We start from the raw sequence: 57,671 nt of genomic DNA, 5'->3' as shown, positions 1-57,671 counted from the left end.
CTCGCCCCCAGATAGTCTGACAACATTTCCACCGGTTCACGAGGCAGGGAGATTGGCGGCCGAGTGCGCGCATCACTGCTCGAAGAAGAAAGGGGCCATCTCGGTCCTTCTGTCGTCGAGTGCGACCTTGACTACTTCATTGCATTCGCCGCGGCAGACCGCTACGCCTACGGAGAGGTCCATGACGGCCGCGCGCTTCCCGTCCGATATCCGGTCGATTTGGAGAACCGGTACCTCCCGACCTGGCCGCCGTTTCTACTGGACTTAATGCCCCAGGGCCACGCGCGCCGGAAGCTGGCGGAACACATGCGGCTGGGTGTTGACGATCGCGCATCGGACGTTCCGTTGCTGATGCGTGCGGCCGGCCATCCGATCGGAAACATCCGCGTCCGCGAGCAGGAGCACGGAAGACGATATCCTCGGCAGGACCGAACGGTTTATCGAAGTCGTGGATCGGTTCGGAATGATCGCGTCGGGTTCGAGCGGACTTCAAGGGGAATGGCCCAAGGTTGCGCTGACGATGGCTAACGATGGCCTCTACTACGCTGACGCGTTCGTTCAAGACGAGGAGGCAGTCCGTCATGTCATCGTGAAGCTCCTCAGGAGCCGTGAAGAGCGTGACCGGTTGATCCTCGAAGCAGAGGCCGGATACTCTGTCATCGCCCGTGAACTCGGCCTCAAAGTTCATGAGCCGTCGACATACACAGAGGGCGTTCTCATGATCCCCCGGTTCGACCGCAAGATCACGGATGGAGCGACGGTTCGATAGAGAGAGCATGGTATCTGCAATCGGCGTCGCGGCGTACGGACACCTGGCGAACCATGAGGACTATATCGATGTCCTTCGGAAATACTCGTCCGATCCATACGGTGACATCGCCGAATACGTGAAGCGCGACATTGCCAATCAGGCATTCGGAAATCCGGATAATCACGGTCGGAACACCGCGATCTCGAAAGGGCCGCTGGGCGGCGTGTCGATCGCCCCGCTATACGACTTCGCTCCGATGCGGCTCGCTGTGGAGGGGATCTCGAGATCGACACGTTGGGCAGCCATGCGGGACACGCACCGCGACACGGCGCCAGACTGGGCCGAGGTGTGCCGAGCCGTATTTCCCGAAAGCCTTGAGATCGCTGAGAGACTGCTGGATGAGATTTCCGATTTTGGCGAGCGATCGGCGTGGTCAATCGTATCTACGAATTCGGGATTCCGCAGGAAGTCGTCGACCGGGCGATGCAAACGCGGCCGCCATTGCCAAGAGCGTTATCGGCGCGCGCGGGTGAACGACCACGCCGAGGGTAAGGGGAGCCGGACATGCCAAGGTGGAAGAAACCGACGAAGGAGGAGATCAGTGTGCTCCGCGCCCGCCTTCGTGAAAAGGCTGCGTCCGGGGAGCTTCGCTTCCCGGACGGGGTGGTTGAGATCCGTAAATCGCTCGGACTGACACAAGAGCAATTCGCAACGCTCACTGGGGTTACCAAGCGGCAGGTCGCGGAGATCGAAACGGGGAAAGCCAATCAAACCGTCGAAACACTCCAGAGGATCGGTAGTCTGTTCGGCTTTTCCGTGGGCTTTGTTCCGCGGGGCGCGTCCGAAAGCGGTGGCCTGAAAGGGCCGGCGCCAAGGATGTAGCCGCGGGGGCTACATGAGCCCGCGTTTCTCACTCGAAATTCACCAGCTGACCTTAATCGGTAAGAGCCGCCACTCGCGCTGCGTTCTTGGCCCCCCAAAGGGTAGGGCGATGATCGAGGGGGCCTAACGGCGCGACCGTGCGTTGGAGACCTCGACCTATCCGTTGGGTGTTGCGCGCATTGCCAAACCGCGCGCCGCGCCCGATAAACATTCAATGCTGGCCAGTGATTTAAGGAATGTGCTTGAGGAGCTTTACAAGGCTGGTGCCTATCGGGTGCCGGCAGACGAAATCTATTGGCCGCAGGAACTGCATGCGGCGGTCTTTCGCGCCCTCAACATGCAATACATTACCCGCAGAGAAGTAGATGGCGGCGGTGTCCAATTCTCGCTGACGCAAGCCGGCTACGAGGCGATCGATGCCGAGGTGCCCTGGTCCTACATCCTGCGCCGGCGACTGCGAGATTTCTTCCCTTTCGTCAAATCTCGCTAAGCGAGCTCACCAAGGCCAAGACCTTGGCGATCTCGCGATCGCGGACCTCTTTATCCTGGTGATGGCAAGGTATCCGGCAGGCGAACTCCTCGCTTTGTCACTGAAGCCCGGAACCTTGATCGGGATCAAGGAACAAGCCTCTGCCGGCGCTAGGCTCTCTCCGGAACCTGGAAGAGGAGGATCCCATGTTTCGCAACATTCTTATACCCACCGACGGTTCACCCCTGGCAACAATCGCGGTAAACGCGGGCATAGTCTTCGCTAAGGAGAGTGGCGCAAGGGTCACCATTCTTGCTGTTACCGAGCCCTTCCATCTATTTTCGGTCGAACCCGAGCAACTGTCGGGGACGCGCGAGGAATACGAAGCACTCGCCCGCAAGCATGCAACGGAAATGCTTACGGCTTTGGCGCACAAGGCAGAGGCGGCAGGCGTCGCGTGCCAGACCGCGCAGGTCAGCAGCAACGAAGTCTATCGGGCAATTATCGACCAAGCGAAACTAAAAGATGCCGATCTCATCATCATGGCATCGCATGGTCGTAGTGGCGTCGGAAGCCTGATGCTGGGCAGCGTAGCCGCCAAGGTGCTGGCTCATTCGACGATACCGGTGTTGATCTATCGCGCGAAGAAATGACACAACGTCGCTCTACGTGTCGTTATGCGTGCGCCGTTAGTGCGTTGAAAGCATTCAACGAATTGAGAAAGGGACACACTTTTCCAACATGGCTGCGGCCCGGCGATCTTCCGATCCCGAGCCGTGGCTTATCCTTGGGAGGATATGACGCGCCTTAGGCGCGTTGAAGATCATTAGCCGCGGCGCGTGTCCGGGAAGGTCGCCGGGTCGATGCCGAGGGTGCGCAGGTCGCTTGCCTTCGGGCGGCGGTGACCTTCAACAGCGGCGGCGGCAGCGCTGGCAGCGCCGAGTACTGCGAACGCACGGCCGATGAAACCCTTGTGATAAGTTGTGGTTGCCATCTTCTTGCTCGCTTTCGTTTTATCTCTGATGAGCAAAAGATGGGATCTGGGCAGTCTTTTTGCAAGGCACAATTGGACACGCCTGCCATGCAAAGCAAGCAGGCCCGGTCGGAAGTCAACCGACCGGGCCTGCGGATTGGCCTTGGGAGGAGGCGCTATTGCGGCAACTCCGAAAGGGTTCTTCCGGAGTTGCGTTGTCTTGATGGCTTAGTCTTCGTTGGCCGCCAGCTGCGACAGCACCTCGCCGCGACCGCGGGCCCTGAGGATCAGCGGTACGATCAACGCTGCAGCGGCAATAGCCAGGAGCACAGCGGCAATCGGAGAGGTGAACAGCACGCTGAAGTCCCCCTGGCTGATGGCGAGTGCCCGGCGGAGCTGCTGCTCGGCCAGCGGGCCAAGGATCAGGCCGACAACGACGGGGGCAATCGGGTAGCCGAAGATGCGCATGGCGAAGCCGAGCAAGCCGAACGCGAGCAGCATGCCGAGTTCGTAGACCGACGGGTTGGCACCGATCGTGCCGAGTGTCGCGAACAACAGGATGCCGGCATAGAGCCACGGCTTCGGGATCGTAAGCAGCTTCACCCAGAGACCGATCAGCGGTAGGTTCAAAACCAGCAGCATGAAGTTGGCGATGAGCAAGCTGGCGATCAGCCCCCAGACCAGCTGCGGATTGGTGGCAAACAGCAGGGGCCCCGGCTGCAGGCCGTACTGTTGGAATCCGGCCAGCATGATGGCTGCCGTTGCTGTTGTCGGGAGGCCGAGGGTCAAGAGCGGAACGAGCGTGCCGGCGGCAGACGCGTTGTTGGCGGCCTCTGGACCTGCAACACCCTCGATTGCACCATTGCCGAACTCTTCGGGATGCTTCGTCAGGCGCTTTTCTGCTGCATAGGACAGGAAGGTGCCGATCTCGGCGCCGCCAGCCGGCATGGCGCCGATCGGAAAGCCGATGAAGGTGCCGCGCAGCCAAGGCTTCCAGGAGCGTGCCCAGTCCGTCGCATTCATCCAGACCGAGCCACGCACGGCCTCGACTTTGTCTGGACCCTTGTCGCCCTGGGCAGCAATGAAGAGCGTTTCGCCGATGGCGAACATGGCAACGGCAAGCGTCGTGACTTCGATGCCGTCAAGCAGTTCCGGTACGCCGAAGGAGAGACGTGCCTGGCCGGTCAACTGATCGATGCCGATGACGGAAAGGGCCAGGCCGACAAACAACGACGTCAGGCCGCGAAGCGTGGAATCGCCGAAAGCCGATGAGACGGTGACGAAGGCCAGCACCATCAGAGCGAAGTATTCGCGCGGACCAAAGACCAGAGCCAGTTTGACGATGTAGGGCGCGATGAAGGCGAGGCCGAGCGTGGCGATGAGGCCGGCGACGAAGGAGCCGATTGCGGCTGTCGCCAGCGCCGGGCCGCCGCGTCCGGCACGCGCCATCTTGTTGCCCTCGAGCGCGGTCACGATCGACGCGCTTTCACCGGGCGTGTTCAAGAGGATCGAGGTGGTCGAGCCGCCATACATGCCGCCATAATAGATACCGGCGAACATGATCAGCGAGCCGCCTGGATCGAGGCGATAGGTGACGGGCAAGAGCAGAGCCACGGTCAAAGCCGGGCCGATACCGGGCAGAACGCCAACGGCCGTACCGAGCGTGACGCCGATCAGTGCGTAGAGCAGGTTCATCGGCTGCGCAGCAACCAGCAATCCCTGCATCAGGAAATCAAAAGTAGCCATGGTCGTCGGCCCTCTTAGAAGAACAGGCGTTCAAGCGGCCCCGCGGGCAGCGACAGTTGCAGGAGCTTGGCGAAGATCACCCAAACGACATAGCAGATCGCGATGCCGACCGGGATTGAGAACCAGAGCTTGCGCTTGCCAAAGCCACGTGCGGTCAACGCGAACAGAATGCCGGTGGCGATCGAGAAACCCGCGACGTTCAGCAGGAGCATTTGGGCGGCAAGGCCGCCGACGATCCAGATGACCGGAGCAACTTCCTGGTGTTCGCGTTCCGGAAAATCACCGCGAAACGCTTCGACCGCGGTCCAGATCGCGAGGCCGAGAAGACAGAATGCGATCGCATAGGGAACCGTCGTCGGTCCGACCTGGGAATAGCCGGCAGCGCCGGCCAAACGCGATACATCCCAGAAAATGAGCCCCGCGATTGCGGCGAGAGCGACCGCGATGAAGAGCGCCGCCCGATCCGGGCGACGCGTTGCGGTTGAAGGGTGATGCCCCTTGGTCATTTCACCAGTCCAATGTCCTTGAGAACACCTTCGGTGGCTGCAACGTCCTTGTCGAGCTGGGCGTTGAACGCGTCACCGGCGAGGTAGGTGTCCTGCCAACCTTTGGTCTTCAGGACTTCCTGCCAACCGGCGGACTTCGCGAGCTTTTCGATGTCAGCCGATACGGCAGCCTTCTGCTCGTCGGACAGGCCGGGAGCGGCAGCGACCATGCGCCAGTTCTCGACGACGACGTCGAGGCCGGATTCCTTCAGCGTCGGGGCTTCAACGCCCGAGATACGCTCGGCGCTGGATACGGCGAGCAGGCGAAGCGTGCCGGCCTTGACCTGCGATTCAAACTCGCCATAGCCTGAAATACCGGCCGTGACCTGGCTGCCGAGAATGGCTGCAAGAGCCTCGCCGCCGCCCGAGTAAGCGATGTAGTTGATCTTGGTCGGGTCGACGCCCGCAGCCTTGGCAATCAGGCCAACGGCGATGTGGTCGGTACCACCAGCCGAGCCGCCAGCCCAGGACACCGCACCCGGGTCCTTCTTCAGGGCTGCGACAAGGTCAGCCATCGACTTGATCTCCGAAGCAGCTGGAACGACGATCGCTTCGTACTCGCCGGTGAGGCGTGCAATCGGCGTGACGTCCTTGAGCGTGACCGGGGACTTGTTGGTCAGGATCGCGCCGACCATGACGTAGCCACCGACGATCAGGGCGTTCGGGTTGCCCTTCTGCTGGCTTGCAAACTGGGCAAGACCGATGGTGCCGACGGCGCCCGGCACGTTCTGAACCTGAACGTTGCCGGAAATGCCTTCCTGCTGCATGACCGTCTGGAGCGAGCGAGCCGTCTGGTCCCAGCCGCCGCCCGGGTTTGCCGGTGCGATGATGGTGTAGTCAGCGGCAACAGCCGGCAGCGACATGGCGCCGGCGAGAATCGTTGCGAGGAAAAAGTGTTTCAAGGTCAGTCCTCCGTGAGGCGCGTTTTCACCGCGCACGTCGTTGCTGTGTGCGAGCGGGGAGACGGCGACGGGTTCTTTCGACCCTTGTCGCTTGACCAAGTTGGTGGCTTCCTCCCAGTCCGCAACCGGCGACCCGCCTCCACGGGTGCCAGTGACCCTAAGGCACCATAGAAAGCTGACATTTAGCTGACATCAAGCCCCGAATGCGCTTTTCGCGGCGTGGCGTTTATGAAATCTTAGGCTCTTGGCCGTGCCAACAATCGGATAGCGCATCTCTGTCGGCCTGGATGATCGGCTTCGAAGTGATTGGGGCAGTGGACGAAGCGACGAATCGAAAGCCCGTGCTTGAGGATCCATTCCACGTATGCTGGCAGCGATTTCGGGAGGACAGCAAGCTGCGGTAGTATCGCGCCCGACCACCCCGAAGACCTGTTCGAAAGGATGGAGCAATGACCGGGACAGCCAACGCCAAAATCGCCAAGGCGAAATCCAAGAAACCCGCAGACGCCGCGCGAACGAGCGCGTCCATCAAAGAGACAGACGGGGGAGAGGATAAGGGACGGGCGGCCGCGGATCAGCCCAAGCTGCTCTCAGGCGGCAATCCTCAGATCGCCAAGGGTTACGGCGACGCGCCTGTGCAGGCCTACATTACTGCCATGCCGGGCTGGAAGAGTGCAGTTGGACGCCATCTTGACGCGCTCATCATGAGCGCGGTTCCCAAGGCGCAGAAGGCCGTGAAGTGGAATTCGCCGCTCTACGGCATGGAGGACGGCGAATGGTTCCTTGGCGTGCACTGCTTTGCGAAATACATCAAGGTCGCATTCTTCAATGGCGCCTCTTTGAAACCGTTGCCGCCTGTCGAATCCAAGACGGCGAAGGCGCGCTATTTTCATATCCACGAAAAGGATGAAATCGACGAGGCCCAATTCAGGGATTGGGTGAAGCAAGCAAGCCAACTGCCGGGCGAACGGATGTGAACGGAAAACGCATGTGAACGGAAAAGTCATTGGTATTGCGGCGAGCCGTGCACAAAAATCAGCCCTTAGGAACAAGGGATGGTATGGCGCGTAGCGTGTGGTACCGCACTGGAGATGATCGGATGAAAAAGGCGACGCAAACGATGACGAAAAATGATGTGGTTGCGGGAGAAGCCACCGCCTCCGAGCGGATCGACGCCAGAATAGCGGAACTGGGCGACTGGCGGGGAGAGATGCTTGCACGGGTGAGGCGGCTGATCAAGGAAGCCGATCCCGAGGTTGTCGAGGAATGGAAGTGGAGGGGTGTCCCTGTTTGGGAGCATGCTGGGATCATCTGCACTGGCGAGACCTACAAGACCGTGGTGAAGATGACCTTCGCCAAGGGCGCGTCACTCGAAGATCCCGCCGGTCTCTTCAACTCGAGCCTCGATGGCAACACCCGGCGGGCGATCGATATAAGCGAGGGTGGGGAGATCGACGAAGACGCCTTCAAGGTGCTCATTCAAGCGGCAATTCAGCTGAACCTTTCGGCGCAAGCTGCACGTGGCGGTCGGTCCCGCACGAGCTGAAGTTCCTATTTGGGGCGCCGCCGAATTGCCGCGCGCCCTGATTTCAGTGGAGCCTCAGGACCTCGTTCCATTTGGCGATCAGCCGCGAACGCTTCACCTGATCGAGATAGACCATCAGGCCGGGGCTGACGGGAACCGGCCGCAATTGAGCGCCAAGCATCTCCTGCATGGTGTTTGCAGTATTCTCGCCAGCGACATCGGGGCTGACGGCGGCAATCTGCAGTTCGCGCGCCATGATTGTCTGACCCTCCTTGGACATGAAGAATTCGAGATAGCGGCGTCCAAGGTCTGGAGAGGCTGAGGCCTGTGGAACAAGGCCTATTCGCGACATCACCACCGTGTAGTCCTTGGGCAGCACGATCCCGACGTCCGGATGGCGCGCCGCCCAGTCTGCCGCGTAGGATCCGAGGATGTTGTAGCCGAGAACGAAACGACCGTCGGCGACGCGCTCCAGGATAGCTTCGCTGGTGGAGTAGAGCTTGACGCCGGCCGCGCCCATCGCCTGGATCACATCCCAGATATCGCCGAACTGCTCCTGGTCGCGTGACATGAAGAGAAAACCGACGCCCGAGCGTTCGATGTCGTAGGTTCCGATGCGGCCGAACACCGCGGCCCCTTCGCGCTTCAGGTAGCTGATGAGCTCGGCCCGTGTCGACGGCGGCTTTTCCTTCGTGAAACTCGGCTTGTGATAGACGAAGACGGCGGGCTCGAAGGTGAGCGCATAGGCCGTGTTGCGCCAATTCGCCCAGGCCGGCCAGCGGTCGCTCATCGGCAGGTCGCTGCGTTGGGCGTAGCCATCGTTGCTGAGCTTGACCTGCAGGTCCATGGCGGAAGAAAAGGCGAAGTCCGCCGTCTTCATTCCGGCGTCTGTCTCCTTGATGATGCGGTCGTAGATCTCGCCGGTCAGCATGTCTTCGTAACGCACGGTGACATCCGGATTGGCCCTCTGGAAGCCGACGATCATCGGCTTTGCGAGAGGCTCGTCGAGCGAGGAGTAAACCACCAGCGTGCGTGCGTCGGAATTGCCGGAAAGGGCAGGAAATATGATCGGCGCCGCAATGAGCAGCCGCGGACAAAGGGCGAAAAAAAGAAGAGAAATCAAGAACCGCATGAATCCACAATGCCTCAGTGTGTCACCGTTCACAAGCAAGGCGTCGGCGGATAAAGTGGCTCGGGGAGTGACTATATTTGCGTATCTTGCTTGTTGAAGACAACCAGGACCTGGCCGAAGGCTTGTCTGCCATATTGCGTGGCAGCGGCTACGCCGTCGATGTCGTGAGCGATGGCGCCTCGGCCCATGCGGTTGCGGCAACTGAAACCTTCGATCTCGTCATTCTCGATCTCAACCTGCCGGAAATGGACGGGCTCGACGTCTTGCGGGCGATGCGCGCCCGGCAGAACCGCGCCGCGGTCCTGATCCTCACAGCGCGGGGCGCGCCCGAGGAGCGGATCAAGGGCCTTGATCTCGGTGCCGACGACTACATGATCAAGCCGTTCGACGTCGGGGAGCTTGAAGCGCGGGTGCGGGTGCTCCTGCGCCGGCAGGCGGGTCTGCGGGCCTCGACTGTCAGCTACGGCAATGTTTCGCTCGATCTCAACACCCGCAGCTTCTCTTCGGGTGGCGTGCCGATCGAAATCCCGGCGCGTGAACTCGGGCTTCTCGAACTTCTGTTCATGCGGGCGGGCAAAGTGGTCGCCAAGGACGCGATCATGCAATCGCTGACCGGCTTCGACGACGATCTGAGCCCCAACGCGATCGAGCAATATGTCAGCCGGCTGCGCAAGCGCTTGGCGCCACATGGCCTGACCGTGCGCACGGCCCGCGGCATCGGCTACTACCTCGATAAGATGGCCGGGCCGGAATGAGAGCGACGGTCTACTCCCTTCGCCGGCGCCTGCTTGGCTGGCTGCTGATTTCGACGGTGGTCATCGGCATTATTGCGCTCGTGGACACCTACCGTGAGGCGGTCACCACCGCCAACGTTGTCTCTGATCGCGTGCTCGCCGGCTCGGCGTTGGCGATTGCGGAACGCGTGGTCGTTGCGGAGGATGGCTCGCTCGAGGTCGATATTCCCTATGTTGCCCTGGAGATGTTGACGTCGGCGGCGCAGGACCGCGTTTTCTATCGCGTCGACGGCCCACCCGGGCAGTTCATCACGGGCTACCAGACGCTGCCGTCGCTTGCCGAAGAGCCTGGAACATCCACGACCTTTGCGGATTCGATCTTCCGCGGCGAACCGATCCGCATTGCCGCACTTCGCCGTTCAGCCTCGACCGGGATCAACTCGGTACCTTTCGTCGTGACCGTGGCCGAAACGACGATCGCGCGGCGGCAACTGGCGCAGACCATTCTCGTTCGCTCGGCGCTACGCCTCGGCATGATGATCGCAGGTGCTGCCGTGATCGTCTGGATCGCGGTCACGTTTTCGCTGCGACCGCTCTACCGTCTCGGAGACGCGATCGCGGAGCGCAATCCGGATGACCTGCACCCGATCGGCGAACGGGTGCCGAACGAGGTCCAGGGGCTCGTCGACACCGTCAATTCCTTCATGGGGCGGCTGCAATCCGCACTTGATGCCCTGCGCAATTTCACCGGCAACGCCAGCCATCAGTTGCGGACGCCGCTTGCAATCATCCGAACCCAGCTCGCCCTGGCGCAGCGCGCCGGATCCTTTGAGGAGACGAAGGGGGCCGTGAAAAAGGCCGACGAGGCGGTCGCCAATGCCGAACGTATTCTCGGGCAGTTGCTGTTGATGGCGAAGATTGATGCGGCCGGGAAGAACGAGGCCCGCATGCTGGGGCGTGTCGATCTGGTCGAGCTCGTGCGGGAAATCACGGCGGAACACGTGCCGGCGGCGGGCGAGGCCGATATCGATCTCGGCTTCGATGGCGATGGCGATGCTTTCATTCGTGCCGAGCCACTGTTGGTCGGCGAGATGCTCAAGAACCTGATCGGCAACGCCTTGCTTTATGCGGGCCGCGGCGCCGTCGTGACGACGCGCGTTCTCGCAGCCGGGGGGACCGTGGCGCTGGAAGTCGAGGACAACGGCCCGGGCATTCGCGCAGATCTGCGCGAGGCGGTACTGCGCCGCTTTGAGCGCGGGGGAAGCGAAGCTCCGGGATCTGGGCTTGGCCTGCCGATCGTCGAGGAGATTGCCGAACTTTACGGGGCAACAACCCTTCTTAGCGAAGGGGCTGATGGCAGAGGCCTCAAGGTGACCATCCGCTTTTCGGCGGGCTAGTCGGAAACCGGCTCTGTCCGGCGCCGCGATTGCGGGCCGGAGGAGCAGGATCCGTCTGCGGGCGGTCAGGTCGACACACCCACATGGTTGCGGCATTTTCGATTGTCTTGCTTAGCGGCCGCGCTGGCCGAAGAAGGAAGCTGTCTCGCGGGTCTGTACCCGTAGCATCGCGTTCCAGAGCTGAAGAACGAAACGCGGCTGAAACTGGCTCGCAAGCTTGCGCTGCGACAACATGATAAGTCTCCGATAGTTTTGGACGTGCCGCATATAGTGCATTGCCACGATTTTGCCAGAGCGCCCGCGCTGGGGCAGCTCTGCGCGCCAAGCATATGTGGAAAATAGCGCGAGCCCGGCGAAATAGCTTACCTACAAAAACAAAATGCCGGGATGATTTTCATCATCCCGGCCAGTTGGCTTCACTGGGAGGAGAGTTCTTCTTTGGAGGGTCAGGCCTTCTTGCGGTTTTTCTGTCGGTAGACGTCGATGACGACGGCGGCGACGATGATCAGGCCTTTGACGATTTCCTGGTAGTAGGCGTCGACGCGAAGGAAGGTGAAGCCAGAGGTCATGACGCCGAGGATGATCGTGCCGATCACCGTGCCGGTAATACGGCCGACACCACCCGTCAGCGACGTGCCGCCGATGACGGTAGCGGCAATCGCGTCCAGTTCGTACATGACACCCATGCCAGCCTGTGCGGTCTGGGCGCGGGCTGCGGTGACGACGCCGGCGAGACCAGCGAGCATGCCGGCAATGGCATATACCTTGATCAGGTGCGCTTCGACATTGATACCCGAGACGCGTGCCGCCTGGACGTTGGCGCCGATCGCATAGGTGAACTTGCCGTAGCGGGTATAGCGCAGCGCGATGTGGAATATGATCGCGACGACCAGGAAGACGATGACGGGCCAGATGCCGGTTCCGATGAAATTGAACTGCTCGGTGAGGCCAGAGACCGGTTGCCCCTTGGTGTACCACTTGGAGATTCCGCGCGCTGACACCATCATGCCGAGCGTGGCGATGAAGGGCGGGATTTTCGTGCGAGCGATGAGCTGGCCGTTGATGAACCCTGCGAGCAATCCGATGCCGATGCCAAGGCCGATCGGGACGATCGCCGGCATGTCGGTGAGCGACGGATAGAGTGCGCGGGGCCAGGTGGAGGCCTGGGCGACACTTGCAGAAATCATCGCGGTCATGCCGACGACGGAGCCGGAAGACAAGTCGATACCGCCGGTAATGATGACCTGGGTCACGCCGACGGCGATGATGCCGATCACCGAGACCTGGAGGATCATGATCGTCAGGCGCTGCGGGTTCATGAGGAAGCTCTGGCCGACGAAGATCCAGCCGAGAACCTCATAAACGAGCGCAATGCCGATCAGCACCAGGAAGATGTTGAATTCGGGGGGCAGGCGGCGCTTTGCGCCGGTGAGCGATGTGCTCGCGCCCTGTGCGGCGACATTGGTATCCATTTTCATTCGTCCCTTTCGTCGGGTCGCTTCCCGCTCAGCTCGCGGCGAGCTCCATGACCTTGATCTGGGTTGCTTCCGCCCTGTCGAGGAAGCCGGTGACGCGGCCCTCGTGCATGACCATGATACGGTCGCTCATACCGAGCACCTCTGGCATTTCCGAAGAAATCATGATGACGGCGACGCCGTTTCGCGCGAGTTCGGTGACGAGGCGGTGGATTTCAGCCTTGGCGCCAACATCGATGCCGCGTGTCGGTTCATCGAGGATCAGGATGCGCGGATTGGTTAGCAGCCAGCGGCCGATCAGCACCTTTTGCTGGTTGCCGCCCGACAGGTTCTCGATGCGCTCCTGCAGGTTGGGTGTCTTGACGCGCAGCTTGCGGCTCATCTCTTCGCAAGCCGCGGTGATCTGCTTCTCGGTGACGAAACCGCCCTTGACGAAACGATCCTGAAGCACGGCAATCTGCATGTTCTCGAGGATGTCGAGGATCAGGAGACAGCCGGTGTCCTTGCGGTCTTCGGTCAGGAAAGCCATGCGATTGCGGATGGCCTTGTTCGGGCTGTCGATCGAAAGGGTCTTGCCGTCGATTGCAATCGTGCCAGAGCTTGCCGGCGTCACGCCGAAGAGCGTTTCAGCGACGTTCGAACGGCCGGAGCCGACGAGACCGGCGATACCGAGGATTTCGCCGGCGCGGACATCGAAGGAGACATCACGGAAAACGCCGTCGAGGGCCAGGTTCTTGACCGACAGAACGACGTCGCCGATCGGCACTTCTTCCTTCGGAAACATCTGGGTGATTTCGCGGCCAACCATCATGCGGATGATGTCGTCGCGGGTAACGTCGCTTGAGGCGTGCGTACCGATGAACTTGCCGTCGCGGAACACCGAGAACTCGTCGGCGATCTCGAACAGCTCGTTCATCTTGTGGGTGATGTAGACGATGCCGATGCCCTGCTCGCGCAGATCGCGGATAATCTCGAAGAGGTGGGCGACCTCGCGCTCGGTCAGGGCCGAGGTCGGTTCGTCCATGATCAGCACGTCGGATTCATAGGAGACCGCCTTGGCGATCTCGACCATCTGCCGGTTCGCAACGGAGAGATGGCGAACCTCAATCTCCGGGTCGATCTTGATCTTCAGACGATCGAAGAGGCGGGCGGTAATACGGTTCATCTCGCCGTGATCGACGAAGCCGAAACGGTTCTTCGGTTCGCGGCGGATCCAGATGTTTTCCGCTACCGTCATGAACGGCATCAGGTTCAGTTCCTGATGGATCATCGCGATGCCGTTTTCGAGTGCATCGAGCGGCGACTTCAGCCGGATATCGACGCCCTTCAGCTTCACGTCGCCCTTGTCGGGCGTGTAGATGCCGGCGAGGATCTTCATCAGCGTCGACTTGCCGGCGCCGTTTTCGCCCATCAGCGCATGGACCGTGCCGCGCTTCAGCTTGAACTCGACGTCGTCAAGGGCGACGACGCCCGGGAATTCCTTGCGGATGCCTTCTGCCGAAAGAAGATATTCGGCCTTGGGCACCGCGCCGCTGGCGCGCACGGCTGCCATCGTTGTCGGACTGAGCGTCATGTTCCTTGCCTCCACCGTCGTTTCCGGCTGTCGCGGAAAAGTCCTCATCACTGGCGGGTCACCAGCCCATTTAATCGCAGGTCGCATCCAAAAGGACGCAGACATCCGCAGCGGGACTTGCTTTTGAACGAGAGCGCGAGATACCCCGCGCTCTCGATGCAGGCGATCAGTTCTTCGCCTGATACTTGTCGAGGGATTCCTTGGTCACCAGCTCGAAGGGAATGTAGACCTTCTTGTCGACCGCCTCGCCCTTGGCGAGCTTCAGGGCGGCGTCGACCGAACCCTTGCCCTGGCCTGCGGCGTTCTGGAACACCGTTACGTCGAGATCGCCCGCAGCCATGGCGGCAAGCGCATCCTGCGTTGCGTCGATGCCGCCGATGACGACCGAGTCCATCGAACGGCCGGCGGCCTTCAGCGCCTGGATGGCGCCGATCGCCATTTCGTCGTTGTTGGAAATGACAGCGTCGAATTCAACGCCGGCCGAGAGCCAGTTGCTCACGAGGTCGGACCCTTGAGTGCGTTCCCAATTCGCGGTCTGCTCTTCGACGATCTCGATGCCCTTGCACTGGTCGGTCGCCAGCACGTCGTGAATGTCCTTCGTGCGCATGCGGGCGGCCTGGTTGGAGAGTTCGCCCATCATGACGACGGCCTTGCCCTTGCCGCCGAGCATCTTGCAGATTTCCTGCGTCTGCAGCGTACCGGATTCCTGTTCGTTCGAGGCGACGAATGCCTGCTTTTCCGGCAGGGTGTCGACGTTGACCGGCTCGCGGTTGACGTAGACGAGCGCAACGCCGGCGTCGGCTGCGATCTTCGACATGGCGGCCGTCGCATCGGTATCGACCGGGTTGACGATGATGGCGCTCACGCCAGCCGCGATGAAGTTCTGGATCTGGCTTTGCTGCTTCGAAACGTCGTTCTGCGCGTCTTCGATCTGCAGTTCGACGCCGTTGAGCGTCTTGGCGTAATCGGACATGCCGTTACGCAAGACCGTCAGGAAGTTGTCATCGAAACGCGCCATCGAGACGCCGATGGTTTCGGCATGCGCGGCTGTCGACATCATCACGGCCAGCGCAGTACTCAGCACGAATTTCTTCATTGTCTCTCTCCTCCACATGGTGCCCGGCAACACCTTCTCCTGCCGGTAGCGCAATCCTTGCCGATTTGCGCTCATTCACCTTGAAAGCGTCACTCCCGTTACGCCTTCAGTTAAAACGGAATAAACGAACCAGTAAATTGCGATTACGGAATATGTATTCCATTTTATGAGGGCGCCGTCAAGGCCTGTTGCAGCGCTCCTCAACGTTTTCCCGCAGCCAGCAGCAGTGGCTCAGATACGCGTTTGAATGTGATCGACGCTCTGCCTTATCGCAGCCGCCGGATCTGCTACCGCATGAACTTCGGCAGCAAACGGCTCGAAGGAAAGCGGTCCGGCATAACCCTCGGCACGCAGGCGCCGGATTTGTCCGACATTGTCGAGAAGGTCGTCCTGATCGACCAGGACCCGATGCGAATCGCGCAGATCGGAGACGGCGACTTCGCCGTCGGTCACGCCGGAAATATGCACAAGCCCGGTCATCTCGGCATAGGTCGCAGGTTCGCCCGCAAGGTGGTGGTGGAACGTATCGTGCACCAGGCGGAAGGTCTTTTCTCCCCCGATTGCCTTGATCGCTTGAACAGCCTCGGTCTTCGAGCGAAGCGAGCAGATTTCGAAGCCCAGCGGTTCGACCAGACCGATAATGCCAGCCGCGTCCAGCATCGGTTTCAGCGCGCTAAGGGCTTGGCGCAGATTTGCCTGTCGCTCACCATCCTTCTGGCCGGAACCGTCGTTGACGGGCACGAGGACGAGAGCCTTGGCGCCGCAGTCGTGCGCATAGGCGATCAGTTCTTCGGCTTCTTTCTGGCGGTTCGAATTCCATTCGTTGAAGCGCTGGAGCGCATTGATGGAGATGATCGTTATGCCATGGTGGTTTGCGAGCGCCGCAACCTCTTTTGCGGGCGTGCCGTCGACAATGGCATTGCCCGAGAGGTCGTTGCGGATTTCGACAGAGGAGATCCCGAGGGATCTGGCAAGTTCGAAGAAGGTGCCGACCGGAAGGCCGGGTGTCGTCATATGATTAAGGGCAAAGGGCAGGTAATTAAGGGCAAAGGGCAGGGCTGTCACGGGAATGTCTCCTCCAGGGGGATGGGTCAGGCGCTATAAATGGAACATTCATTCCATTTACAGCGTCGGAGACATTTCACCAACTGCTGGAGGACAGTCAAAGAGCGAGTGGCTCAAAGGGCTTGCATTGCCGCAACATTGTCTTTCGTCAATGATGGATTTCTATCATTCTACGCTAGATATTTTCTGGCGTGAAGAGGTCGAAGGGAAGGAAGGTTTGCCCAGGGGCGCCCGTGGGGCCTTTGTCGACTGCCTGGATCATCAGATTGATCGTTTCGCGTGCGAGCGTCGCAGTCGGGGTTGAGATCGCCAGCGTGACGACATCATCTCCAAGGGCCGCCCGGGACTCCGGCGTCAATTCGTTGACGACGGCAATAAGCTTGCCTTGCAGCTTTTCCTCGCGGATCGCCGAGATGGCACCTTCCATGCCCCCGCCGCAGACGTAGAAGCCGATAAGATCCGGATGGCGTTGCAGGAGGTTCAGTGTCGCCTCGTGCGTGATCTCGGCCGTATCGAGATTGACCATGGTATCAAGCACTTCGAATTCCGGCGCATGCTCGCGGAAATAGGAGCGGAACCCGATCTCTCGAAGTTCGTGGCCGAGGAAGCGATGGCTGCCGACGAAGGCCGCGACCTTGCCGGGTCGTTTGGCGGCCTTGGCAATCATCCAGGCTGCGGTCCGGCCAACCTTGTGGTTGTTGAGCCCGACATACCCCTCACGCACACCGGCCGCAAAGTCCGACAGAAGCGAGAAGACCGGGATCCCGCGCTCCTTCAGTTCCTCGATCGCGGCTGTCACTGCCGGATAGTCGGGCGCGACGAGCGCAACTGCCTGGTTTCGCGCCGCGACCGCCCGGAGCTTCTCCGTAATCGCCGTTGGCGTGGAATTTGCCACGAAATCGATCTGCGTGAAGACGCGGGCGTTCGAAAGCGAAAGTGCCGCGTTTTCGATCTCCTTCGCAACTGCCTTGTAGAACGACTGGTCCGGCTTCTGCAGGACAAATCCAAGTTTGTACTGCGGCAGATCTTCAAAGACGCGCTGTCGGATGAGGCCCACTGCGTGGTAGCCGATAGACTTTGCGGCCTCGTAGACACGGCGCGCAGTCTCTTCGCGCACGGGATGTCGTCCGTTCAGGACGCGATCGACGGTCGCGACGCTGACGCCGGCGGTGCGCGCGAGGTCGGCAATGGTCGGACGGTTGCTCATCGATGTCTCCTGATAGGTTTGCATCACAAATGAAATGCTCTGGATGACGTCATTTGAGAGAATATATCATTGCTGCATTGAGACCTAGCAAAAGTCAACCTATCGTCATTGCACGACATCGGACGCTCCTGGCCGGACTGGCCGGATCGCAGGGAGGAGAGCAAATGGCGATGGTTCCAACGAAGCGAGATTACAGTCTCCTTGGGCGTGATGCCCGGGCAGCTGTCGCCAACGGTCTTTCGGCCGCCGAGTGGTATCACACGGAAATCCCGCGCAAGCAGATGAAGGAACTGATGAAGCGTGAGGACGGACCTGCCATTCGCGATACGGCGATCTGGCTCGGTTGCCTCGTTCTTTTCGGCGGGCTCGGCATCTATTTCTGGGGCAGCTGGTGGGCCGCCGTTCCCTTCTTCCTCGCCTATGGCGTCCTCTATGGTTCGGCCTCCGACAGCCGCTGGCACGAATGCGGGCATGGCACGGCGTTCAAGACGATGTGGATGAACAACGCCGTTTACCAGCTGGCCTGCTTCATGATCATGCGCAATCCCGTCACCTGGCGCTGGAGCCACACGCGCCACCACACGGATACGGTCATCGTTGGCCGCGACCCCGAGATCGCGGTCATGCGGCCGCCGGATCTCCTGCGCCTGGTCCTCAACTTCTTCGGCATTCTCGATGTCTGGCATGCGATCGTCGACATGGTCCGCAACACGCTTGGCATCATCAGTGCCGAGGAGGCGACCTTCATACCGGAAATGGAGCAGGCCAAGGCGATCCTCGTTGCCCGTATCTGGTTTGCCATCTACGCCGCAACGATCGCACTTTGCTTCTACCTCGGTTCGATCCTGCCGCTGATGCTGATTGGTTTGCCGCGGCTCTACGGCGCCTGGCACCATGTGCTGACCGGGCTGCTGCAGCATGGCGGTCTTGCGGACAACGTGACGGATCATCGACTGAACAGCCGCACAGTTTACATGAACCCGATCAGTCGCTTCGTCTATTGGAACATGAACTACCACGTGGAGCACCACATGTTCCCGATGGTGCCCTATCACGCGCTGCCGAAGCTGCACGCGATGATCAAGCACGATCTGCCAGAGCCGAACCCTTCAATGCTGCATGGCTATCGCGAGATGATCCCGGCCTTCCTGCGGCAATTGCGCCAGGAGGACTATTTCTTGAAGCGCGACCTACCGGCGACCGCGAAGCCTTACCGGGAAGAGTTTCACAGCGACGCAGTCGTGCACGCAGCCGAATAACCAACGAACTCAGCAAATGGGAGGAAGTCATGAGCGGTAACTGGGTTGAAGTCTGCGCGGCGGACGAAATCGACGAGGAAGACGTCATCCGATTTGATCACGAAGGTCGCACCTTTGCGGTCTACCGGAGCCCGGATGACGAATATTTCGCAACCGACGGGCTTTGCACGCACGAACATATCCATCTGGCTGAGGGGCTGGTGATGGACGACATCATCGAATGTCCGAAGCACAACGGCCGCTTCAACTACAAGACCGGCCAGGCCAAGGGCGCCCCGGTTTGCGTCAACCTGAAAACGTACCCGGTGAAGGTCGAGGCCGGAAGCGTGTTCATCGCGATCGCTTGATCGCGGCTTCGACACGAACAGCTCAAAGAGAACGGCCAGGGAGGTTGAAATGGGTGGAATAGTCATCGTTGGCGCCGGCGAATGTGGCGCGAGAGCCGCCTTCGCCCTGCGGGAAAAGGGCTGCCAAGGGTCAATCACGTTGATCGGTGCTGAGCCGTATCTTCCCTATGAAAGGCCGCCGCTTTCGAAGGACGGTCTCCGTCACGAGGTTCAACCGAAATATGTTGCGGACGCCGAGCGCTATGCAACCTCGGGGATCGACGTGCGGACCGACACGCCAGTCAAGGCAATCGACCGTGTCGCCAAGCGCGTCGAACTCCTCGACGGAGGCAGCATCCCTTACGGCCGACTGTTGCTGGCCACCGGCGCACGAGCACGGACGATCCCCGGAATCGACGATGTGTCGCGCCGCGTCCGAACGCTCAGAACCCACGTGGACGCCGAGGAGATCCGCCGCGAGCTTCTGCCCGGTCGGAAGCTTGCCATCATCGGCGGCGGATTCATTGGCCTCGAACTCGCGGCAACGGCACGCGGACTCGGAGCTGACGTCGTCCTGATCGAAGGGCTGCCCCGGATCCTTTCGCGCGGCGTGCCGGCCGAGATCGCAACCATCGTCGCCGACCGCCACAGCACCGAAGGCGTTGACATACGTTGCCATACGAAAATCGATCAAATCGACGCTGATGAAAGCAGTGTGCGTATAACACTTGCGAACGGGCAATCGGTCGACGCCGATTTCCTGGTCGTTGGCATTGGTGCCGCGCCGAATACGGAACTGGCAGAAGCCGCCGGCCTCATGGTCGACAATGGTATCGCCGTGGATGCGAAGCTCCGGACCTCGGATCCCGATATATTCGCTGCAGGTGATTGCTGCTCCTATCCGCTTTGTCACTATGGCGATCGCCGGGTCCGCCTCGAAGCCTGGCGAAATGCACAGGACCAGGGAACGCTGGTCGCCGGCAATCTGCTTGGCGCCGAAGAGACGATCACCAGCGTGCCGTGGTTCTGGTCCGACCAATATGACCTGACATTGCAGATTGCCGGCCTTGCCGATGGCGCGTCGGTGACGGTGCGGCGCGATCTCGCAGACGGCGCCTTCATTCTATTCCATCTCGACGATACCGGCCGCCTGCTGGCCGCCTCCGGAATCGGGCACGGCAATGCGGTCGCGCGCGATATCCGGTTGGCGGAAATGTTGATCGCGGCCGGAAAACGACCCGATCCCCAGGCGCTCGTTTCACCGGAAACCAAACTCAAGGCCTTGCTCGCCGCATAGAGCGAGAGCGGCCTTCTACATCTCACCTTCGTTATTGATATCGGAGCCTTCTCATGAAAAGCCGCCGCCCGACTGTTGCCGACCTCCTTTCGATGAAGGGCAAGCGGCAGCTCACTATGTTGCGTGTTGAAACGCTCAACGAGGCAGAAGCGGCCGAGGCAGCCGGCATAGACCTCGTTTCCGTACCGCCAGCGCTTTTGGGGCCGCAGTTTCGCGAAGCGGCGCCGACCTGTTTTGCGTTTCCCGGTCTCGAATATGGCGACTACGTTTCGGCGGAAGAATACATCCGGGCGGCATTCAAGGCGCTGAAGGCCGGCGGCGATGCCGTCTATTGCGCCGCGGGCCTTTCGACCGTTCGGCGCATGCGGGAGGAGGGTATTCCGGTTTGCGGCCATGTCGGCCTTATTCCCTCCAAGGCCACCTGGACCGGTGGGTTTAGGGCCGTCGGCAAGACGGCGGCAAGCGCGGTCGATATCTGGAGGCAGGTAAAGGCGCTGGAAGCGGCTGGAGCCTTTGCCGCCGAAATTGAGGTCGTTCCCGGCGACGTCGCAGCGGCAATCAGTGCCCGAACCTCCATGCTGATGCTGTCGATGGGGGCGGGGGCAGGCTGCGACGCCCAATATCTGTTTGCCGACGACGTGCTCGGCAGCAACCGTGGCCACGTGCCGCGCCACGCCAAGACCTACCGCAACTTCGCTGCGGAAAATGATCGCCTTCAGCGGGAACGGATTGGGGCGTTTACCGAATTTGCCGAAGACGTTCGATCGGGCGCCTATCCGGAGCAGCGGCATCTCGTGAGCATTGATCAAAGCGAGTTGAAGGCGTTCCTGACGGAGCTGGAACGCAATTAGCTCCGGACGCGCTTGCGTCGGGGAGGGCGGTTGATATAGTCCATCCACCATCTGAACCTCCCTCTCTACAGCGGATTTCGATTTGAGCGTTCTTCTCGAGGACAGCCTCACCTTTGTTGCCTTGCTGGGCGTCATCTACGCGGCAACGGTGCTGGTCTATTTCATTCTTGGCTATTGCATCACCTGGCTCAACGACCGCAATCCCCATCGTCGCATCCAGAAGGGGCGACGCGGGGAGAAGCGCAAGGCCATCGAAATCCGCCAGAGCATGGCCTCGATCCTTGTCACCTGCACGTCCGTCGCAATCGGCCTCTTCGCACAGCACCAGGGCTGGACCTTGTTTTCGCCCTGGGATTTCAGCTGGTGGACGGCCGTCCCGCTCTTCGTGCTCTGCATGGTGCTGTTCGACGCCTGGTTCTACTTTGCCCACCGGCTGCTGCACACCAAGGCCTTCTACAAGTATCACCTGCTCCATCATCGAAGCGTCGCGCCGACTGTGTGGAGCAACGATTCGATTGGTCTTGTGGATACGGCGTTGTCGCAGGGCTATTACGCCGTGATCACCTTCCTGGTGCCGTTCCCGCCGATCATTCTTCTGGCGCACCGGCTGTTCGACCAGATCAACGGCACCTTCGGCCACGCGGGCTTCGAATATTTCGCCTCACGTACCGCACGACACCCTTGGCCGATGCTTTGCACGACCTATCACGACCAGCACCACGCCGAGTTCAAATACAACTATGCGAACTATTTTTCGTTCTGGGACCGCCTGATGGGAACGGTCGCGCCGAACTATGATCGGCGGGTGGAGGCGTTTGAAGGTGAGGCGCCGGCGCTCAATTTGCGTAGGGCGTCGAACGTGACGGGAGCGGCTGAGACCTCCGCTGCCGACTAAGGCGGCTTGCGCTCCAATCCATTTTTCTGCGATGGCAATGGCTCGACTAGGAACTGAATACCCGCCAGGCGGCGATGGATTGGAGCAGATGGTCGAGCCATCTCATGACGAAATCGAAGTCGCATTGAGGCGTGGCGCCACGCACTATGCGGATCGACCGATCACGCTTTCGGTCTGCGATCCCGACAACCGCCTCGGTTGCCGGCCGCAGCTTGCGTTCAAGCGTCGCGATAGAACCCCTGGTGCGGTCTTCCGTTCCTTCCTGCTCGATCGGCGGGGGCGGGGGCGCTTCTATGGTTGGACGCCGGTGCAGCTTGAGGCAGTGTCATTGCTGCCAGACATCGCGACTGCAAACGCTTCAGCAAGCACAGAGCCGCAGATCAAGATCCGACGTCTGTCTCTCACAGAGGCGGCGCTCCTGATCGCATTCCGTCGTACCCTGGCGTTCTTGCAGATTGTAAGACTGTTCCTCGCGGGCAACAGAAAAGGAGCCGAGTTTCGGTTCGTTCGGCAATGCGACGCCCTTTCCGCCCCCGACTACAGCGATTGGGTCGAAGCCCAAGCGTTGGCGGAGGCGAACGAAACGGGAGATGATGCGCACACGTGGCCGCGAAGGCCGCGGATCCTCGTCTCTATTGAAGGCGCCGATGCAGCCGCGGTTGCGCAGACCAGACAGTCGCTCGAAAGCCAGACGTGGCGAGACTTCCAAGAGGCGCATCCGGCAGAGATCGAACAGGTGTTGGAGCGAGGCGAGGCGAGCGACGACCTCTTATGGCTACGGCTTCCGGCAGGAATGCGCGTCGCCCCAAAGGCCCTGGAGCGATTGGCGCGTCCATTTGCATTCTCTAGGGATGTCGCGGTCGTCTACTGTGACGAAGATCAGATGGACTCCCACGGCGCGCGTGTTGCCCCTTTCTTCAAGCCAGCCTGGAATGAGCCACTCGCCCGCTCCGGATGGCTTCCCCTGGAAGGTGCCCTTCTTCGCCTGGCCTGCATCCCAGATGGCGTTTCTCCGGAATGCGCAACCACACCCGAAATTGTCATCGCGATGGCGCAGGTGTCGTCCGGAGCGATCATGCATCTGCCGAGAGTGCTGCTGCATCAGGGATCATCTTGCCGTCGGAGCGACCGTCGCGACACCATCGTTCAGCCCAAACGCGAGCGCCCTGCCGTCAGCGTCATCATTCCGACGCGCGACAGGGCCGACTTGCTTGAGGCCTGTCTCAAAGGTCTCTTCGAGAACACGGCACCGGCGGACCTTGACGTCATCGTCATCGACAATGATAGCGCCGAACCAGCCACGCTGGCCTTGTTCTCTCTGTATGAGCAGTCGGGACGCATCCGTCGCATACCTCTTGCCGGGGGTTTCAATTTTTCCCGCGCCTGCAATGTCGGCGTCGATGCCGCCCGACATGACCTCATCCTCTTGTTGAACAATGATGTTGAGCCGATTGATTGCCATTGGCTCGAATACCTGGCAGGTGAACTCGATGATCCGACGGTCGGCGCTGCAGGAAATTTGCTGCTGTTTCCGGATGGGTTCGTCCAGCATGGCGGCGTGACGCTCGGTGCAGGGACAGTCGCGCGCCACAGCTTCCACTTTCTCGACCCGAAGGGCGACGGTGACAAAGGGCTTCTGAGCCAACGTCGTGATATGTCGGCCGTGACCGCGGCCTGTCTGTTGACACGCAAGGATCTATGGCACCGCCTCGGCGGCATGGACGAGCGGAAGCTGACAGTTGCGTTCAACGATGTGGACTACTGCCTGAGACTACGAGAAGCAGGCTTGCGTATTGTGTGGACGCCGGCGGCGACGATGTTGCATAGAGAGAGCGTCTCGCGCGGCGCCGACGATACGCCGCAGAAGCTTCAGCGCTTTGCGGGGGAGGAGCGAGCCATGCATGAGCGCTGGAGCGATACGTTGAAAGCCGACCCCTACTACAACCCGAACCTCTCGCTCATTGGCGAAGAATTCGTTCTCGAAGCGCATCCGAGAACTCTTGCCGCGAGGTCGAGCGCTTGAGCCGCTTGCGTGAACGGATGGCCCGCTGGATCGAGCGGCGGCTGCCTCAGCCGCGGCTGCGGGAGGAGGCCACCGGTCGTCCAAGGCAGCCGGTGAAGCGGATCATCGTCTTCGGGCGGATACCGAACCCCACCTTCGACTACTACCTCGCCGCGCGTCTTGAAGCGCCAGACATGCCACCGTATCAGGTGGCCGACATCCGCGGTCGCGAAACGCCGCCCGTGGATGCCGACGGGGCCTTCGTCATCATTTGCCGCTACGCATCGCCGTCTATCCTGCGCTGGATCGAGAGCAATGCGGAACGTCTCTCTGGTGTGGGTTTGTTCCTCGACGACGACATCCCTGCTGTCGTGACCGGTAGAGACGCTGATTTTTTCTACCGGCTGTTCCTTTGGTATCGCGCTCTTTGGCCGCTTAGCCGCCTGAACAGGCATTTGGATATCGTTTGGGCCTCCACGCCACACCTTGCGTCTCGCCTGAAGGAGGCAAAGGCCACAGTGTTGCCGCCGGCGCCCCCAAAATCGCTTTGGTTGAGCGCAAACGATGATGTTGAAACGCTTGATCCGGCGAACCGGGAGGTTCTGATCGCCTATCACGCGACCGCGGTACACCTTGAGGAGCATCGATTCCTCCGGCCGATTATTGCGGAGGTTTTGCGTGAACGCCCGCAAGTTCGATTTGAGGTGTTTGCCGACCGGCGAGCGAGAGGAATCTGGCAGGGCCTCGAGCGCGTGCAGATTCGAGAACCGATGCCTTGGACGGAGTATTTGGCCGACGCGAGCCATCGGCGTATTGACATCATGCTCGTGCCGCTGGCGCCAACTCACGTCAACGACAGCCGCGCCCCAACGAAACGCATTGACGTGGCGCGATTTCGGGCGGCAGGTGTGTTCTCCGATGGCCTCGCATATGGCTCCTCCAATGACCGAGGTGAGTTGCGAATGCGCTATGCCGTAGATGATTGGTGCCGTACCGTCGTACAACTTGTTGATGATTTGAAGTTGCGTCGGAGGGTTGCAGTTGCAACGCACCGAGCAGTATTGCAAATGACCTCGTCAGCGGATACGGGTCTTGAGGTCTTTAAGCAGCGGCAGGCGTAGATGCGCCGTTGTGTATTCGCTGGGCTGATGGCCCTCGGTTTCTGCATGCAGGGTATTGCCAATGACTTCCAAGGTTGTGTTGCTTCGTCCGAAGCGTTTCGGTGACGATAGGGGGTGGTTCTCCGAAGTTTACAACGAGAAGATTTTCTCAGGTTACGGTATCGACGATCGCTTCATTCAGGATAACCATTCTCTTTCCGTTCCTGTTGGAACTCTGAGGGGGCTGCATTTTCAGACTCCTCCTTTCGAACAAGCTAAGCTCGTTCGATGCATCCGCGGTCGGATCTTCGATGTCGCTGTCGACATACGTCGAGCCTCCCCGACATTTGGACGTTGGGTCGGCGCCGAACTTTCAGCGGAGAACGGCAACCAACTATACGTCCCCGTCGGGTTCGCACACGGTTTCGTGACGCTCGAACCTTCGACAGAGGTCACATATAAGGTTTCTAATCTCTATTCTCCGGAGAATGATGGCGGCATTTTCTGGAACGATCCTCAGATCGGAATCGAGTGGCCCTTGCCGCAAGGCGTTGAGCCGCTCCTGAGCCCCAAGGATGGGCGCCAGCCGCTCCTGCGTGATTTCGACAGCCCCTTCTCCTACGACGGGGTGCCGCTCGAACTCGTCGAGGTTTAGATCTGAAAGGACTGATCATGCGTATTCTCGTTACCGGCGGTGCCGGCTTCATTGGATCGGCCCTGGTCCGGCATCTTATCGAGAGCGCCGAACATGACGTGCTGAATTTCGACAAACTGACCTATGCCGGTACGCTGACATCCCTGTCTTCCGTTGCGTCGTCCCCGCGATATCGCTTCAGGCAAGGGGATATTTGCGACGAGCAAACGGTTGTGGCCGCCATCGAAGACTTCCAGCCGGACATCATTACGCATCTTGCTGCCGAATCTCACGTCGATCGGTCGATCGACGGCCCGGGTGCCTTCATCCAGACGAATGTGGTCGGCACGTACACCATGCTGGCGGCGGCTTTGGACTACTGGCGCAAGCTCCCGACGGATCGTGCGCAGAGTTTTCGCTTTCACCACATCTCGACGGATGAGGTTTTCGGTTCACTCGGCGAGACGGGTTACTTCACTGAAACTACACCCTATGATCCTCGCTCGCCCTATTCCGCTTCCAAGGCAGGCTCGGACCATCTCGTCTCCGCTTGGGGCCACACATTTGGTCTGCCCGTCCTGATCACCAACTGCTCGAACAACTACGGGCCTTATCATTTTCCGGAAAAGCTCATTCCGCTTATGATCGTCAAGGCACTCGCAGGCGAGCCGCTTCCCGTATACGGCAACGGTACCAATGTACGCGACTGGCTCTACGTTGAAGACCATGTGCGAGCCCTGCAATGTGTGTTCGAGAAGGGGGTTCCGGGTCAGACGTACAACGTGGGCGGCAACTCAGAGCGTCGCAACATCGATGTCGTGAAGACGGTATGTGAAATTCTGGATCGCTTACAGCCACGCGACGACAGGCAATCCTACGCCGAACAGCTGACATATGTTGCCGATCGCCCCGGCCACGATCAAAGATACGCTATCGACGCAGCCAAGATCGGCAACGAACTTGGTTGGAAGCCGTTTGAGAGCTTTGAAAGTGGAATTGAGAAGACCGTTGCCTGGTACTTGGCCAACCGTGACTGGTGGACGGAGATTCTCGATCGCAGCCAGGCCGCCAAACGACGAGGGCTGGGTACATGAGTAAGCGACGGATACTGGTTACTGGCGGCACTGGGCAGGTGGGGACTGAACTGCTGCGGTGCGTTTGGCCCGACGATGTTGAATTGATCGCGCCGACCCGCAGCGAGTTGGATCTCACTGAGTGCGATACGATCGGTCAATATATTGCGTCAGGTGACTTTTCGGCCGTCATCAATTCCGCTGCTTATACGGCTGTCGACCGAGCCGAAAGCGATGTCTTGGCTGCTTGGAAAGTAAATGCATTGGCGCCCGCGGCGATAGCTGCTGCGACTAAGGGGCTGGATATTCCGGTCATACATGTGTCGACTGACTACGTTTTCGACGGGACAAAAAGTGGTCCTTACGTTGAGTATGATCCGGTCGCGCCGTTGGGAGTGTATGGTGCATCGAAGGAAGCCGGAGAACAGGCAGTTCGGACCGGAAACCAACGACATATAATTCTGCGTACCGCTTGGGTCTACAGCGCGCACGGTGCAAATTTTGTGAGGACGATGCTGCGCCTAGGGCGCGAACGGACATTGATAAGCGTTGTTAGCGACCAAACTGGTTCCCCAACTGCCGCGTCAGACATCGCGTTGGCTCTAGCTTCGATTGCGCATCGCTTGATCGAGGATGAAGGCGCACCCGTTGGCACATACAACTTTGTAAATTCTGGCCAGGCTACCTGGCATGAGTTTGCATGTGAAATATTCCGGCAGCGGAGTAAGGCGGGGTATGTAGTCCCGACCGTGACGGCAATCTCGACACAGCAGTATCCCACACCGGCCCGACGCCCCACGAATTCGCGTCTATCGACCGAAAAGCTTTCGCGGGATTTTGGTATCGAAGCGCGTGAATGGCCTGTTGCATTACAACAAGTCCTTGCTTCTATTTCTGACTGAAAACTGGAAGAAAAACGCGAAACTATGTTGCATCTCACCGGTATAGTATCGGCCTGCGCGCAGTTTTGAGAAAAGAGAGTAGAGGTTTGTATGAAGGGAATAATTCTCGCAGGTGGTTCCGGTACGCGCCTCCATCCCGCGACCCTGGCTATTAATAAGCAGCTAATCCCGGTTTACGACAAGCCGATGATTTACTATCCGTTGTCTGTGTTGATGCAGGCTGATATTCGGGATATATTGATAATTTCCTCACCTGAGCACTTGGAAAGCTACAAGCGGCTTTTTGGCGATGGCGCATCTTTGGGACTTCGAATGTCATATGCCATACAGGCCAAACCCGAAGGGCTCGCGCAGGCATTTACGATTGGTGAAGAATTCATAGGTGCCGATAACGTTGCCCTTGTGCTCGGGGACAATATCTTCTTTGGCGCCGGTCTAGGTGACCTGCTCGAAAAGGCGCGGCATCGCAAGAGTGGTGCGACGGTATTCGCTTATGAAGTCGACGATCCTGAACGCTACGGTGTTGTCGAGCTTGCAACGGATGGACACGCGCTGAGCCTGGAAGAAAAGCCCGAGAAACCAAAGTCGCGCTTCGCCGTAACTGGTCTCTATTTCTACGACAATAAAGTGGTCGAGTTGGCAAAGGGGTTACAGCCGTCTAGCCGCGGCGAGTATGAGATTACTGACCTCAATCGACTCTACATGGAGCAGGGGGCCCTTTTTGTCGAAATTATGTCGCGCGGATACGCGTGGCTTGATACTGGCACTCACGATAGTCTTTTGGAGGCGTCGGAGTTTGTGCGCGTAATCCAGCATCGCCAAGGCACAAACATAGCGTGCATCGAAGAAATTGCATTCGCCAACGGATACATCACTCGCGACGAACTAATCGAACACGGAAAATCGTACGCTAAAACATCGTATGGAAAATATCTTCTTAAGTTGGCTGGAACTTGAGTAATTTCTGGCTACTCAATGAGCGGCAGTTAGCGCCAAATTACAAATTCTTCGAGGAAAAGCGGAAGCTCCGATCACCCTCAGCCTATTAGGGCAAAGCATGTTTCACCCAAGCTTGAAAAGAACTCGCGCCGCCCGAGGATGCTTTCACTATCTGGTGTGAAGCCATTGGTAAAATCGAAATTCAGAGCTAACTAAACATGAAAATCACGATGATCGGCGCCGGCTATGTAGGCCTCGTTTCCGGTGTGTGTTTTGCGGATTTCGGTCACGACGTTGTCTGTCTCGACAAGGATGAGAGCAAGATCGACGCCTTGATGCAGGGGCGTATTCCGATCTTCGAACCCGGCCTCGATCAATTGGTGGCCAGCAACGTCGCCTCGGGCCGTCTGTCGTTCACCACCGATCTCGTTTCCGCCGTCGCCGACAGCGACGTCATCTTCATTGCGGTCGGCACCCCTTCCCGCCGTGGCGATGGCCACGCGGACCTCTCCTACGTGCATGCGGCGGCGCGCGAGATCGCCGTAAACCTCCAGGGCTTCACCGTCATCGTCACCAAATCCACCGTTCCGGTCGGCACGGGCGACGAGGTCGAGCGCATCATCCGCGAAACCAATCCGGAGGCCGACTTTGCTGTCGTCTCCAATCCGGAGTTCCTGCGCGAAGGCGCGGCGATCGAGGACTTCAAGCGGCCTGACCGCATCGTCATCGGTGTTGCCGATGATGACGTGCGGGCCCGCGACGTCATGACCGAGGTTTACCGGCCGCTCTACCTCAACCAGTCGCCGCTCGTCTTCACGTCACGACGCACCTCCGAGCTGATCAAGTACGCCGGCAACGCCTTCCTGGCGATGAAGATCACCTTCATCAACGAGATGGCGGATCTTTGCGAAAAGGTCGGCGCCAATGTGCAGGACGTCGCCCGCGGCATCGGTCTCGACGGCCGCATCGGCTCGAAGTTCCTGCATGCCGGACCGGGATACGGCGGCTCGTGCTTCCCGAAGGATACGCTGGCCCTGGTCAAGACCGCGCAGGACCATGATGCGCCCGTCCGTCTCGTCGAGACCACGGTTGCGATCAACGACAACCGCAAGCGGGCGATGGGCCGCAAGGTGATTGCGGCGGCCGGCGGCGACGTGCGCGGCCACAAGATCGCGGTCCTCGGCCTCACCTTCAAGCCGAACACCGACGACATTCGCGACAGCCCGGCGATTGCCATCGTGCAGACGCTGCAGGATGCCGGCGCCCACATTGTCGGCTACGACCCGGAAGGCATGGACAACGCCCGGAAGATCATCGACGGCATCGACTATGCCAGCGACCCCTATGAAGCGGCCAACGAAGCCGATGCATTGGTGATCGTGACGGAATGGAACGAGTTCCGCGCGCTCGACTTCCGCCGCCTGAAGTCGGCGATGAAGACGCCTGTGCTCGTCGACCTCCGAAACATCTACCGCCAGGACGAGGTTGCCAAGCACGGCTTTGCCTATTCCAGCATCGGCCGGCCCCTCTGAGGGGCGTGAGCGCCTCCATGCGTTCGATGAATGGTTGGTGGGCGGACGGTGGTCGGCTTACTACTTATTGGCCAATGCGCGACGCTGGGGCGAAAAGCTGCTCTTGAGCCTGGCGCACAAAAGCACAAAGCGCCAATTTTGGCCTAGTCCGGGTGCGGGGCCCTGTGATATACGCCACGCCGGCAGCTGTTTCGAACGAATGCGTAGCTTGGTTCGGCGGGGGGTAAGGTGCATCGGATCGGACCTTCAAAGTACCTTCAACACTCGGCCATTCAACAGCGAATACCAACTCGGCGTTCTACTACCGTGAAACTCGGAGCCTGAGGCTAGTAATCAAGCGTATTTGAGTTGGTTGGATAGATAGAGGATGAGGTTGTTTTGATTAGTATTTTTGGCGCAAAAGGGCGTTATGTGAACCTTAGGAATTTGGCCGGGGAGTATTTTGACGAAAAATACTATAAGGAAAGAGTCCGGAGGAAGTATAGACTAACGACCAATGGCTTTCGACATTACTGCAAATTAGGCTGGAAGGATGGATTGAATCCGTCTGAACTGTTCGATACTGAGTTTTATTTAAGGACTTACGAAGATGTCGCAACCAGCGGAATATGCCCGCTGATCCATTATGTCACGCACGGTAAGGTAGAAGGGCGGTTTGCAACTCCGGCCGAAGAATTGTTCTTCAAGATGCGATCCGGTGCGTTCAGTCGATTCTTCGACGAGAGATTCTACTGCGCGCAAAGTCAAGGCCAAGTGACGAGTGAGAATGCAATAGATCATTACTTCAAAATTGGGTGGAAGCAAGGATGGAATCCTTCAAGCGATTTTGACGTAAACTACTATCTACAAAAATATGCGGACGTAAAAGCGGCGGGCGTCGAGCCGTTGTCGCACTACGTCGAGTATGGCGAAGCCGAGCTTCGGTTTACAAATCGTCAGCACGAGCTATCTGCGCTGGAGCAGAAAAAGGCGATAGATGGCTACTTCGACCGGGTCTTCTATATCAATAATAGCCGAAAGCTTAGCAGCAAAGATGACGTAGTTCTTCACTACGTTCTTCTCGGCTGGAAAGAAGGTAACGATCCAAACAGGAATTTTAATACAGACGCACACCTTCGAAAGAACCCGCATCTGCGAGGCGGACAAGTTAACCCATTTGCGCACTACCTCGCCACTTGCGGGAATGACGAGAAGGCTGGCCTACTTAGCGTTCTGGGCGACGTTACTGATGTGGCGCCAATTGCGTCCGGCCGCATAGAAAGTGTGGGTGGCCGAGTAGTATCGGGATGGATTAGCCCTAGAGAGGACACGGATCTAAGTGCTGTCGTGGCAGTTGAGCTTCAAGGCCGTGTCGTCGATAGGTTTAAAGTTCCGTTGAGCAACTCCGGTACACAGCAGCCGAGCCAGCAGCACTTTACCTGGCGCGCTCCTTCAACTTTGGCGGACGGACAACGGCACGAATTGGTGTTCACGAGTTCGGGTGTCCGGCTGCAGGCGGCAGAGGCGTTTCGTGACGGTTTCATCTTTCGTCAAGACTTTCAGGGGGCGGGCCATGTTGACCAGATAACCGATACGTCCGTTACCGGATGGGCCTGCAATCTCAGGGAACCTACGGCCTCGGTTGATGTTACCGTGGAGATTGACGGCGTAGAGTGTGGAAGAATCAAAGCGGACGTCCTGCGCATTGACCTTAGAAATTCGGGTGTAGGGAACGGAAGCCACGGCTTCACTTTCAGCATTCCTGAGCGTTTCAGGGATGGTTTGAGGCACCAAGTGAGATGCTTAGTCGATGGAAAACCGCTCAACCTGCCTGCGGAATACTCGAGGGGAGTTGTGTTCCAGGTGATAGCATCAGCTGTAATTCAGGGCGCCCCACCCAGGACGTTTGAATACTTGCCTCCGACCCGTAATGGGATGCCAGACTTTTTCACGCCGCGATCTAGCGTTAACCGTGCCGGGCATCTGATTGTTTTCGAAATCGGGAGCCATCCGGACTGGAGCGATCTTGAAGAGCAGCTCTCTGTATGCTCGCTCGACTCTTACGACGTGCTCGTGATCTGCGCACATGGCAGTATGTCTTCTGGTCAGGTGAGAGCTGACCTGTCAAAATGCGGGAACTTTTACGTCGCTGGATACTCGTCTAAACTCGGCGAGTGTGAGCGAATTCTCCATGTGGTAAATTCGAATCTACTCTCTGAGTACGATCGTGTGCTCGTGATATTCTCCGGGGCGCAAGCCAAAGATGTTTTCGCTCCCCGAAGTTCAGAGCTGTTCGAGTGCGCGCCACACTTGGCAATCGTTTCGGACGTCACTTTCATCATAGATCCAGGCGCAGACGGAGATACAAGGACGTTTCTAAACACTGTTCTTCCTCGAATCGGGTCTTCGTACACGCCAGGTGAGATCGAAGTTGCTAGCGGGCGAAGGCACTCTTTCGATGCCCTGTTGTTGAAACAGATTGCGGCTTTACGACTATCGCCAAAAGACATTTTGGGAAGACATGGAAAAAATGACAGCCAATGGCGTGATAGATTTTTGGTCCTTGTCAGCTTTATAGCGAACGAGGGCGAGTTTGAAGTTTTAGGTATCCAGTACCAACGGAACGCGGTATCCCTCGCGTCAGGTTCTCAGAACCGAACAATCAAAACGATCGCATTCTTCCTGCCCCAATTTCATCCTATTGAAGAAAATAGTAGATGGTGGGGGGCCGGCTTCACAGAATGGAACAATGTTGTTCGTGCGGGACCGCAGTTTCGAAATCACTATCAGCCACGCCGCCCCAAAGATTTGGGCTATTACGATCTCCGTCTACCGGAGACGCAGAAATTTCAGGCGAAGTTGGCGCGCGATAATGGCGTACATGGTTTCTGCTACTACTACTACTGGTTCGACGGGAAGAAGCTTCTAAACAAGCCCATCGAGCAGATGTTAGGCGATCGCGAGATCGATCTTCCGTTTTGTGTATGCTGGGCAAACGAGAACTGGTCGCGTAATTGGGACGGCCAGGAGAAGTTCGTCCTTCTGAAGCAGAGCTACAGCGAAGAATCAAATCTGGCTCTTATCAACGAATTCATCTCTATGATGCGTGACAGCCGGTACATTCGACATCAGGGCAAGCCGGTCGTGGTTGTGTATCGAATTCGAGTTATCCCCAACTGGTTGGATGTCGCTAAATTGTGGCGTGAGGAGTGCAGGCGGCAAGGTATCGGCGAGATACACTTGTGCGCCGTCAGGTTTGGATTGGAGCCCCTTGAGGGTCCTCCTGAAGATTTTGGCCTGGATGCATACGTAATGTTTCCGCCGCATGAAACCGCACGCCATGATGTCCGATCTGAAATGAAAGATCTCAAATCGGATTTTAATGGCGAAATACTTAGTTACGACGCGGTAGTTGACGGTGATCTAGCACGTTTTGAGGAAGGTTACGAGTGGCCTGTGCACCGTGGTGCAATGATGGGGTGGGATAATACCGCTCGCCGCATGCAGGACGCGCGAATCTTCCACGGCTGTACGCCGATGAAATTCAGAAGGTGGCTTAAAAATATCGTGAAGCAGGAAAATGCGCAGCGTGAGGAAAAAGAGTCACTGCTATTTATTAATGCCTGGAATGAGTGGGCTGAAGGGACAGTGCTCGAGCCGGATCAGCGCTTCGGTGACAGTTACCTCCGTGTTGTCAGGTCCGTGCTAGGAGAATATGCGCCCCGGTGGACAAACGATCCTATTATAGCGATACCACAAACCGGTACTAGCAAGGTCGTATCAGCGTTTAGGCCGACAACAAAACTGAAGGATGGTAGTAGGCCAAAGCTGATCGATGGTTTCGTGATGAATACGGGTCGACCCAACGTACTTCTTTGTGCGCATGTTTCTGGACATCATTTATTTGGTGGGGAAAGAAGTTTCTTAGACGTCGCCAAAGCGCTTTCTGCATGTGGCTACAATGTAGTGGTTACGCTTCCCAGTGGGAACAATCGAGAATACATTTCTGAGCTGAAGAAGTTTTCAGCTAAGATTTATGTGCTGTCCTACCAACAATGGTACGGAAAACGAGACCTCGATCAACACGTTCTCCTGAATTTTTCTGAAATCATTATTCAAAATAACATTGATATAGTTTATGCAAACACGATTGTGTTGCTTGAGCCGCTTGAGGCGGCCAAGCGCCTCAATAGAATTAGAGTAACACACGTCCGCGAGTTGATCTCCTTGGATGCTCCGCTCCAAGAAAGGCTCGGTCTCACGGCTGAGGAAATTATAAGGTTTGTTTTCGAACGATCCGACTACATAGTCGCGAATTCGGAAGCCACTAGCCATCTTTTTTCCCGGCACGGGCGGACGTTCTTAGTGCCAAATGCCGTGAATGCGGCCGATTTTCTTCAAGACAATCCGGTTGATGGGAAGATTAAGTTCGGGATAATCAGCAGTAACATTCCGAAAAAAGGCATAGCAGATTTCATCGAAGTAGCGAAGCGATGCCGCGATTTGGAACACCAAGCGGAATTCGTCGTTATTGGACCCGACAACCAGTACATCGAAGCGCTTAAGATGGATCCGGATCTGCCCGAGAACGTGAGGTTTGCGGGCTACTTTGCGACTCCTTCAATGGCTATGGCGGAGGTGAACGTAGTTCTCAGTCTATCGAATTTTGCAGAGTCGTTCGGCCGCACGGTTGCGGAAGCTATGGCTGCGGGTAGACCGGTGATCGCATACGAGTGGGGAGCAATTGGTGAACTGGTCAAGCACGATGTCACCGGAAAATTAGTTCCGTATCGTGACATCGAAGCTGCCTCAGATGCGGTCCGCGATCTATGCCGAGCACCGCATCTTATAGAAGAAATGGGCACCGCGGGCTACCATCGCGTTGTAAGCGAGTTTTCGTTGACTCGTTTAACGGGGGAATTGGATACGGCTATGTCCGTGATCGCCACCGGCGCGAGGAAGGAAAACATCGCGCCGCAGTTCGGGGTATCGGGTAACGTTTCTGCGCGTCGCGTGACAATTGTTATCCCGATCTATAATGCATATCTTGAACTAAAGCAGTGCTTAGAATCGGTGGCAAAGTACACAGACCCGGATTCGTGTGATATTATTGCCTTGGATGACTGCAGTAGTGATAACAAAGTGACGGAATTACTTCACGAATACGCCAATTCGTCGGGCGTACGAGTGATTCGTAACGAGATCAATCTCGGCTACACTAAGAGTGTGAACAAGGGCATCTCCCTCTGTAGTCCTAATGATGTGATTTTGCTGAACAGCGATGCGATCGTGACCCCAAACTGGGTAGCTGGCCTGCGTGCGGCAGTTTATCGAAGCGAAAAGGTAGGTACGGTTACTGCGATGAGCGACAACGCGGGTGCCTTCTCATTTCCTGAAATGGGGAAACGAAATCGCCTTCCTGAGTTTTGGGATGCTGAGGAGCTGGCGATGAATGTCGTTCAAAATGCTGCGCATTGCGTACCGGTCGAGGTTCCGACTGGATCCGGGTTCTGCATGTATATTCGTAGGCAGTTGTTGGACGAAATCGGGAACTTCGACGAGGTGGCGTTTCCGCGTGGGTACGGAGAAGAAAACGACTTTTGCATGCGAGCAATCGGTGCTGGTTGGCGGAATTGCATTACGCCGTGGGCGTACGTCTATCACGAGCGAAGTGCTAGTTTCAAAGAAGAGAAAACGAAGCTTGTGCAAGCTGGTGTCGATGCCGTTACCAAACGTTATCCGCAATACGCTGAGGAAGTTCGGCGGGCTTTTCACGGCGAGGAGATTGCTCGGCTGCGAAAAACGGTCGCGGCTACATTTCAAGGGCGTGGTGCCTAGGATGAAACCGCTGATTATGACCGTTGGCGAGGTTATACACGCATGAAATCGGGGAAGTTCTTGGTTCCCCGGTCGTCGCGGTCATTAGGGTCGGTCTGGGCGGGAAATTCAGTTAACTGCGTGCCCTATCGGCGCGCGTTCGTCAGTGACGACGCGTATCGATATCTGTGCTATTTCTCCGGAGAGGGGCATATCAAAGTAACTCGGCAACGGTTGAGTGACGGGGAGTTGCATTCCGTTCAGGTGAGGACAGAGCTGCGCCCTTATGACGCCCACCAATCTGTTGCGATGGGCGTTGATGAAGACGGAAAGCTGCATCTCGCCTTCGGCGCTCACGTCAGTGCCCTATGGGGCGCCAGCTCTAAGTCGGATAGGTTTGAGGACGGCTTCCTACCACCAAGGGTACTTTTAACCGAGGCAACATATCCGATGTTCCTCAACGACCTGGATGGTCAACTACTGTTATTGTACCGCAAAGGCCCTCACTTCGACGGGGAGTTGTTGGTCAGCAGGTTTGATGTAGTGTCTCAATCTTGGCGGAACGATATGTTGCCGATTGCCAGCGGTCGTGGGTCGCAATGGACGAGCGGCCCATACGTCAATACCCCGGCGCAGGGTTCTGACGGTGTGGTGCATCTCTTTCTAGTTTGGCGTCAGTATGTCGAAGCGACTTCGGCAGGCGATGCGGTGAACGTCGGCATCGACTATGTTCGATCGCGTGATGGCTGCCGTAGCATAGAAACACTACGAGGTATAAAGCTCTCAAAACCACTCACTCAAACCAATGCCGAAAGAGTAGTGCCAGTGCCGATCGGTGCTAATCTGATGAATCAATCATCATCAGGTATCATGCCGGGCAATCATCCCGCTGCGATGACATACTGGGACGACGAGGATGGAATACCCCAGTATCGGTTGTGCAGGCATGATGGACGCTCATGGCAAATCAGTGTGGCGAGCGACTTCAAGACGCCATTCCGGGTCGCTGGAGGAGGCACCCTTCCTCTTCCTCACAGCCGGCCGGAGTTCGTGGCATTCGTGGGCGGAATCCTGATTATCTATCGTAGCGTAGAGCGGAATAACAATTTAGTTTGCAGACTGCTGAGGGCCCCTGATTTCGCGCTCGAGGAGAGTACCGAACAGGTACTCGTTAACCAGGACCTCGGTCATTACGAACCGGTTGTAGACAAGGACGCTTGGTATCGGCGTGGTGAGTTGGTTGTTTATGTTCAGCCTTGTCAGCAACAGATGGGGGCCGACGGATCAACATTCGTGTCGACTTCAAGAGCTAAATTGATGAGTTGGACGCCCCGACGGAAGGCAGGCGACAACCAAGTTGTTCTCTAACATCACTACGAACCGTGTGACGAGGGCGTTTAGTCGCTTCCAATTCGCGGGTCCACGTACATCGCATCTTGCCGCTCGTCGGCGCAACTGGTAAAGGAATAAGCCCATGTTCGGGTTGAAGAAATTCAGGCGACGGACCCTCGATCGTGGCAGCCACTCGAATGACCAAGTGTTTGGTCAATATAGCCATGAAACACCGAGACACCAAAATGCGATAGACGCACTGCCCGGCTGGAACTCAGCTTTTCCGGCTGAGTTCGGACTTAAGGCAGGCAATCATCCCCTCTTTGCGGATAGCCGCATCATTTGGGCGGTCGAACAGGCAGGGCCGTTGAAGGGCAAGCGAGTATTAGAGATTGGGCCGCTAGAGGGCATGCATACGTACATGCTGAGTAAGCAAGGCCCTGCGTCAATTGATGCCATCGAAGCAAATAAGGGATGTTTTCTACGTTGTCTTGTGAGCAAAGAAGTGCTCGGAATAGAGCGGGTAAATTTTTACTTGGGAGATGCGATACGTTGGCTTGAGGAGACGCAGAAGCATTACGATCTAGTCGTTGCGTCTGGCGTTCTCTATCATATGGCGGACCCGGGACTCTTCCTGTCCGAGGTCGCTAACCATTGTGACAGTTTGTTCCTATGGACTCATTATTTCGATGATAACGCCATGCCAGTGCATGACAGTCGTAGGCAGGCGTTTAGCGGCAACATGGAAATCCGGACGTATGCCGGTTTAGCATTGCGTTATTTCGAACGTGGTTATCATAACGCAAATACCAATGACAACTTCTGCGGTGGAATGAAAGATCGGCACTATTGGATGCACCGCGACGATATCATTTCGTTGCTCGCAGCGCTTGGCTTTGGTGACATCCGAATTGGACAGGAGGATCTGACTCACGGCGGTGGCCCGTGCTTCTCACTCTATGCGAAGAGAACCGAGACGATAAAGTAGACCAGAGTTGCTGTTTAACGTTCAACGCGACACGGGCCCCCTCATTGAAGGCTATCTGATACCGGACGGATTCTCGGAGGTGCCTAGCGTCCTAGTCTCGGACGACGAGGGTGAGGTTGCAATGGTGTTGTGCGACCAACTGCATAAAGCCGTTTTGTCGGCGGGACGTCATGAGACCGGATTGGTTGGTTTTAGGCTTACAGAAGCAAACGTTCCGCGACTGCGCGAACGAGCAAATCTTTGTATTCGCGACAGCAAGACGGGGTTGTTGCTCTATCGGCGACCTATCCAGTCAAGGCAAGTCAATCTCAAGATTGTTCGTTTCGAAACCCAGTTATTTCCGTATTTTGCCTTTGATAGAGAGATGTATAATCACTTCCAATATGCGCTTCCGGCGCTGGATAGATTTGGCAATGAAACGGCTCTACAGGCATTTCACTTAGATAGTATGTCTTCGATGTACTTGAGTGGGCGCCTGCAGGTGAAGAATTTCATGGGATTCTTAGATAAAGGGTTTAAGTCTATAGCGTTGCTTACGGATCCTTACTACGAGATGGCGCTGAGGCTCGCAATGTTTAAGCGTTTTTCTGCAGCGAAGCCGCAGTTTCTCGGCGATCGAGACCAGATGAGCTTGGTACCCGCGATAGGATACTTTAAGGACGTAAATATCGACGATTCAGGCTCGCTAGAGAAGGCCTTGAAGCGAGCTCCCGACAAAGTGCGTACGGCCTTGATCTCACCAGCAACGCGACTATTTGGTTGCTCCGATGGCGATCAACTTCCAAATCGGCGTGATATTGCGGCGGCGATGGATGTCATATCGCGGTTTGACGTAATTGGGCACATCAATGATACAATGACGTTTGCAGCTTCTTTAAGTGAACTGCTGAATATTGAAATGGATATGATCCCCATATTGCAGCGCAACGGGGTGATCAATGCGATTGCATCGCAACTCCGAACACTCCCTGTAGCGGAATTATACATCGAAGATGATCTCATCTTAGACTATTATGTCCGCCAAGCGATGGAGATGAGTTCGTCGCATGAGAATTGACCCGAACGATCCGAAGACCATCGTTGATGATCGCAGAGAGCCGTTGGTAGGCACTTTGCTGAAGGCGAAATCGACAATTGTGGAGAGGCTGCGAAGTGCGGGCGTTATTGGTGTTGCTCAGCCGGAAGTCGATATTGCTATGGCCCCACGCGCCGGCCCTCCAGAAGCCGCCTGGGGAATGCCTTACGCCCTCCTCAGCTTCGGCATTTTCGTTCTCGTACCGTTTCTGGCTAGCATTATCTATTACGCTTTCATTGCCTCGGACCAATACGTAGCCGAAGCACGGTTTGCCGTCAGATCCGTCGCGGAGGAGCGTTCGGACGAAAAGGATGACGCAAGCGTTCTCTCGATGTCCGCCATGTCTCAGGACGGGTATATAGTTACGAGTTTCATTCACTCTACAGAGATATTGCAGAGGATTGGCAAAACCATCGACTATCGCGCGATGTTCTCTACGAATGGCGCCGATATATTTTCACGGTTTGAGAAGGATGAGGCAATAGAAGATTTTCTAAGATATTGGGAGGATCAAGTAACAACTTATATCGATGGACCTTCCGGAATTATCACGTTGAAAACTCGTACATTTTCTCCGGGGGACTCGAGGCAACTCGCAACTGCAATCATTAGTGAAAGCGAGAAACTGATTAACGAATTGTCCGAGCGTGCCCGGCGTGACGTAATCCAGCGTTTTGCCAAGGAAGTGGAGCGGACAACTGAAAATTATCGTCAAGCGCTCAGTGCGCTTAACAATTTTCAGAATACGACAGGCTTCTTGACACCAGAAGCGCGCGCGACCGAGACGGGTTCTTTGTTAGCGGGATTGGTGGCCCAAAAACTCGAACTTGACACCCGTCTTTTCGTACTCAAGGCGTCGAATGCAGAATCCTCCCCAGCCCGCCAACAGCTTTCTTTGGCAAGCCAAAATCTTGAGGGACAGATAGTAAAACTGCGAGAGCAACTTGCTGGTGGAAAAGGGGAGGATGGAAATATTGCAGGTGCCATCAATGCCTTTTCGGCCCTCGAAACTGATCGCCGTGTAGCTGAGAGTCTCTATGAGTCCGCTCAGAATAATCTGGAGACGGCACAGATAGAGGCGGCCAGGAAGTCCTTATACGTGGTTGTATTCGTCCCACCGACCGTCCCGGAGGAATCTCTTTACCCCCATCGCTGGTCTTCACCGTTTTTGATCTTGCTCGCTCTCTCGGTGGCTTGGGTCACATTGGCGCTAATTTGGGCGTCGGTGGAAGATCATCGCTTGTGACTGGGAACGCTATGATAACGTTCCGAAACGTTTCAAAACACTTCAAAACTGAGGGCCACAAAAAGGTAATCCTCGACCGAGTCAGTATCGATTTCCTACCGGGTTACTCCTACGCGCTGCTAGGAGTAAACGGTGCAGGCAAGTCGACCACGATGAAAATGATTGCTGGTTCCGCGCTTCCCAACACCGGGAAGATCACCAAAAACGTTCGCGTTTCGTGGCCATTGGGGTTTTCTGGTGGATTTCACCAGCAAATGACCGGACGCGACAATCTGGCATTTGTCGCCCGCGCATATGGTGAGGATGTTCGGCGGGTTTCTGATTACGTTGAGGACTTCGCCGAGTTAGGGGACTATATCTACGCTCCTGTTCGTACCTATTCTTCAGGTATGATGGCTCGCTTAGCCTTCGGTCTCTCGATGGCAATTGAATTTGATTGCTATCTGGTGGATGAGATTACGGCAGTTGGCGACGCGCGATTCCAAGCGCGTTGCAAAGCAGCATTTGAGCAGCGACGCAAGGACTCGGATATTATTATGATATCCCATAGTATGTCGACTATTAGCGCGTACTGCGACAAAGGCATTGTTCTCGTCGATGGTCAGATGCTGTTCTTTGACAAACTCGGCGATGCCATTGAGACGTACTATCGCCTCAATCGTTGATGAGAAACAGAATTTCGATCGAGATAAGACCCGCCAAAATGACAGACCTAAGACAGGATAATGAGCAGCGAACGGCCCTGCAGAAGAGCCGCGTCGTCGCTATGGCGTTGTCTTCAACCGCTCGAAAGTTGCGCTTTTCAACGTCAAATCGTAGTAGCCTCTATGAGGCTGTCGGACTCCGACCACGGTTTGCTGATAGATTATTTCGTTGGTGTTCGCTCTCATTTTTTGTTTTTATTTTAGTATTGCCGAATATAGCGTCTATGTTATATTTCGGAGTTTTTGCATCTGATCAATATCAGTCCGAATCTAGATTTGTGGTGAGGACTTCGACGCCCGCGATTGGTAAGGACCAGCTCGGTAAGATTACAGGGTTACCATCGGCGAAAATTGCTCAGGACACGCAGATCGTTACGAACTTTATTCATAGTCGTACGATTCTTGAGTTCCTTGAAAAGGAGATTGACGTGCGGCGGAGGTTCGAAGTTGAGTCAGCAGATGTTTTGGCGCGGCTCAAGGTAGGTGCTACATATGAAGAATTTCTCGACTATTGGGATGGCATGGTAAAGACGTACGTAAGTCCGTCGAGCGGAATTGTTACCGTTACCGTCCGCGCCTTTTCTCCTCGAGATGCTAAAGATATTCTCGACGCAATACTTAGAGAATCTGAGCGCACTATTAACCAGCTTAGCGACCGAATCTGGAAAGATGTGGTTAGTACGACAAAGTCGAATCTAGATCGTGCATCCGCAAGGCTGCGCGAGGTGAGGGCGCGCGTGGCCACTGAGCAAAATAAGACTGGAATCCTGAGTGTGGAGGGTTCGTCTTTGATGTTGTCGAATCTCATTACATCACTTCAGAAGGAAAAGCTCGAGCTTGAGCGCTCCTATGCGGTCAAGCTAGACGGCGTCTCAAAAGACGCACCTCAGATGCGCGTTCTTGCAAGAGAGATCCAGAGCAAGGAAGCTCAGATCGATGAACTTCGGAAGCAGGTCGCTGGCACCGGGCAATCAGCCGAAGATAATCTCGCAAGCGTTTCGGTCGAACTTTCGGGCCTTCAATTTGAATTGCAGCTTGCCGAGCAACAGTTCGCTGCAAGCGTTAGATCCTTCGAGCAGGTTCAATTTATTAGCAAACAGCAGTTGATGTATCTGGATAGCTTTCTGGAGCCAAATTTGCCAGACGAGGCGCTTTTCCCAAGGCGTGCATTCTGGATGCTGATCGCAGCTATTTCGTCGGTCATCGCATGGGCGGCGTCCGTTGGCGCACTTGTATTCGCAAGAAGCAAGCTAGCGGGATGAGTTTTCCCATCGAGATGGGCTCTGTTCTCATTGAAATGCGGACCGAAGTCGGCGTAGAGATGTGGGGTAAGAATGCCGCCTCTTCTCCCGTGGGTGCTCCGCCGTGCTTATTGGGGCGCGTGACAGCGACATCAGGGCTGAACAGTGCACGGGGACGGACTAGTTTATGAAGAATGTTGCACGGGCGAGAGCCGCCGATCCACGATCGATCCGCTTTGCATTCAGGCAAAAAACCAACGTGATGCGAGCGGTCATTCTGCGAGATATGCGCACACGCTTCTTCAATCACGGCTTGGGCTTCCTGTTGGTTTCTGTGTGGCCGCTCGCCCACATGTTCGTGCTCCTGTTAATCTATGCGTTTGCTGGGAGAAAGACGCCCTTTGGCGACAGCATGCGGTTGTTTTTTGCTACCGGACTTCTTCCTTGTCTAACATTCATGTATGTGTCCAGATTTATGGCCCTATCGATAGTGATGAATCGGCCTATGCTTGCTATTCCAGCGGTCAAAGTCTTGGATATATTGTTCGCAAGAGCTTTTTTGGAGGTCATCGCGGCCAGTTTTACCGTTTTTCTTACTTTCTTGATACTTCTTTCACTGGGCGATCGGCCGTTCCCTTACGATTGGCTTGAGGCTACGCAAGCATTTTTGTCGTGCATCCTCTTAGCTGTTGGGGTGGGAATGGTGGCGGGTGTCATCACGGCATTGTTCACGTTTTTTGCGACGGTGTATGCGCTTTGCCTAATAGTGGTTTACATATCTTCAGGCACTCTTTTCGTGATATCCGCACTCCCGTCCCAAATTGCATACGCTCTTTCTTGGAACCCGGTGGTTCATGCCGTCGAATGGATGCGATCCGCATTTTATCCCACTTACAACAGCCAGGTGCTTGATAAGCAATATCTTTTAGCATTTGGACTCGGTTCGTTATGTACCGGTCTAGCGCTGGAGCGCCTAGTTCGAAGGATTACCCTGGAAGGGAAGTGAGGAAATATGCTTAGCATCATTGCGCAGAACGAACTCGTCGCCGACCCAGTTGAGCTAGGTCTCTGGCAAGCAGAGGGAGTAGACCCTTACTTCGTTCTACGTTTCCGGCCTCTCCGGGCTCGCTACATCGCCATGAGAATTACAGCACGCGACGTGGAGGTGCGCCCGAGACTGTATGTCAACAAGGGGAGGGGTTTTATTGAAGATGATTCTGTATCGATTGGAATTGGATCGGATTTTTTGATAATTGCAGATGTCGGGACTTTTGGCACAATTTGTAGTTTGCGAATGGACCCCTGCGATGAAGAGTGCAAGTTATTTTTTAGGGCCGAGACATTTCGCAACACTGATGAACTGGAACGTTACGTTTCACTGCAGCGACAAAATGCTGAAGGACTGTCGGTTGCATGGCTTCCTACTCTCCCTAGATTCTGGAAAAGATTTCCGATTGCCCTTTTTCAGAGAAGACGGAGTGCCGTCGCGGAGTATATGTCCAAGGCAAGCAACCTCGCCGACAGCTTGGTAGCGGTCCAGCAGGGTGTCGTCAGGCCGTGGTTGAGCATCGTCGTCCCGGTTTACAATGCGCCCGCTCGTCATCTGCGCGAGCTCGTAGAGTCGTTCGAACGGCAAAATATGGCTGGCACCGAACTAATATTTTCTGACGATGGCTCGGATTCTGTCGAAACCCTGGATTGGTTATCGTCGCGGAAGCATGATCCCAATGTCGTTATAGTTCTTAATGCCGTCAATCAGGGGATCGCAGCCGCGACAAACGCCGGGCTCAAAGCCGCACGGGGGGACTGGGTCACATTACTCGATCACGACGATTTAATAGCGCCGAACGGTCTTCGAGTTATTCAGCATGCCATGTCGGTATGCCCGGAAGCCGCCTTCCTCTATACCGATGAGTTGATTGTCGATGATCGACTGCAGCCAATCAGCATTATGCTGAAGCCTGCCTATGATCCGGTGTTACTGACGGGGGTGAACTATATCAATCACTTCTCGGTTTATCAAAGAGAGCGCTTGGAAGAAATTGGGCTTCTGCGGGTTGGTTTTGAGGGTTCGCAAGACTACGATTTATTGCTTCGATACCTTGACGGTTTGGAGGAGAAAAATATCGTTCACGTGCCTTACCCCGCTTACTGGTGGCGAAGAACGGCGTTGACATATTCACTTCGCTTCCTCGACCGCGCAACGGATAGCGCGCGACGTGCTCTCGTTGAAGAGTTTTCGCGTAAAGGGAAACCGGCCGACGTTGTTGGCGCACTGACAAGCACGCTTCACCGCGTCGAATTCAAATCATCCAGTAACTGCCGGCCAAAAATATCCATAATTATTCCGAACCTCGACTCAACAGCATTAATGACTGCTTTGTTGACCGGTATCTTTGAAACAACGGAGTACAATAATTTTGAGGTTGTCGTGATCGACAACGGTTCCAAGGACCCGACCACCATCGCTCTTTACAAGAGATACGCTGAAAAATTTGCGAATTTCTCGTATTACATTAGGGAATCGTCTTTTAATTTCTCCCGAGCCGTTAACGAGGGTATAGCGCGCGGTCGCGGTGAACATTTTTTACTACTCAACAATGATGTGACCATAGTCGAGGGTAAATGGCTCGATGAAATGGTGGACTGCTTGACGTTTGAAAAGGTTGGGATTGTGGGCGCTAAACTCCTCTATCCTAATCAGCGTATTCAGCACGCCGGGGTGGTATGCGGGCTCGCTGGTCTGGCGGGACATTGGTACGCAAATAAGCCGTCTGACTACGGAGGTCCTATGAACCGGCTGCACGTACGCTCTTCAATGACATGCGTAACTGGGGCGGCAATGCTGATTTCTGGTGCGTGTGTGCGCGTGGTCGGTCGCTGGGACGAGGAAAACTTTGCAGTCGCCTACAACGATGTGGATTATTGTCTCCGGGCGCACAAATCGGGCTTTCGCATTGTTTGGACACCATTCGCGTGCCTGATTCATCATGAGTCCGCCTCTAGGGGGTCCGATGCGCACGGCGAAAGTCGGAGACGATTTGAGCGAGAGCAGAAAAATCTGAGGCGGATCCATCAAACGCAGATCTTCGAGGACCCCGCGAGTAGTCCTGGCTACACTAAGGACAGGTCTGATCCGAAAATCGAAATCTTGGAAGCGCTGCCCGCACCACGTCGATGGTTTGAGTGAGAATATTTGCCGTATCTTGAGAAGCGGCTGATCGTAGTCGCGGTGGCCTGCTTGCGATCAGTTGCACTAACGCTATGCCGAAACCAGCCGAGAAATGGACTAGGAATGCAAAAACTTCTGGGGACGGCGTTGAAACATCAGAAACTCGGTGACGAGGCTTGGTTCGGAAGAATCAAAGGAAGTGGGCGGGCGCCGGCATTCGGTCTCCCCGATGTCGATATACAAAAGAGGACCGTGGGCAAATACGGAGATGAAGCTCTACGTGATGCATGGATGTTTTGGCGGTTCGTGTGTCGCATGGCGGAACGCCATAGCAATGTGATTGGTCGAAAGTCCACCATCCTCGAATTTGGCGTTTCTTGGGGGCGCATACTGCGATTTTTTCTTCGAGATACAGATGCTTACTGTCTGGCTGGGGTCGACGAAACAGCTTCGCTGTTGGCCGAAGCAAGGCGTGTACTTCCCGGTGATTGCGACCTCCGACTTCGACATTCACTCCCCCCTCTTCCGTACTGCGAAAACAGCTTCGACATCATCTACGCGTTTTCGGGTTTTTCCCATCTTCCCAGAAGTATTGCCGATGCATGGGCGTTTGAATTCCGTCGAATTCTCAAGCCGGGAGGGCTTGTTTGTCTGACAACGAGACCAAAGCGTCATTTGCGAACCGAAGAGTGGAAGATCTTAACGGGAGGCAAAGTTGAGGATTATGAGAAGCAATACGATTTGGGTGAGTTTGTCTTCATTGATGGTCGAAACATAAGTACGTCGCGTTCTACGCGCAAAGTTGAATCAATAATTCCGCCAGATTACGCTAGAAAAAACTGGCCATTTGAATTTATAGGATTCGAGGAAAAGTATAGCGAGACCTATCTGCAACCTTGTTGTGTCCTACGAAAGTCATACTAATATAATGATGTATCGCCTAGCAATGGATGCGACGCGACAAGAGTGCGGCTATCTGGAAGCTTCGGGAAGTGGTGCGGCTTGAACTGGCGTCGGAGAATTCTTGAGGTGCAAGGTGGGGGATAAGGGTTGCATTTCCTCTTCAAGGACTAACCCTGTGTGCCCCAGCTGAATGCTCGACCTAGCAAAGGCAAAACCAATCGATCGCGCAAAATTTACAGGAATCGCCCAGTTCCAGCCATCTTGTTTCTGTCGAAGTGGTGGCATTTCAACGTATACGTTCCCGGTTTCAAAAAAGATGATCCAAATACCGCCGTTACACCGTTGGGCCCTCATTGGAACCGTGCTAATGCAGCTTTTCAGCGGCATGCCTGCGAATGCATCTACATGCCAACAAGGTGTTCCCATCGTGGTCGGTGACGGGCGGAGTGGGATCGAGATCGATAATGCTTGGTCGGGGGCTACCGTGGCATTTGACGCTATCGCTCGTGGCAAGTTGATTTACTTTGGCTACTACGATGCCGACAGGTGGCTGACTGTTGCACAACTCGACCCTCTCTCGGGTGTGGTCTGCCGCTCCCGGCTTCCCTCTCGATTTGCGGGGTGGGACAGCCACAATAGCGTGGCCCTTGCTTTTGACAGCGACGGGCGGCTTCAAGTTGCTGCCAACATGCACGTTAGCCCACTCGTCTATGGTGCAGCAGCTAGTTCCGACAGCATCGGCGATATCTCGTTATCTCCAATGATCGGGCGCGACGAGGACCGGACCACGTATCCGAATTTTATGACTAGTGCGGACGGTAGACTCTACTTCGCGTACAGAAGCGGCATGAGTGGAAACGGCGAGTGGTTTGTTAATGTGCGGGACGGCCAAAGCTGGCAACGGGTGTTGAACACTCCAATCTTTGCGTCAACTGGGAGTGGCTCACCGACGAATGCATATCCATCGGCCTTTCGGGTGTCCCGAGACGGCTACTTTCATCTCGCTGTCGTTTGGCGACGTGCCCCTGACTTGGCGACCAATTATGCGATTACCTATGCTCGCACGCGTGATTTTGTGCACTGGACAGACCATAACGGGAAGCCAATCGCTCCACCATTGGATCCTGGCAACAGCGACATGATCGAAGCGACCGGCGAGAACGAAGGCCTCCTTAATTCAGCGCGAGTGAACGTAACAGTTGCTGGCAAGCCTATTGTGACCTACTCACGTTATGGCGAGGATGGAAAAAACATCGTTGTGCTTGCTTCTCCTTCAGGCGGATTGTGGCGCCGGTCAATCATAGCGACCGCCGGACGACAGACAGTTGCTGCAGGCGGCGGAACAGTGCCAAGTATGCCCTCCTTCGGAGATTTGAATGTTAGTGGCAGTGCTGTTGGCAGTATTGATATTGCCTTCCCCGGAGAACCACGGAAACGCGTCTTTTTCGACATTAAGACCCTCAAGGTTGTAGACGCACCGAAGGTACAAGCGAAATCCGTTGGATCCCATCCTCCTAATGTTTCTCCGCCACCCGGTCTTGCCAACGCCCGCAAGAATAGTCGCGGAATTAGAGTCGAAGGAAAGGCCGGGGGGGCTGCCGGTTCAATGATCTACTTCTCTCAAGGAATTAACCGCGATCAGGCCCGAAAGTGCACTTCGTCGCAGCCTAATGCTTGCAACCCCCCACCGTCACCAATCATATTCGTGCCGTAGGGTAAGCCTCTAGTGACGGCCACCTGATGAGGCGCTATCAAACATCGGAAGTCCTAGTCCTAGTATTGGACTGAATTGCCCCCACTTTCGACCGGACACTCAGCATAAGCAGGAAGGCTCAAGCTTCAAGGTATCCTGTTCGGTGTAGTTATGGCGACAATTCGACAATTCTCGACCCGCCGGGGCTCTAGTCGCCGCTGGATGAAAGTTCAGTGGCAGGTCAGTGATCACCTCGATCCGACGATACTTTCCCTCATGCCTGGCTTCAGTGAGCGTCCGGCGAATGCATTTTTTGCCGTGCTCGAGGCGCAGAGTTAGGGCGCGCGCTTTAGCTCGTCGGTCATTATGCGCTCGATCGTTTCAGGGTCGCATTGTTCATCGACCAAAAACTGGCGAACTCCTCCGTGCCATGTCCGGATATCCGCTAGGAACTCCTCGATGCATTCGACGCCTCGGTCCGTGAAGCCGGTTGTGCCCTCTTCGGTCGTGGACGTGCACCATTTCGCCGTAGTCGATATTGTCCGAGTTGGCGGAGATTTCTCTGAGCAGTTCCAGGTTTTCGCCGATCATGGCGGCGACGTTTTCGATCGTATAAATGTGCATCGAACGAGCCATCATACAGCCTTCTGCAGTGCGGAACCTGCTGGGAGCATATTCCATGGCAACAGATCTTCCAGCCTGTCTATTGGGTAATCCTTGATCCGGGTTAGGACGTCCGTGAGGTAGATTTCGGGATTGTGGCCATGCAGTTTGGCCGTTTCGATGATGGTCAGGATATTGGCGATGCGCTCTCCGCCCTTGTCCGAGCCGGCGAAGAGCCAGTTCTTACGGCCAATCCCGAGGGGGCGCATCGCACGTTCGGCTATATTGTTGTCGATTTCGACACGGCCGTCGTCGATGTAAACGCTCAATGCGTCCCATCGCGAGAGTGCGTATCGCATCGCTTCCGCCAGCTTCTGTTTCTGCGGCAACGTCGGAAGCGTATCCTCGATCCACACCTTCAAGTCCCTCAGGATGGGCCTGGCATGTTCCTGGCGCAGTGCGCGTCGCTCATCAGCCGGAATGCCGTGGATACGATCCTCGATATCGTAGAGCGCGCCGATGTGCGTCAGCGCCTCCCCGGCGATCGGTGATGGCTTGAGTTTGATCACGTCATGGAACTTGCGGCGCACATGCGCCATGCACGCGGCCTCGATGATCTGATTGCCGTAAAGCTTCTTATAGCCACCATAGCCATCCGCATGCATCACGCCGCTGAAGTCAGCGAGGTGGTCTGCGGGATGTGCGCCCTTGCGGTCGGGGCTATAATAATAAGCAGTGGCTCTGGGAGTTGGATCTTGATAGCCACTGCCATCGAAGACATAGACCCAGACCCTACCGGTTTTTGTCTTTCCTCGCCCAGGATCGAGAACATCAACCGGGGTATCGTCCGTATGTATTCGATCGACCGCGGCGATATGGGCTCTGATCAGCAAAATGAGGGGCGAAAGCAGAACGGACACACGGCCCATCCAGTCCGCCATCACGGACCGGGAGATGTCTATCCCCAGCCGGTCGTACATCTCGGATAGACGATAGAGCGGAATGTGGTCGTCGAATTTGGCGACCATGATATGGGCGAGCAAGCCCGGTCCGGGTTTGCCTCGCTCGATCGGCAAGGTCGGCATTTCGCCGGATACCGTCGTATCGCAGTCCTTGCAGATCATGCGCTTTTCGACGTGGCGGACAATCTTCACTGACGCCGGTACGTGCTCCATCACCTGGACCACCTTGTCCGCCGCCTTCAGGAAAGACCTGCCACCACAGGTCGGGCAACGGCAGGGGGCCGCATAGACCAGCTCTTCGGTTGCCAGGCCATCCGGCAGAGGTCTGCGCTTCGGCTTACCAGGTGCGTCATCCAACTCCGGCAAGGGGGCTTTCCCGGAGCGCATCTCGGCCTCCGCGCGAGAGGCCTCGATCTCCTCCAACATCAGCTCAAATTGCTCGATCTTCCGATCGATCTTTTCCGAAGAAGGGCCATGCTGCCGATGGCGGAGCAGTTCCAGTTGCGCGCGCAGAAGGCTGATAATGGAGTCGCGTTTGCCGACCTCCGCTTCTTGCTCGCTGAGTTTCGCCGCCTGTTCAGCGACGAGCACCCGCAAAGCAGCAAGCTCGTCCTGACTGTCCAGCGGCGTTGTTTTCATGCCCAAAAACGTAGCCGATTTGCGCCTCAAGCGCTAGCATCTTTGCCTGGATTCCCTTGTAAAATAAGGTGTTTACCCCGTTCGGCCGGGAGCGGAAGTCCACGCCGGTCGACGCCAGTCGATCCCCTCGATAAGCATGGAAAGTTGGGCCTGTGTCAGGTGCGCCACGCCATCCTTCGCCGTCGGCCAAGGAAAATATCCGCGCTCCAGAACCTTGTAGAATAGGCAGAACCCCTGGCCATCCCACCATAAAAGCTTGATCCGATCCGCGCGCTTGCCGCGGAACCCGAAGATGGCGCCGGACCCTGGCGCTTCCTTTATGACGGTCTCGGCCAGCGCCGAGAGACCATCAATCCCACGACGCATGTCGGTCACCCCACAGGCCAAATAGACCCGCACATTCCCCGATGGCCCGATCATGCTGCCTCCACACAGGCGATCAACGATGCCAGCGTCTTTCGCTCGATGTCTGCTGGAACTTTCAAACCCCGCCCGTTTCGGAGCGAGATCTCGATAAACACTGGCGTCGGCGAAGCTACAGGCGGCTGCCCGAGGCCTACTTCGTCGACGAGCTGTACCGGAAGAAACGAGGTTGACGCCTCGAAGTGGCTAAGTGTCTGCCGCCATAAACGGATCTGAGCCGGATAGATGTCATGGCGACGAGCTACATCACCAATGCGGACGCCAGGCCGGTCGGCTTCTGCCAATATCTCCAGCTTAGCTTCTTTCGACCATCGCCGCCTACGCTCAACGCCGGAAATGATCTCCATGCGAGCCATGCCAACCTCTCAGATCTGGAATTAGTGTCAGCACTAATGCTGGTTCTAATGCCAGAACATCGCCTAACTGGCTCGTTCAGCAAAATCCGCTCACCGGACGCTTACTGGCTTCATGCATGCCTTCATCCATGACTTCAAGCATGGCATCAGCGCGATCTCCAACCATTCCGTTCCGCTCCTGTCGATGAAGGAGCTGATCTCGCGGCCTCAATCACAAAAGGAAAGGTGGGATGTTCGTCGCGCTCACGTTCAGTGGCAGGTCACTGAAAAATCGATGGGGCGTGGACGCCGCATACCGAGAAACGCTTCGGTGGCACTCGTGCCCCCCATGCCATCGAACATCTGTCCGATAACGGTAGCGCCTACACAGCAACGTCGAGCCAATGGCTGGACTGGTGAAAACGTCGCGCACCTGACGCGACGTTTACGGCCGAAGAGCCCATATACGCACGCCGCAGCGCTAAGGACAGGCGAGCGCACAAGAGGCTAGATAATGGGGTGTAACTCAATCGGACCTTATGTGATCTGGAGGGGCTATCTTAGGCGGAGATCGTCCTTCTTAAGGCTAAAAACTGTGTGACCGGAATAATTGAGTCGCGCATAGCCTGGGATGTTGGCGTCATCTAAAACTGCCTTTGGGAAACGCTTGGTAATGTCATAAGTGTCTGGAATCCGAAAAATCATGCCCAGAGACTTCTGCAGATCAATCATGCCGAACCTACGAACGTGGTCAAACTGAGCGAATCGACGCTGACGCTCCTCTGCCCCAATTGGAAAAAGCGATTCCTCATAGTAGCCATTTAGGATCGGGATGACCTGCCACGGGTAATTTCCTCCAGATTGGATTAGAGTCCGGCCTGATTAAGGACGGACGCATGAAGAAGCAGAGATTTACGGAAGAGCAGATTATTGCGGTGCTGAAGGAGCAGGAGGCTGGCGCGAAGGTGGCTGAGCTCTGCCGCAAGCACGGGATTTCGGAAGCGACCTTTTATAACTGGAAAGCCAAATACGGCGGTATGGAGGTCTCCGAGGCGAAGCGTCTCAAGGCGCTCGAGGAGGAGAATGCTAAGCTGAAGAAGCTGTTGGCCGAGCAGATGCTGGACGCTGCCGCGCTCCGCGAGCTTCTGGCAAAAAAATGGTAGGGCCTGCCGCCAAGCGCGAAGCCGTCGCGCATCTGAAGACCGTGATGGGTCTTTCGGAACGGCGGGCCTGCCAGATCATATCCGCTGATCGGAAGATGGTGCGCTATCGGTCCTGCCGGCCGCCGGAGGTCGAACTGCGGGCAAGACTGCGCGACCTCGCCAACGAGCGACGGCGTTTCGGCTATCGGCGGCTGTTCGTCCTGCTCAAGCGAGACGGAGAGCCGTCCGGCGTCAATCGCATCTACCGGCTCTACCGCGAGGAAGGGCTGTCGGTCCGCAAGCGGAAAGCCAGACGGCGTGCCGTCGGCACGCGTGCGCCGATCCTGGTCGAAGCGAAGGCCAATGCCCGCTGGTCGCTGGATTTCGTCCACGACCAGTTTGCCTGCGGAAGGAGGTTTCGCGTGCTCAACATCGTCGATGACGTGACGCGCGAATGCCTGGCGGCAATCCCCGACACATCGATCTCCGGGCGTCGGGTCGCCCGCGAACTGACGGCGCTTATCGAACGGCGCGGCAAGCCCGGCATGATCGTCTCCGACCATGGCACGGAGTTCACGTCGAACGCGATCCTCGCCTGGTCAAAGGAGCACAAGGTCGAATGGCACTACATCGCGCCGGGAAAGCCGATGCAGAACGGCTACGTCGAATCCTTCAACGGCCGCATGCGCGACGAACTGCTGAACGAGAGCCTGTTCTTCGGTCTCGGCCACGCTCGCAGCGCCATTTCCGAATGGGCGGAGGATTACAACAATTTCCGGCCACACTCATCGCTCGGATATCAGACCCCGGCCAACTATGCCGGGACCATCGCCGCAACCGGCTCCAACGCTGCGCAAGATGAAGGCTACGCGTTTCCGCCGGTTGCTCCCACCGCGCCAAATGGCGTATCGAAAACCGCCGGGGCTCTAATCGCCGCTGGATGAAAGTTCAGTGGCAGGTCAGGGATACTAAAGACGTGGAGCCCCTCATCACTCAATGCCCGATGAAGATGATAGAGAACAGCCGTCACGTTGCATGGTAGATGTTCCATGACGTGGTTATGAATAATCAGGTCAAAAGCGTTGGTGGGTAAGGTATGGCATGCCTCAACGAGGTCGAAATATGACACCTTAACATGTTGGTATCGCTCGATATCAATGTCACGCGCGTCATAACACTCGTCGCCTACGATACCTTTTATGTAAGTGGCCAAACCTCCTTCGGGAGCGAAATGAAGCACACGTGTTCCTTTTTTTAGAATGCCACTCTCATCCAAGATCATTTTTAGAACTCGAGCGCGTTCCAACGAGCCGCATTTTGCGCATCTGACATTCAAACGGCCATTCATGTCCAAAAAGGTCTCGCCGCCACATACGTTGCATTGCATCCGTTGCTCTCCGTGCTTTTCGATACTCAAGTGTCTAATTGCACCCCCCAACGCGACGGCAATGATATCCCGGCTATTTTGTCCCGACGACTAGGGTGATCCCAATTACGAACGTGCCCCGGAACATGCACGAAATCCAGTCCCACATTCTGAAAATTGATGAGGTGATCAACGACGCTACGCCAGTCCAAGTTGTTCATTCGAGTAAGCGCTAGGGAGCTGGGGTGCGGTCGAGTACTTTTGATTGCACGCATAAAGGCGGGCTGGAGCACGCAGACCGCATCGCAAGCCGCAAGTGTTTCGCTCGCGAACGGCCTATCGTTGGCTTGCCCGGTCCCGTTTTGGCGATTACACCCTTCACGACTGCGTTCGGCTTCGCATCAATGTCCCGGTCGGATCGGGTCGGAGCGGATCGGCGAGCACTCGACTCGGTCGCACGGCCGGCTTCACGCTACAGCGCTGGCATCCGACATGTCGCACACGATCCTGTACACCATGCATCAACGGTTGGAGTGCTCCCCGTTTCAGCGGACAGATCGGCTAGTTTGATTTAGCCCTGATGAACTGCCGAGGGGAAGCCATCTTGAGGGCGGAATGGGGATGGATTTCGTTGTAGTCCTCGATCCATCCGTCGATAAGTCGGAGCGCCGTTGCGGCGTCCGGTAGAGCCGAGATGCGGATGTAATCCCGTTTCAGAGTTTTCACGAATGCCTCGGACATGCCATTCGACTGCGGGCTGGCCACTGGCGTGAAGCAGGGCGTCAAATTGAGCGCCTGGGCAAACAGCCTGGTCTCCCTTGCCGTATAAGCCGAGCCATTGTCCGAGAGATGTTCGATAGCCTGCGGGGCTCGGGTTGCTGCGAACCGCTTCTCGACTGCCTCCAGCATCATGTCGCGCACGTCCGAGCCGGAGATGCCTGCATTGGCAACAGCCGTCCATGCGATGATCTCGCGGTCGAAAGCGTCGATGATGAAGGCGAGACGGATGACCTCGCCGTTCCAGCAGGTGAACTCCAGACCGTCGGAGCACCAGCGCAGATTGGAGCGCATGACCATGACCTTGCCGTCATGGATGCGGCCCTTGCGAACGGCCGTATGCTTCTCCAGCAACATGGCGTGGTTGCCCATGATGCGGTGAACCCGCTTGGCGTTGACGACAGGCTGATCGGCGGCTCGCCTTTCGCGATTGAGGAGCGCGGCGATCCGCCGATAGCCATAGGTTGGCCTCTGATCCACCAGCCTGCGAATGGCGGGCAGAAGCTCTGCATCCTCGGCCTTCCGATAGGGCCCGCGCGGCTTTGATCTTCCTTTCAACCGCTCCACGAGGTTGGAACGGGAGACGCCCAGCGTGTCTGCGACGGCTTTCATCGGGAACCGTCCTTCGGCAACAAGATCGGCCGCGATATCCGTTTTTTTGAGTCTGCTTTCGAAAGGGCTTCGCGGAGTATCTCGACCTCCATCGTCTTGCGGCCGAGCATGCGCTCCAGCTCGCGGACGCGGTCTTCCAGCTTCTTCACTTCCGAATTGCCGACAACCGGCTCGTCTGAATCCACGGCGGCAGCGCCTCCCTCACTCAAGAGCCTGCGCCACCGGTAAAGCAGATTGGGTGCAACGCCATGGCGGCGAGCGGTCGAAGATACCGTCTCGCCTGGTTCGAAACTCTGCTCGATGATTGTCAGCTTCTGCTCGGTTGTCCACCGCCTGCGGCGGACTGAATTAGCCCCCGAAAGGTCCGGACATGCTCCCCCACTTAACTAAGTGGGTAGGAGTAATGTTGGTAATATGACTAGTAGCAACTTTAAGATGGAAGTCCTTTCGGGTCCGGAACGGCGACGGCGCTGGAGCACGGCGGAGAAGCTGGCCATCATTCAAGAGACCTACGAGGCGGATGCGACGGTGAGCGTCGTTGCCCGGCGGCACGGCATTCAGCCGAACCAGTTGTTCGCATGGCGCAAGCTGGCGTCTCAAGGGGCGCTGACGGCGACGGCCGCCGAGGAGGAGGTCGTTCCGGCTTCCGAATACCGGGCGCTTCAGGCCCAGGTGAAGGAGTTGCAGCGCCTGTTGGGCAAGAAGACGATGGAAGGCGAAATCCTCAAGGAAGCCCTCGAAATCGCCACCGGCCCAAAAAAACAGATGTTGCGTTCGCTCTCTCTTCCGAAGGACTTTTTGAAATGAAGACCGTCTGCGAGACTTTGGGTGTCGCCCGGTCGAATATCGCTGCCCGTGCCACAGGTTCCCCTTCCAGAGCCAGAGGGCGCCCGCCACTCCCGGATCGGGAGCTGGTGGAAGATATCAAGGCCGTCATCGCCGACATGCCCACCTACGGCTATCGCCGGGTCCATGCCATCCTACGCAGGAATGCCCGAAAACAGGGCAAGTCATGGCCCAATGCCAAGCGCGTCTACCGGGTCATGAAGCTGCATCATCTACTGCTCGTGCGACATACCGGAGCCGTCGATGATCGTCTTCATGACGGCCAGGTCGCCGTCGCCCGCTCGAACACCAGATGGTGCTCCGATGGCTTCGAGATCGGCTGCGACAACAAGGAGAAGGTCCGAGTGGCCTTCGCTCTCGATTGCTGCGACCGGGAAGCAATCGCCCATATCGCCACCACGGAAGGCATCAAGAGCCAAGATGTGCAGGACCTCGTGATCACGGCTGTCGAGAACCGCTTTGGCCGCATCAACATGTTGCCGCAGCCTATCGAATGGCTCACGGACAACGGCTCCTGCTTCATCGCCAAGGACACCAAATCCTTGCTCCGCGACATCGGCATGGAGCCGTGCTCGACGCCGGTGCGCAGCCCGCAGTCGAACGGGATGGCGGAGGCCTTTGTCAAAACATTCAAGCGCGATTACGTCTCGGTAAACCCAACTCCGGATGCCGAAACCGTCATCGCACAACTGCCCTTCTGGTTCGATCATTACAACGATCTTCAGTAAGCGACAAGCTGGGGCCGTTCAGGCGGCGTAGTTCCACGGCATGAGCGCGTCAATATCGCTGCTGGGCCATCCATTTGCGAGGCGTTCAAGTGTCTGGGTAAGCCAGGCTTGCGGATCGACGGCATTCATCTTTGCTGTCTGCAGGAGCGTCGCGATCGTCGCCCAGGTCCTGCCGCCGCCGTCGCTGCCAGCGAAGAGGCTATTTTTCCTGGTGATGGCCTGGGGTCTGATAGCTCGCTCGACAATGTTGGAGTCGAGCTCGACGCGGCCGTCGGTCAGGAAGCGCTCGAATATGTCGCGGCGCGATATGGCATACCGGAGAGCTTCGGCGAGTTTGGATTTACCCGACACCCGCGGCAGGGTCGCCTGCCAGAGTATGAAGAGGTCACGGACGATCGCCGCCGAACTTTCCTGACGCGCTGCGACACGAGCTTCGGGACTTTGGCCGCGGACGGTTTCCTCGATTTCCCAGAGCCTCGCCATACGCTCGACCGTCTCTGTGGCGACCTTCGAGCTCTTCGCCGCGTGCAATTCGTAGAACTTCCGCCGGCTATGTGACCAGCAACCAGCCAGGGCGATGCCGTCGTTGCCTCCATCCTTGCGGACAAGCTTGCTGTAAGCACCATACCCGTCAACCTGCAGGATCCCGCGATAACCGCTCAGATGTCGTGCGACGCACTCGGTCGCTCGACTGTCTTCAAAGCGATAGGCCACCAACGGCGGACCGCTGCCTCCGAAAGTGCGGTCATCCCTGGCGTAAGCCCATAGCCATGCTGTCTTTGCCGACCCGGACCCAGGCGCAAGTG

At 56.9% G+C, this 57,671-nt stretch carries 50 protein-coding genes and 2 pseudogenes (1 of these 52 only partly in view); 34 read left to right on the top strand and 18 right to left on the bottom strand.

The annotated features are described in order from the left end of the window. Window positions 1–463: 463 nt before the first annotated feature. From LAC81_RS34390 to LAC81_RS34370, 5 genes are all read left to right on the top strand, one after another. Window positions 464–769, top strand: coding sequence for a HipA domain-containing protein (locus LAC81_RS34390; RefSeq protein ID WP_223729032.1), 306 nt, complete (start codon window positions 464–466; stop codon window positions 767–769). Next, window positions 750–1,445 carry a HipA domain-containing protein gene (locus tag LAC81_RS34385; protein ID WP_223729031.1) on the top strand — a complete coding sequence of 232 codons (696 nt, stop codon included), beginning with the start codon at window positions 750–752 and terminating at the stop codon, window positions 1,443–1,445. Before LAC81_RS34390 ends, LAC81_RS34385 begins: the two co-directional genes overlap by 20 nt. Continuing rightward, window positions 1,355–1,633, top strand: a complete 279-nt coding sequence (locus LAC81_RS34380) for a helix-turn-helix transcriptional regulator (RefSeq protein ID WP_223729030.1) — start codon at window positions 1,355–1,357, stop codon at window positions 1,631–1,633. Before LAC81_RS34385 ends, LAC81_RS34380 begins: the two co-directional genes overlap by 91 nt. 142 nt (window positions 1,634–1,775) lie before the next feature. Next, entirely contained in the window at window positions 1,776–2,123 is a 348-nt protein-coding gene (locus LAC81_RS34375; protein ID WP_223729029.1) for a hypothetical protein, read from the top strand. A gap of 185 nt (window positions 2,124–2,308) precedes the next feature. Continuing rightward, window positions 2,309–2,755: a universal stress protein gene (locus LAC81_RS34370; RefSeq protein WP_223729028.1), complete on the top strand. Its 447-nt coding sequence runs from the start codon at window positions 2,309–2,311 to the stop codon at window positions 2,753–2,755. Between the two features lie 173 nt (window positions 2,756–2,928). Here LAC81_RS34370 and LAC81_RS34365 read toward each other — a convergent pair whose 3' ends face one another. The 4 genes from LAC81_RS34365 to LAC81_RS34350 form a co-directional block, all read right to left on the bottom strand. Then, window positions 2,929–3,096, bottom strand: coding sequence for a hypothetical protein (locus tag LAC81_RS34365; protein WP_110881099.1), 168 nt, complete (start codon window positions 3,094–3,096; stop codon window positions 2,929–2,931). Window positions 3,097–3,303: 207 nt separating this feature from the next. Further along, on the bottom strand, window positions 3,304–4,821 hold the full coding sequence (locus LAC81_RS34360; protein ID WP_113539630.1) for a tripartite tricarboxylate transporter permease: 1,518 nt from the start codon (window positions 4,819–4,821) through the stop codon (window positions 3,304–3,306). A gap of 14 nt (window positions 4,822–4,835) precedes the next feature. After that, entirely contained in the window at window positions 4,836–5,327 is a 492-nt protein-coding gene (locus LAC81_RS34355) for a tripartite tricarboxylate transporter TctB family protein (protein WP_113539631.1), read from the bottom strand. Beyond that, a complete protein-coding gene (locus LAC81_RS34350) occupies window positions 5,324–6,268 on the bottom strand; it encodes a Bug family tripartite tricarboxylate transporter substrate binding protein (protein ID WP_223729027.1) in 945 nt (314 codons plus the stop codon). Before LAC81_RS34350 ends, LAC81_RS34355 begins: the two co-directional genes overlap by 4 nt. A gap of 449 nt (window positions 6,269–6,717) precedes the next feature. Here LAC81_RS34350 and LAC81_RS34345 point away from each other — a divergent pair, with 449 nt between their 5' ends. Both LAC81_RS34345 and LAC81_RS34340 read left to right on the top strand, forming a co-directional pair. Next, window positions 6,718–7,245, top strand: a complete 528-nt coding sequence (locus LAC81_RS34345; RefSeq protein WP_223729026.1) for a DUF1801 domain-containing protein — start codon at window positions 6,718–6,720, stop codon at window positions 7,243–7,245. 122 nt (window positions 7,246–7,367) lie between these two features. Continuing rightward, window positions 7,368–7,814: a DUF1801 domain-containing protein gene (locus tag LAC81_RS34340; RefSeq protein WP_223729025.1), complete on the top strand. Its 447-nt coding sequence runs from the start codon at window positions 7,368–7,370 to the stop codon at window positions 7,812–7,814. 43 nt (window positions 7,815–7,857) lie between these two features. Here the strand turns inward: LAC81_RS34340 and LAC81_RS34335 are convergent, their stop codons facing one another. After that, complete coding sequence (locus tag LAC81_RS34335; RefSeq protein ID WP_223729024.1) at window positions 7,858–8,925, bottom strand: ABC transporter substrate-binding protein; 1,068 nt, start codon at window positions 8,923–8,925, stop codon at window positions 7,858–7,860. Between the two features lie 77 nt (window positions 8,926–9,002). Between LAC81_RS34335 and LAC81_RS34330 the strand changes: the two genes are divergently transcribed. Both LAC81_RS34330 and LAC81_RS34325 read left to right on the top strand, forming a co-directional pair. After that, window positions 9,003–9,680, top strand: coding sequence for a response regulator transcription factor (locus tag LAC81_RS34330; protein WP_223729023.1), 678 nt, complete (start codon window positions 9,003–9,005; stop codon window positions 9,678–9,680). Next, window positions 9,677–11,056, top strand: a complete 1,380-nt coding sequence (locus tag LAC81_RS34325) for a sensor histidine kinase (protein ID WP_223729022.1) — start codon at window positions 9,677–9,679, stop codon at window positions 11,054–11,056. Before LAC81_RS34330 ends, LAC81_RS34325 begins: the two co-directional genes overlap by 4 nt. Window positions 11,057–11,167: 111 nt before the next feature. Here LAC81_RS34325 and LAC81_RS38360 read toward each other — a convergent pair whose 3' ends face one another. The 6 genes from LAC81_RS38360 to LAC81_RS34300 form a co-directional block, all read right to left on the bottom strand. Beyond that, window positions 11,168–11,290 (bottom strand): hypothetical protein, encoded by a 123-nt coding sequence (locus LAC81_RS38360; RefSeq protein WP_268906827.1) that lies wholly within the window; start codon window positions 11,288–11,290, stop codon window positions 11,168–11,170. Window positions 11,291–11,502: 212 nt separating this feature from the next. Next, window positions 11,503–12,528 carry an ABC transporter permease gene (locus LAC81_RS34320; RefSeq protein ID WP_113539639.1) on the bottom strand — a complete coding sequence of 342 codons (1,026 nt, stop codon included), beginning with the start codon at window positions 12,526–12,528 and terminating at the stop codon, window positions 11,503–11,505. Between the two features lie 34 nt (window positions 12,529–12,562). After that, window positions 12,563–14,104 carry a sugar ABC transporter ATP-binding protein gene (locus LAC81_RS34315; RefSeq protein ID WP_223729021.1) on the bottom strand — a complete coding sequence of 514 codons (1,542 nt, stop codon included), beginning with the start codon at window positions 14,102–14,104 and terminating at the stop codon, window positions 12,563–12,565. Window positions 14,105–14,270: 166 nt separating this feature from the next. Then, window positions 14,271–15,200, bottom strand: coding sequence for a sugar ABC transporter substrate-binding protein (locus LAC81_RS34310; RefSeq protein WP_223729020.1), 930 nt, complete (start codon window positions 15,198–15,200; stop codon window positions 14,271–14,273). A 231-nt stretch (window positions 15,201–15,431) separates the two neighbouring features. Then, a complete protein-coding gene (locus LAC81_RS34305) occupies window positions 15,432–16,214 on the bottom strand; it encodes a TIM barrel protein (protein WP_223730409.1) in 783 nt (260 codons plus the stop codon). 226 nt (window positions 16,215–16,440) lie between these two features. Continuing rightward, a complete protein-coding gene (locus tag LAC81_RS34300) occupies window positions 16,441–17,472 on the bottom strand; it encodes a LacI family DNA-binding transcriptional regulator (protein WP_223729019.1) in 1,032 nt (343 codons plus the stop codon). 164 nt (window positions 17,473–17,636) lie between these two features. Here LAC81_RS34300 and LAC81_RS34295 point away from each other — a divergent pair, with 164 nt between their 5' ends. The 23 genes from LAC81_RS34295 (at window position 17,637) to LAC81_RS34185 (ending at window position 48,453) form a co-directional block, all read left to right on the top strand. Beyond that, a complete protein-coding gene (locus LAC81_RS34295; protein ID WP_223729018.1) occupies window positions 17,637–18,731 on the top strand; it encodes a fatty acid desaturase family protein in 1,095 nt (364 codons plus the stop codon). Between the two features lie 29 nt (window positions 18,732–18,760). Next, window positions 18,761–19,078 (top strand): MocE family 2Fe-2S type ferredoxin, encoded by a 318-nt coding sequence (locus LAC81_RS34290; RefSeq protein WP_223729017.1) that lies wholly within the window; start codon window positions 18,761–18,763, stop codon window positions 19,076–19,078. A gap of 49 nt (window positions 19,079–19,127) precedes the next feature. After that, on the top strand, window positions 19,128–20,354 hold the full coding sequence (locus tag LAC81_RS34285; RefSeq protein ID WP_223729016.1) for an NAD(P)/FAD-dependent oxidoreductase: 1,227 nt from the start codon (window positions 19,128–19,130) through the stop codon (window positions 20,352–20,354). 53 nt (window positions 20,355–20,407) lie between these two features. Then, on the top strand, window positions 20,408–21,205 hold the full coding sequence (locus LAC81_RS34280; protein WP_223729015.1) for a 3-methyl-2-oxobutanoate hydroxymethyltransferase: 798 nt from the start codon (window positions 20,408–20,410) through the stop codon (window positions 21,203–21,205). Window positions 21,206–21,287: 82 nt separating this feature from the next. Further along, window positions 21,288–22,100: a sterol desaturase family protein gene (locus LAC81_RS34275; protein WP_223729014.1), complete on the top strand. Its 813-nt coding sequence runs from the start codon at window positions 21,288–21,290 to the stop codon at window positions 22,098–22,100. An 88-nt stretch (window positions 22,101–22,188) separates the two neighbouring features. Then, on the top strand, window positions 22,189–24,123 hold the full coding sequence (locus LAC81_RS34270) for a glycosyltransferase family 2 protein (protein WP_223730408.1): 1,935 nt from the start codon (window positions 22,189–22,191) through the stop codon (window positions 24,121–24,123). Next, window positions 24,120–25,223, top strand: coding sequence for a hypothetical protein (locus LAC81_RS34265; RefSeq protein WP_223729013.1), 1,104 nt, complete (start codon window positions 24,120–24,122; stop codon window positions 25,221–25,223). The genes LAC81_RS34270 and LAC81_RS34265 overlap by 4 nt, the downstream gene beginning before the upstream one ends. A gap of 61 nt (window positions 25,224–25,284) precedes the next feature. Further along, entirely contained in the window at window positions 25,285–25,857 is a 573-nt protein-coding gene (rfbC, locus tag LAC81_RS34260; RefSeq protein WP_223729012.1) for a dTDP-4-dehydrorhamnose 3,5-epimerase, read from the top strand. A gap of 17 nt (window positions 25,858–25,874) precedes the next feature. Beyond that, window positions 25,875–26,930: a dTDP-glucose 4,6-dehydratase gene (rfbB, locus tag LAC81_RS34255; protein ID WP_223729011.1), complete on the top strand. Its 1,056-nt coding sequence runs from the start codon at window positions 25,875–25,877 to the stop codon at window positions 26,928–26,930. After that, on the top strand, window positions 26,927–27,811 hold the full coding sequence (gene rfbD / locus LAC81_RS34250) for a dTDP-4-dehydrorhamnose reductase (protein WP_223729010.1): 885 nt from the start codon (window positions 26,927–26,929) through the stop codon (window positions 27,809–27,811). The genes rfbB and rfbD overlap by 4 nt, the downstream gene beginning before the upstream one ends. Before the next feature lie 90 nt (window positions 27,812–27,901). Further along, window positions 27,902–28,768 carry a glucose-1-phosphate thymidylyltransferase RfbA gene (gene rfbA, locus LAC81_RS34245; RefSeq protein ID WP_223729009.1) on the top strand — a complete coding sequence of 289 codons (867 nt, stop codon included), beginning with the start codon at window positions 27,902–27,904 and terminating at the stop codon, window positions 28,766–28,768. A 200-nt stretch (window positions 28,769–28,968) separates the two neighbouring features. Next, a complete protein-coding gene (gene rkpK, locus LAC81_RS34240) occupies window positions 28,969–30,282 on the top strand; it encodes a UDP-glucose 6-dehydrogenase (protein WP_223729008.1) in 1,314 nt (437 codons plus the stop codon). Window positions 30,283–30,819: 537 nt separating this feature from the next. After that, window positions 30,820–36,099, top strand: coding sequence for a glycoside hydrolase family 99-like domain-containing protein (locus LAC81_RS34235; RefSeq protein WP_223729007.1), 5,280 nt, complete (start codon window positions 30,820–30,822; stop codon window positions 36,097–36,099). A gap of 42 nt (window positions 36,100–36,141) precedes the next feature. After that, window positions 36,142–37,446: a BNR-4 repeat-containing protein gene (locus LAC81_RS34230; RefSeq protein WP_223729006.1), complete on the top strand. Its 1,305-nt coding sequence runs from the start codon at window positions 36,142–36,144 to the stop codon at window positions 37,444–37,446. 106 nt (window positions 37,447–37,552) lie between these two features. After that, window positions 37,553–38,398 (top strand): class I SAM-dependent methyltransferase, encoded by an 846-nt coding sequence (locus tag LAC81_RS34225; RefSeq protein ID WP_223729005.1) that lies wholly within the window; start codon window positions 37,553–37,555, stop codon window positions 38,396–38,398. A 121-nt stretch (window positions 38,399–38,519) separates the two neighbouring features. Then, window positions 38,520–39,455, top strand: coding sequence for a hypothetical protein (locus LAC81_RS34220; RefSeq protein WP_223729004.1), 936 nt, complete (start codon window positions 38,520–38,522; stop codon window positions 39,453–39,455). Next, window positions 39,445–40,719, top strand: coding sequence for a capsule biosynthesis protein (locus LAC81_RS34215; protein ID WP_223729003.1), 1,275 nt, complete (start codon window positions 39,445–39,447; stop codon window positions 40,717–40,719). The genes LAC81_RS34220 and LAC81_RS34215 overlap by 11 nt, the downstream gene beginning before the upstream one ends. Before the next feature lie 11 nt (window positions 40,720–40,730). Beyond that, window positions 40,731–41,384, top strand: a complete 654-nt coding sequence (locus LAC81_RS34210; RefSeq protein WP_223729002.1) for an ABC transporter ATP-binding protein — start codon at window positions 40,731–40,733, stop codon at window positions 41,382–41,384. A 38-nt stretch (window positions 41,385–41,422) separates the two neighbouring features. After that, window positions 41,423–42,685 (top strand): capsule biosynthesis protein, encoded by a 1,263-nt coding sequence (locus LAC81_RS34205; protein WP_223729001.1) that lies wholly within the window; start codon window positions 41,423–41,425, stop codon window positions 42,683–42,685. Window positions 42,686–42,851: 166 nt separating this feature from the next. Next, window positions 42,852–43,670 carry an ABC transporter permease gene (locus LAC81_RS34200; protein ID WP_223729000.1) on the top strand — a complete coding sequence of 273 codons (819 nt, stop codon included), beginning with the start codon at window positions 42,852–42,854 and terminating at the stop codon, window positions 43,668–43,670. Between the two features lie 6 nt (window positions 43,671–43,676). Next, a complete protein-coding gene (locus tag LAC81_RS34195; RefSeq protein ID WP_223728999.1) occupies window positions 43,677–45,854 on the top strand; it encodes a glycosyltransferase family 2 protein in 2,178 nt (725 codons plus the stop codon). Window positions 45,855–45,959: 105 nt separating this feature from the next. Beyond that, window positions 45,960–46,760, top strand: coding sequence for a class I SAM-dependent methyltransferase (locus tag LAC81_RS34190; protein ID WP_223728998.1), 801 nt, complete (start codon window positions 45,960–45,962; stop codon window positions 46,758–46,760). A 169-nt stretch (window positions 46,761–46,929) separates the two neighbouring features. Continuing rightward, window positions 46,930–48,453 carry a BNR repeat-containing protein gene (locus LAC81_RS34185; RefSeq protein ID WP_223728997.1) on the top strand — a complete coding sequence of 508 codons (1,524 nt, stop codon included), beginning with the start codon at window positions 46,930–46,932 and terminating at the stop codon, window positions 48,451–48,453. Window positions 48,454–48,767: 314 nt separating this feature from the next. Here the strand turns inward: LAC81_RS34185 and LAC81_RS34180 are convergent. The 4 genes and pseudogenes from LAC81_RS34180 to tnpA form a co-directional block, all read right to left on the bottom strand. Next, window positions 48,768–49,068 (bottom strand): annotated as a pseudogene (locus LAC81_RS34180) (hypothetical protein). Then, complete coding sequence (gene tnpC / locus LAC81_RS34175; protein ID WP_223728247.1) at window positions 49,068–50,636, bottom strand: IS66 family transposase; 1,569 nt, start codon at window positions 50,634–50,636, stop codon at window positions 49,068–49,070. Before tnpC (LAC81_RS34175) ends, LAC81_RS34180 begins: the two are co-directional and overlap by 1 nt. 72 nt (window positions 50,637–50,708) lie before the next feature. Further along, window positions 50,709–51,056, bottom strand: a complete 348-nt coding sequence (tnpB, locus tag LAC81_RS34170) for an IS66 family insertion sequence element accessory protein TnpB (protein ID WP_223728248.1) — start codon at window positions 51,054–51,056, stop codon at window positions 50,709–50,711. Next, complete coding sequence (tnpA, locus tag LAC81_RS34165; RefSeq protein WP_223728249.1) at window positions 51,053–51,415, bottom strand: IS66-like element accessory protein TnpA; 363 nt, start codon at window positions 51,413–51,415, stop codon at window positions 51,053–51,055. Before tnpA ends, tnpB begins: the two co-directional genes overlap by 4 nt. An 875-nt stretch (window positions 51,416–52,290) precedes the next feature. Here tnpA and LAC81_RS34160 point away from each other — a divergent pair. Continuing rightward, window positions 52,291–53,480 (top strand): IS3 family transposase gene (locus LAC81_RS34160; RefSeq protein WP_223725348.1). Its coding sequence is split into 2 segments (ribosomal slippage): window positions 52,291–52,543 and window positions 52,543–53,480, totalling 1,191 coding nucleotides; the frame shifts between segments, so codons are not numbered across the junction. Here LAC81_RS34160 and LAC81_RS38620 read toward each other — a convergent pair. Both LAC81_RS38620 and LAC81_RS34150 read right to left on the bottom strand, forming a co-directional pair. After that, window positions 53,402–53,818, bottom strand: a complete 417-nt coding sequence (locus tag LAC81_RS38620; RefSeq protein WP_223730407.1) for a methyltransferase domain-containing protein — start codon at window positions 53,816–53,818, stop codon at window positions 53,402–53,404. The two genes, LAC81_RS34160 and LAC81_RS38620, sit on opposite strands and share 79 nt — an antisense overlap. A 645-nt stretch (window positions 53,819–54,463) precedes the next feature. Beyond that, a protein-coding gene (locus LAC81_RS34150; protein WP_223730406.1) for an IS3 family transposase occupies window positions 54,464–55,602 on the bottom strand; the annotation gives its coding sequence in 2 pieces (ribosomal slippage) (window positions 54,464–55,350 and window positions 55,350–55,602; 1,140 coding nt in all). Between the two features lie 103 nt (window positions 55,603–55,705). On the opposite strand from LAC81_RS34150, the pseudogene LAC81_RS34145 reads away from it, so the two are divergent. After that, window positions 55,706–56,859: pseudogene (locus LAC81_RS34145) on the top strand (IS3 family transposase); the annotation flags it as partial. Window positions 56,860–56,883: 24 nt separating this feature from the next. Here LAC81_RS34145 and tnpC (LAC81_RS34140) read toward each other — a convergent pair. Further along, on the bottom strand, window positions 56,884–57,671 hold the final stretch of the coding sequence (gene tnpC, locus LAC81_RS34140) for an IS66 family transposase (protein ID WP_223725997.1). Its footprint extends 802 nt past the window's final position; only the last 788 of its 1,590 coding nucleotides appear in the window; its start codon lies off the right edge, out of view; its stop codon occupies window positions 56,884–56,886.

The organism is Ensifer adhaerens, assembly GCF_020035535.1.
Taxonomy (GTDB): Bacteria; Pseudomonadota; Alphaproteobacteria; order Rhizobiales; family Rhizobiaceae; genus Ensifer.
Note: the sequence above shows the minus strand (reverse complement) of the source record. Positions and strands in the feature narration are given on the sequence as shown.

Excerpts from the sequence above, each read along its gene's own strand:
- rfbA (WP_223729009.1), top strand. The coding sequence starts at position 27,902 with ATGAAGGGAATAATTCTCGCAGGTGGTTCCGGTACGCGCCTCCATCCC.
- LAC81_RS34220 (WP_223729004.1), top strand. The coding sequence starts at position 38,520 with ATGGTGTTGTGCGACCAACTGCATAAAGCCGTTTTGTCGGCGGGACGT.
- LAC81_RS38620 (WP_223730407.1), bottom strand. The coding sequence starts at position 53,818 with ATGATCTTGGATGAGAGTGGCATTCTAAAAAAAGGAACACGTGTGCTT.
- LAC81_RS34355 (WP_113539631.1), bottom strand. The coding sequence starts at position 5,327 with ATGACCAAGGGGCATCACCCTTCAACCGCAACGCGTCGCCCGGATCGG.
- LAC81_RS34285 (WP_223729016.1), top strand. The coding sequence starts at position 19,128 with ATGGGTGGAATAGTCATCGTTGGCGCCGGCGAATGTGGCGCGAGAGCC.
- LAC81_RS34310 (WP_223729020.1), bottom strand. The coding sequence starts at position 15,200 with ATGAAGAAATTCGTGCTGAGTACTGCGCTGGCCGTGATGATGTCGACA.
- rfbB (WP_223729011.1), top strand. The coding sequence starts at position 25,875 with ATGCGTATTCTCGTTACCGGCGGTGCCGGCTTCATTGGATCGGCCCTG.
- LAC81_RS34205 (WP_223729001.1), top strand. The coding sequence starts at position 41,423 with ATGACAGACCTAAGACAGGATAATGAGCAGCGAACGGCCCTGCAGAAG.
- LAC81_RS34190 (WP_223728998.1), top strand. The coding sequence starts at position 45,960 with ATGCAAAAACTTCTGGGGACGGCGTTGAAACATCAGAAACTCGGTGAC.
- LAC81_RS34340 (WP_223729025.1), top strand. The coding sequence starts at position 7,368 with ATGAAAAAGGCGACGCAAACGATGACGAAAAATGATGTGGTTGCGGGA.
- tnpA (WP_223728249.1), bottom strand. The coding sequence starts at position 51,415 with ATGGCTCGCATGGAGATCATTTCCGGCGTTGAGCGTAGGCGGCGATGG.
- LAC81_RS34385 (WP_223729031.1), top strand. The coding sequence starts at position 750 with ATGGAGCGACGGTTCGATAGAGAGAGCATGGTATCTGCAATCGGCGTC.
- LAC81_RS34335 (WP_223729024.1), bottom strand. The coding sequence starts at position 8,925 with ATGCGGTTCTTGATTTCTCTTCTTTTTTTCGCCCTTTGTCCGCGGCTG.
- LAC81_RS34295 (WP_223729018.1), top strand. The coding sequence starts at position 17,637 with ATGGCGATGGTTCCAACGAAGCGAGATTACAGTCTCCTTGGGCGTGAT.
- LAC81_RS34210 (WP_223729002.1), top strand. The coding sequence starts at position 40,731 with ATGATAACGTTCCGAAACGTTTCAAAACACTTCAAAACTGAGGGCCAC.
- tnpC (WP_223728247.1), bottom strand. The coding sequence starts at position 50,636 with ATGAAAACAACGCCGCTGGACAGTCAGGACGAGCTTGCTGCTTTGCGG.
- LAC81_RS34215 (WP_223729003.1), top strand. The coding sequence starts at position 39,445 with ATGAGAATTGACCCGAACGATCCGAAGACCATCGTTGATGATCGCAGA.
- tnpB (WP_223728248.1), bottom strand. The coding sequence starts at position 51,056 with ATGATCGGGCCATCGGGGAATGTGCGGGTCTATTTGGCCTGTGGGGTG.
- LAC81_RS38360 (WP_268906827.1), bottom strand. The coding sequence starts at position 11,290 with ATGTTGTCGCAGCGCAAGCTTGCGAGCCAGTTTCAGCCGCGTTTCGTT.
- LAC81_RS34305 (WP_223730409.1), bottom strand. The coding sequence starts at position 16,214 with ATGACGACACCCGGCCTTCCGGTCGGCACCTTCTTCGAACTTGCCAGA.
- LAC81_RS34225 (WP_223729005.1), top strand. The coding sequence starts at position 37,553 with ATGTTCGGGTTGAAGAAATTCAGGCGACGGACCCTCGATCGTGGCAGC.
- rkpK (WP_223729008.1), top strand. The coding sequence starts at position 28,969 with ATGAAAATCACGATGATCGGCGCCGGCTATGTAGGCCTCGTTTCCGGT.
- LAC81_RS34360 (WP_113539630.1), bottom strand. The coding sequence starts at position 4,821 with ATGGCTACTTTTGATTTCCTGATGCAGGGATTGCTGGTTGCTGCGCAG.
- LAC81_RS34315 (WP_223729021.1), bottom strand. The coding sequence starts at position 14,104 with ATGACGCTCAGTCCGACAACGATGGCAGCCGTGCGCGCCAGCGGCGCG.
- LAC81_RS34270 (WP_223730408.1), top strand. The coding sequence starts at position 22,189 with ATGGTCGAGCCATCTCATGACGAAATCGAAGTCGCATTGAGGCGTGGC.
- LAC81_RS34280 (WP_223729015.1), top strand. The coding sequence starts at position 20,408 with ATGAAAAGCCGCCGCCCGACTGTTGCCGACCTCCTTTCGATGAAGGGC.
- LAC81_RS34185 (WP_223728997.1), top strand. The coding sequence starts at position 46,930 with ATGCTCGACCTAGCAAAGGCAAAACCAATCGATCGCGCAAAATTTACA.
- LAC81_RS34365 (WP_110881099.1), bottom strand. The coding sequence starts at position 3,096 with ATGGCAACCACAACTTATCACAAGGGTTTCATCGGCCGTGCGTTCGCA.
- rfbC (WP_223729012.1), top strand. The coding sequence starts at position 25,285 with ATGACTTCCAAGGTTGTGTTGCTTCGTCCGAAGCGTTTCGGTGACGAT.
- LAC81_RS34345 (WP_223729026.1), top strand. The coding sequence starts at position 6,718 with ATGACCGGGACAGCCAACGCCAAAATCGCCAAGGCGAAATCCAAGAAA.
- LAC81_RS34390 (WP_223729032.1), top strand. The coding sequence starts at position 464 with ATGATCGCGTCGGGTTCGAGCGGACTTCAAGGGGAATGGCCCAAGGTT.
- LAC81_RS34325 (WP_223729022.1), top strand. The coding sequence starts at position 9,677 with ATGAGAGCGACGGTCTACTCCCTTCGCCGGCGCCTGCTTGGCTGGCTG.
- LAC81_RS34300 (WP_223729019.1), bottom strand. The coding sequence starts at position 17,472 with ATGAGCAACCGTCCGACCATTGCCGACCTCGCGCGCACCGCCGGCGTC.
- LAC81_RS34320 (WP_113539639.1), bottom strand. The coding sequence starts at position 12,528 with ATGGATACCAATGTCGCCGCACAGGGCGCGAGCACATCGCTCACCGGC.
- LAC81_RS34195 (WP_223728999.1), top strand. The coding sequence starts at position 43,677 with ATGCTTAGCATCATTGCGCAGAACGAACTCGTCGCCGACCCAGTTGAG.
- LAC81_RS34290 (WP_223729017.1), top strand. The coding sequence starts at position 18,761 with ATGAGCGGTAACTGGGTTGAAGTCTGCGCGGCGGACGAAATCGACGAG.
- rfbD (WP_223729010.1), top strand. The coding sequence starts at position 26,927 with ATGAGTAAGCGACGGATACTGGTTACTGGCGGCACTGGGCAGGTGGGG.
- LAC81_RS34230 (WP_223729006.1), top strand. The coding sequence starts at position 36,142 with ATGAAATCGGGGAAGTTCTTGGTTCCCCGGTCGTCGCGGTCATTAGGG.
- LAC81_RS34370 (WP_223729028.1), top strand. The coding sequence starts at position 2,309 with ATGTTTCGCAACATTCTTATACCCACCGACGGTTCACCCCTGGCAACA.
- LAC81_RS34200 (WP_223729000.1), top strand. The coding sequence starts at position 42,852 with ATGAAGAATGTTGCACGGGCGAGAGCCGCCGATCCACGATCGATCCGC.